Below are 50556 nucleotides of genomic sequence, written 5' to 3'. Positions count from 1 at the left end.
GCCGTCACCCGGGGCAGGGCGGGCGTCGCTGGACGCGCGGGTGCCGGGGGGGCGGCGGGCCCTGGCGGCGCGCCTGAGTTCGGATCGGAAGGCTCGGACATCGGCGGTGCCTAGTTGGCCACGGCGGGCATGTCGCTGCTGTTGTGGCCGGCGAGCCGCGTGTTGCGGTTCGACTGGATCGACTGCTGGATGTCCGCCTCCGTCATGCCGGACGACAGCGTGATCGTCGTGGACGTCTTCTGGCCCGTCTCCACGTCACACGCGGACACGTTCACCAGACCGTCCGTGTTGATCTCGAACGTCACTTCGATCTTCACCTCGCCGCGATACCCGATGCGGAAGCCCGAGAACTCGAACTCGCCCAGCATCTCGCACTCCTCGGCGCGGTTGGACTCACCCTGGTACACGCGGATCTTCACCTTCTCCTGCCCGTCGCGGCTGGTGGTGAAGGTCTTCGACCGGTCGATGGGCACCGGCGTGTTCTTGTCGATGATCTTCTCCGTGTACCCACCCACGGTTCCAATCCGCAGCGTCAGCGGCGTGACGTCCACCAGGAACGTCTCCGTCTTGCTGTCCAGCAGCGCATGCGACTGGAGCGCGGCGCCCATGGCCACGACCTGATCCGGGTTGATGCCCTCCATCGGCTCCCGCTGGAAGTAGTGCTTCACCGAGTTGCGGATGATGGGCAGCCGCGTGGGCCCGCCCACCAGGATGACCGCGTCGATGTCCGCCGCCGTCAACCGCGCGCTCTGCAGCGCTTCATCGCAGACCTTGAACGTGCGCTGCACCAGGTCCATCACCATCCGGTTGAACTGGTCCTGGTTGAGCGTGTTGCGCAGGTCCATCACGTTGCCGTTGGCGTCCTGGCAGATGCCCGAGCAGAGGATGTCCGCGGTGCCGAACTGGCCCACGTCGATCTTCGCCTTCTCCGCCGCGTCCTTCAGCATCTGCAGGCAGTACTTGTTCTGCCGCAGGTCCAGGCGCGTGCGGTTGAGGAAGTCGTCCGCCATCCACGTCATGATGCGGTCGTCGAAGTCGTCGCCGCCCAGGTACGTGTCACCGGCCGTGGCCAGCACCTCGAAGACGTCCTTGCCAATCTCCAGGATGGACACGTCGAACGTGCCGCCGCCCAGGTCGTAGACGACGACGCGCTGGTTGACGTCCCGGCCAAAGCCATACGCCAGCGCCGCCGCCGTGGGCTCGTTGAGGATGCGCAGGACTTCCAGCCCCGCGATGCGGCCCGCGTCCTTCGTCGCCTGGCGCTGGTTGTCGTTGAAGTACGCGGGGACGGTGATGACCGCCTTGTGCACCTCGCGGCCCAGGTACGTCTCCGCGACGGCCTTCATCTCCTTGAGCACCAGCGCGGAGATCTCCGGCAGCGAATAGCTGCGCTCCCGCACGCCGATGCGCACCGAGTTGTTGTCGCCCTCGACGATGCGGTAGGGCATCACCGCCTGCGCCTTCTTCACCTCGTCGGAGAAGTAGTACCGGCCGATGAGGCGCTTGGCCGAGTACACCGTGTTCTCGGGGCTGGTGATGATGTTCTTCTTCGCCGCGTTGCCTACCAGCACGGACCCTTCCTCCAGGAAGGACACGCACGAGGCATGCGTCGTCTCGCCCCACTCGTTGGGGATGACCGTGGGCTGGCCTTCATGGACGACCGACACGCATGAGTACGACGTGCCCAGGTCGATGCCGATTGCGATGTCGTCCGCCATTCCGTCTCCGGTGAAGACCTGCACCCCAATTCCTCTGGGAGAGGGCTGTCGGGAAGCGCACGGAGGTTAGGCTCCACGCACTGGGGTGTCAATTCAATGCCTGATCAAATGCCAGCCATTTCAAGGGCTTAGCGCCAGAGCAGGGGAGCGGGTTCGCGGCGCTGAACCGGGGTCCCATGGACCTTATTTCTAGGGGTGAAGGGGGGAAGTCACCATGTCCGCCATCCTCGCCGCCCTGTCGTCGGACCCCAACCTCCTCCGGTGTGAGCTGCACCGGCTGGCCGGGCAGGTCGTCCTCCGCCCGGAAGCGCGCGCCAATGCCCTGGGGGTGGGCTCCTATGCCCAGGAGGAGGTCCTGCTGCGCCGCCTGGCGCCGGACCGGGACCTCACGCTGGACGACCTGGGGCCTCCACACGAATCGGAGGCTGTGCTCTTCCACTCGAACCGGCTGCCGCTGGGCCTGTCGCCCGAGGACAACACCCAGCCCTTCCGGGCCCGCCACTGGTTGTTCGCCCACCAGGGCCCAGTGCCAGACTTCGAGCCCCTGCGTGCCTTGCTGCTGTCTCGCGTGCCGGAGCACCTCCAGCGGCTGGTTCGCGGCCCCACCGACAGCGAGGTCCTCTTCGTCCTCTTCCTCACGCACCTGCGTGGGCTGGGGCGCACGGATGATCCGCGCCTGGAGCCAGCCGTCGCCGGCCGCGTGCTGCGCGACACGGTGCGCGAGGTGGAGGCCGCGTTCGTGCAGGCCGGGCAGCGGCGCATGCCCCCGCTCAACATGGTTGCCACCAATGGCGCCGTGCTGGCCGCCACCCGCCGAGGCGAGGCGCCGCTGTACTACACGCGCCTGGAGGGCAGCGCGGAGTGCGCCCACTGCGGCGTGACACCCACGACGCCGGAGACGCATCCGGAGGTGGGCGCGCACCGCCGCCGCCGCACGGTGGTGGTGGCCAGCCACGTGACGCGCACGCAGGGCTGGGTGGAGCTGCCGCAGGGCACGACGCTGACGGTGGGCGCGGACCTCCAGGTCCAGCACCTGCCGCCGGGCTGAGGAAGGCCGCTACGGACCGCCGAAGAAGGAGACCTCCAGGAAGCGCACGTAGAGGTTGCAGGCGGCGTGGAAGAGGGAGCAGCCGACGAGGGTGCCGGTGCGCTCGCGCATCCATCCGAAGAGGAGGGCGGGGAAGAACACCGCCAGCCGCCACGTCTGGAAGATGGCCAGGTGGCCCAGCGCGAAGAGGAGCGCCGTCACCCAGAAGGCGCGCCCCAGCCGAGCGCCCAGGACCACGCGCCCCTGGGGCCAGGCGTCGCGCAGGCGGGCCTGGATGTAGCCCCGGTAGAAGAACTCCTCCGGCAGGGCCACGACGAAGAGCTGATCAATCACCCACTCGCCGAAGCGCGGGGGCAGGCGCGGCTGGAAGTGGCCTTCGCCGATGATGGGCGTCAGGTGGCGCGCGAGCTCGGGCGGCAGGTGCGGCACCACCTGCACGAAGGCGGCGAAGCCCGCGAAGAACAGCGGCCCCACGATGGCGCACATCACCAGGAACAGCCGCACGTCCTGCTTCCACGCGCGCAGGGTGAGGCCGTAGTCGCGGTAGTCCTCGTCGCGCCAGCGCATGGGGATGAGCGGCAGGTAGAGGAAGCCCACCGTGGCCACCAGCTTGGGCACGCTGGTGCCTCCGGCGATGAGGAACGCCGCGATGATGCCCAGGAAGCCCAGCGCCCAGAGGCCCATCGCCTCCTGCACCGCGCTCACCTTGAACGGTGGACCCGAAGGCCGGCTCATGGCGCGTCCGCCGAGGCGAGCTCCGCCTTCACCGCGGACAGGGGCAGGGCGCGGGCACCACGGCCCCGGCGCTCGACGACGAGGCCCACCAGCCGCCCGTCCCCGTCGTACAGCGGGCTGCCGGGCGCGAGCGTCAGGTCCACGTCGAAGAACGGCGCGGGGGCGACCTTCGCCACCGCGGCCTTGGGCGTGTCCCGCTGGCCCTTCTTGCGCGCGGGCATGACCCCCACCACCCAGCGGCCCGCGAGCCCGTCCGGCACCAGCCGCACCGGCGCCGCGGGCCACGTGCCCTGGGGACCCGCCACCACCGCGACCTGGAGCGCCGCGCTGGAGAGCACCACGCGCGCCGTCAGCGCGTTGCCCGCGAGCATCACCTGGGCGGAGTCGGGGCCCACGTGCGACACGGCGGTGAGCACCTGGCCGTCGGCGCCCACGATGATGCCGGGGCCCGCGTTCAGGGGACCGCGCACGCGCACGGACGAGCGGGCGTGCAGCTCCAGCACGCGCTGGAGGTCGGCGCGCGACGGACGGGCCTCCGCGCTGGCCCGCGAGGGCAGGGCCAGGAGGAGACAGAGGAGGACGGGGAGGACCGGGCGGAACATCTTCGCGCCCGGAAGCCTATCAGCGCTCCCGCAGGGCGGCGAGGAAGCTCTCCGCGGACCGGGTGTTGAGGATGTCCTTCTTCCTCGCCCAGCCCCGGCGCGCAGTGGCCACCGCGAAGGCCAGGTTCTTCAGGTCGTCCTGACGGTGCGCGTCGCAGCTCACCACCAGCTTCACCCCGAGCCCCACGGCCTGCCGCACGTACTCGGACTTGATGTCCAGGCGCGCGGGCTTGCCGTTGATCTCCACCGCGACGCCGCGCTCCCGGGCGCGCTCCAGCACTTCTTCCATGCGCAGCGCGTACGGCTCGCGGCTCTGGATGAGGCGGCCAGTGGGGTGTCCCAGGATGTGCAGGTGCGGGTTGTCCAGCGCGGCCAGCACCCGGCGCGTCATCTGGTCCTCGTCCATGGAGTGGCGCACGTGGATGGACGCGATGACGACCTCCAGCTGCTCCAGCACGCTGTCCGCGTAGTCCAGGGCCCCCGACTCCAGGATGTCCACCTCGATGCCCTTGAGCAGCCGCATGCCGGGCACCGCCGCGTTCACGCGGTCGATCTCCTCCCACTGCCGCTTGAGGTCGTCCACCTTGAGGCCGCCCGCGTGGATGGCCGCCTCGCTGTGCTCGGTGATGGTGAGGTACTTGAGCCCCAGGGCCTGGGCCGCGCGCGCCATCTCCTCCAGCGTGTTGCGGCCGTCGGACCAGGTGCTGTGCGCGTGCACCGCGCCCTGCACGTCCTCCAGCGTCACCAGGTCCTCCGGCAGCTTCCCGGCCCTGGCGGCCTCCACCTCGCCGTTGTCCTCGCGCAGCTCCGGCGGCACCTCCTGCATGTCCAGCAGCCGGTACAGCGTCGCCTCGTCGGGGACGGGGACCTTGGTGCCGTCCTCGCGGTGCACGCCCCACTCGGAAATCTTGAGGCCCTTCTCGTGGCCCAGGTTGCGCAGCCGGATGTGGTGCGCCTTGGAGCCGGTGAAGTGGTGCAGCGCGGTGGCGAAGTCCTCGTCCGGCAGCACGCGCAGGTCCACCTGGAGGTCGCCCTGCACCATGCGCACGGAGCACTTGCTTTCGCCCTTGCCAATCACCGTGGCCACGCCCGGCGCGTTCGCGAGCGCGTCCAGCACCGGCCCTGCTTCCTTCGCGGAGGCGATGAGGTCCACGTCGGACACCGTCTCCGCGCGACGGCGCACGCTGCCGCCCAGGCTTGCTCGCACCACGCCTGGGGCCTGGCGGATCCGCTCCAGCAGGCCCTCCGCGATGGGGAGCGCGTCACCCAGCAGCTTTCTTTCGCCGCGAGCGCGCCGGTACACGGCGATGCCGTCCAGGAGCTTCGCCTCGCTCTTGGCGCCAAAGCCCTTGAGCGCGCGCACGCGGCCGTCGCGGCAGGCGAGCTCCAGGTCCTCGATGCTGCCCACCTGGAGCGTGCTCCACAGGGCCGCCACCTTCTTCGGCCCCACGTCCGGCAGCTTCATCAGCTCCAGCAGGCCGGCGGGGAACTGGGCCTTCAGCTCCTCGAACGCCGTCATGCGGCCGGTCGTCACCAGCTCGGTGAGCTTCTCGGCGAGCCCCGGGCCGATGCCCTGGAGCTCCTGCAGGCGGCCCTCGGTGACGATGGCGCCCAGGTCCTGCGGCAGGTTCGCGATGCGGTCCGCGCCAATGTCGTAGGCGCGGACGCGGAAGCCGCTCTGCCCCTGGAGCTGGAGCAGGAGGGACATGTCCCGGAGGAGCTGGGCAACGGCCGCCTTGTCGGTGAGCACGGCGATGGAGGGTGTCACGTCAGGAGTCACGGTCGGGAAATTAATGCCGGGGGAACGGGGGTGCAGGCCCGGACGGGTTGTGGGAAAAGGAACGCAATGACGAAGATCAAGCTGGGCCCCGCGGACTTCGCCGAGAGGGAGATGCGGGGCTACGAAATCGGCAAGCGCAACGTCTGCATCGCGAAGATCCAGGGCCGTTACAAGGGCCTTGATGACTGGTGCAACCACGCCGGATGTCTGCTGTCGGGCGGACGCATCGAGGACAACATGGTCGTGTGCCCCTGCCATGAGGTCGGCTTCGACATGGACTCGGGAAAGAACGCGACTTCGCCCGGCGTCTGTGATGACCAGCCGACGGTGCAGCTCACGGTCGAGGACGGAACGCTCGTCGTCGACCTGCCCGACGTTTGAGCCTTCCCTCTTCAGGAGCGTCCACCATGGGACACGACGGACACGATCACGACCATGACCACGGTCATGGCCATCACCCCCCCCACGGTCATTCGCATGACCACGGCCACGGTCATTCGCACGACCACGGTCATGACCACGGCCACTCGCACGACCACGGGCACTCGCACGAGGGCTCCCCGGTGGCGGCGGAGCACAAGTCGCGCGCGCCGGTACATGTCAGCGCGTACGTGGTGACGTGCTCGGACAGCCGGGACGAAGCGCACGACGGCAGCGGGAAGGACCTGCGCGAGGGTCTGGCCGCCGCGGGGCACACCGTCGCCGGGCACACGGTGGTGAAGGATGAGCCGGAGGCCATCCGGGGCGCGCTCGCGCAGGCGCAGGCGGCGGGGGCCCGCGCGGTGCTCTTCACGGGAGGCACGGGCATTGGCCGGCGCGACTGCACGGTGGAGACGCTGCGCGCGCTCTTCGAAAAAGAGCTGCCCGGCTTCGGTGAGCTGTTCCGCATGCTGTCGTTCCAGCGCATCGGCAGCCCCGCGATGATGTCGCGCGCCACGGCGGGCACGTACCAGGGGATGATCCTCTTCGCGCTGCCGGGCTCGCCGCAGGCGGTGCGGCTGGCACTGGACGCGCTCATCCTCCCGGAGCTGGGCCACGCGGTGCGCGAGCTCACGCGTTAGGACTGGACGCGTGATGAAGAAGCGCCGTGTCGCGCACACCGGCTTGAGCACCCAGGCGGCCGACCTCCTGCGTCCCCGCCTGGATGCCTTCCTGGCCTCAACGGACCAGAAGGCGCGCATCGGGTTCGACCCGGTGGAGTTTCCCCACCGCTACACGGATCCACGCGATGTGGAGGTCAGCGCGCTGCTCGCGGCGGCGCTGGCCTACGGGCGCGCGGACCTCTTCCGCCCGAAGGTGGACGCGCTCCTGAAGCAGATGGGGCCGTCACCCGCGGCCTTCGTGCGTGCGCTGGACGTGAAGGGCGCGAAGGCGCTGCTCACGGGCTTCGTGTACCGCTTCAACGTGGGCACCGACCTCGCGGTGCTGCTGCTGGGCATGGGCCGCGCGCTGCGCGAGCACGGCAGCCTGGAGGCCCTGTTCGCGCGGGGCTTCCAGGCGAGCGGCACGCTGCACGGGGCGATTTCAGCCTTCACCGCCGCGCTGCGGGACGTGCCCATGGGCGCGCTCCGCAAGGCCATGGGACCAGAGAAGGGGCTGCATCACCTGCTGCCCTCGCCGCTGGGGCCGGGCGCGGCGAAGCGCCTCAACCTGTACCTGCGGTGGATGGTTCGCGGACCTGACGCGGTGGACTTCGGCATCTGGAAGCAGGTGCCCGCGTCAGCACTGCTGGTCCCACTGGACACGCACATCGGACGCATGGCGCTCCACCTGGGCCTCACGCAGCGCACCGACCTCACCTGGCGTACGGCGGAGGAGGTGACGGCATCGCTGCGGGCGCTCGATCCCGAGGACCCCGTCCGCTACGACTTTGCTTTGTGCCACTACGGAATGAGTGGCGCCTGCCCGGCGAAGACGCTGCCCCAGCACTGTGAGCGTTGTTCGCTCCTACCTTCCTGCAAGGTAGGCCCCCAAGTCATCGCGCGCGGTTCACTGCAATTCTGAGTCCCACCCGACCCGGAAATGGGCTACGGGCAGTCCGCGCGGCCCCGCGTTGACGGGTTGGCGCGGTCAAGGCTGCAATGCGGTCGGGCGACGCGGGAAAATTGATCCTGCGGGGCACGAGGAGCGACGCGGTGCACGCAATGCTGGTGGCGGTTCCAGCCCCGGTGGCCCAGGACGTGGAGCGCGACCTTTGCGCCACGGCCGAGGGGCGTGCCTGTCGAGTGATCCGCGTGGAGTCCCCGCCGGAGCCGCTGCCCGAAGGACTCCTCGTTCTCTGGGACCACGGCGGTCCGCTGGAGGCCGTGAAGGCGCGCTGCCAGTGGGCACACGCGCGGCGGCTGCCGACGCGGACCTGGCTGGTCGTGCTGACGAAGCGCGAGGGCGAGGAGGCGGAGGCGCTGGTGGCCGCGGGCGCGGACGAGTGCGTGGCGCCGCCCGGCACGCGCTGGGGCGCGAGGCTCGTGGCGCTGCGGCGCAGATCCGCGGACGGGGACGCGCAGGCGCTCCGGCGAGCGCGCGACATGTTCCAGGGCGCGCTGGACGCGGTGCCGGAGCCGCTGTTCATCAAGGACCGTGAGCACCGGCTCGTGGCGGTGAACGGCGCCTACTGCCGCCTGCTGGATCAATCCGCTGAAGCGCTGCGGGGCACGGTCTCCTCGGCGCAGGTGCCACCGCACGAGGCGGAGGCGTCATGGCGCCAGGACGAGCGTGCCTTCACCACCGGGCAGACCGTGGAGGACGAGGGCTCCTTCACCGACGCCAAGGGCCGCTCGCACGAGGTGCTCACGCAGCGGGCCGCGTACATGCTGCCCAACGGCGAGCGCTTCCTCGTGGGGCTGGTGCGCGACGTCACCGAGCGCTCCCGCCAGGAGACGCAGCGGCGCCTGGCGGAGCGGATGACGTCCGTGGGTACGCTGGCCGCGGGCGTCGCGCATGAAATCAACAACCCGCTCTCCTACGTGACCTCCAACCTGGCCTACCTCTGGGAGCGCGTCGCGCAGCCGGTGCTTCCGGTGCCGACCGAGCAACTGGAGGAGCTGCGGCAGGTGGTGGCGGAGGCGCTGGAGGGCGCGGGGCGGGTGCGCTCCATCGTGCGCGACCTGCGGACGTTCTCGCGCACGGAGGAGGAGCAGCACGGGCCGGTGGATGTTCGGCGCGCGGTGGAGAACGCGGTCAAGCTGATGCGCGACGACCTCCAGCACCGCGCGTGCATGGCGTGCGACCTGGAGCCGGTGGCCGCGGTGCATGGCAACGAAGGCCGGCTGGCGCAGGTCGTCACGGGCCTGCTGACGAACGCGCTCCAGGCCTTCGGCGATAGGGCTCCGGAGGAGAACCTGATCAAGCTGCGCGTGCGTCCGGGCCGCGAGGGCCACGTGCTCATCGAGGTGGAGGACAACGGGCACGGGATGCCCGCGGAGGTGCGCCAGCGCATCTTCGACCCGTTCTTCACCACGCGCTCGCCCAAGGGCGGCACGGGCCTGGGCCTGTCCATCTGCCTCACGCTGGTGCACGCGATGGGCGGCCACATCGAGGTGGCCAGCGAAGAGGGGCAGGGCAGCCTCTTCCGCGTGGAGCTGCCGGCGCTCACGTTGCCGCCCGAAGCGCTCAAATCCGCGCAGGCCACCCCGGCCGTGACGGAGGCGCCCCCGTCGCAGTCGGTGCGCACGACGCGAGACCTGCGCCGGTTGCTGCTCATCGACGACGAGCCCGCGGTGGGCAGCGCGGTGAGCCGCCTCTTGCGCAACCTCTACGAGGTGCACGTCATCCAGGACGCACGCGAGGCCCTGAAGCGTCTGTCGCACGGCGAGAAGTTCGACGCCATCATCTGCGACCTGATGATGCCGGGCATGAGCGGCATGGACTTCCTGGTGGAGCTGGAGCGGCTGGCGCCGGAGCTGGCGCCGCGCACCGGCCTGATGACGGGCGGGGTGAACCCGCTGGCCCGCGAGTTCGTGGGCCGCCGCGCGAGAGAGTTGCTGGAGAAGCCCTTCGAGCGCGACCAGCTGTGCACCTTCGTCGAAACGCTGATGCAATGAAGCACCGGACTCGCTGGACGCTGGGGGCCGTGCTCGCGGCCCTGTTGCTCGCGGTCGTCTTCCTGCTGCCGCCCGAGCTGCGAGGGCTGTCCTTCGTGCTGCGCGCGGCGGGCCTCCACGGCACCGCGGCCGATACCCTGGCCAGCTACGACACCCGGGCCTTTTCCGTCGCGGACCTGAGCGTGCCCACGCACCACGGGCGGGTGCGCGCGCGGCTCTACCGTCCGGACCGGCGCAAGGGCCGGCTCATCGTGCTCACCTCGGGCGTGCACGCCGCGGGCATCGACGAGCCCCGGCTGGTGAGCCTGGCGGAGAACCTGGCGATGAGCGGACATCCGGTGCTCACGCCGGAGCCCCCGGACCTGCTGCGCTACGAAATCACGCCGTGCCTGCCGGACATCATCGAGGAGACGGCGCTGTGGGCGCTGGGGCAGGAATCGCTGGCGCCAGAGGGGAAGGTGGACCTCTTCGGCATCAGCTTCTCCGGAGGACTGTCCGTCGTCGCCGCAGGCCGGCCCGCGCTGCGCGACAAGGTGGCCGCGGTGCTGTCCTTCGGGGGACACGGCGACCTGTCACGCGTGCTGTCCTTCCTGTGCACGGGTGTGCAGGCGGACGGGACGCACCGCAAGCCGCACGACTACGGCGTGGTGGTCATCCTGCTGAACGTGGCGGACCGGCTGGTGCCGCCGGAGCAGGTGGAGGCCTTGCGCGAGGGCGTCCTGAAGTTCATGCATGCGTCGCACCTGACGCTCGTGGACTCGAAGCAGGCGGAGGCCGCGTTCGCGGAGGCGCGCGCGATGGAGGCCACGTTGCCGGAGCCCGCCGCCACGCTGCTGCACCAGGTGAACACGCGTGACGTGGCCGCGCTGGGAGCCCGGTTGCTGCCCTTCGTGAAGGACTTCGCCGGGGACCCGTCGCTGTCGCCGGAGCGTTCCCCCGCGCCCCTGGCGCCGGTGTACCTGCTGCACGGGATGGACGACTCCGTCATCCCCGCCATTGAATCCACGCTGCTGGCGCGCGCGCTGGAGCCGCACACGCGCGTGCACCTGCGGCCCACGCCGCTCATCACCCACGCGGAGATGGACCGGCAGGCCAGCGCGGTGGACGCGCTGAAGATGGTGCGCTTCTGGTCGGCCCTCCTCGGCGAGTAGTGCGCCACCGCGCGACTTGACGTCCGAGCCCGGGAACGGGTGCCATGGCGGTCATGTCCGTGTCCCTCATGGTGTCGTTCGGGCTGGGTTGGCTGTTGGCGGCCGCGCCTTCGCAGGCGAAGCGAATCGTCCCGTGTACGCCGGACTCCGCAGATTGGAAGTCGGCGCGGGAGGAGTTGTCCGCGTTCGACGCGCGGATGGAGGCGCTCGCGGACGACGGCGAGGTGGTGGCGGCACAGGCCGGGATCCTGTCCCTGCTGGGCCACCGTTGCTTCCGGATTGCCCGCGAAGAGGAGGGGCTGGAAGCGCTGACCCAGAACGAGGAGGGCCCCGTGCCCGCGCTCGCGTTGAAGACGTGGTGGCGCGACGGGGGCAAGGCGTACTTCACGTCCCATCTGGAGCTGGGCGGTCCAGGGGCGCAGACCATTGTGATTCCGCCGGACGTTCGCGACGTGCTGTCGCGCGAGGCGTCACCGAAGCATCGGCTGGCTTCCCTGCTGTGTCCCATGAAGGTGGGGGATTGCGGCGAGGAGACCGAGGCCTGGCGCGCGCGGGCGGAGAAGTCCTTCCGTCCGGAGAACCGTCGCCCCGGCACGTTCGACGAGGATGCGCAGACTCCCCCGGACTGCATGAAGGAAGCCCGGAAGCAGCCATCCCTCCATCGCTACAAGACGTGGCGAGCATGCCTGGCGCTCAGCCCGGGGGCGCGGCACGTTCTGCCCGTGCTTCCACTGGGACGCATCCGAGCGCCGACGGACGGCTGGCTGGTGATACGGGGCAGACGGGGGCATTACGCGTTCTGTGATCAGCTCGACGCCTACCACCTGGCGACGGGGACCACGTACCGCTCGAGCAGTTGCTCCAACCTGGCGTTGAAGTCCGACGGCAAGGTGGACGTGGCGGGAACGGACGCCGCACGGCAGTCCGGTGTGAGGGTGGGGCGCGTGTCGCCGGAGCGGATCCGCGAACTGGTGTGGATGCTGTTGCTGGAGCCAGAGGTGAAGGACCGGGTGCAGGTGGAGGCCGTGCGCGTGCCGGTGCCGAAGGGCCTCCGCGTCGAGTGGCCCGCGACCGATGAAGGGAGCGAGGGCGGAATCGCCGGTGGGGTCTTCGGAGGATCCACGGCGCAGACGACCTTGAGCTGGAAGTGGTTTCCTCCCGGGGGCGCGGAGCCCATGTCTGGCGATTTCAGGTTTCCCTACTCATGGGCTCCCGGCGAGGACCACGCGAACGTGCTCATGACCGAAGCCGAAGCCACGTTGCAGGAGGGCTGCCCGGCATTGCCCGTTCCGGTCCGGGAGCTCGACTTCACGCGAGGGCCCGGCGTCAATCGCGTCGACGCACCCGAGGGCGTGTCGAAGGTCCAGGACGCGCGGGTGGACGCGCTGCTCACCTGGAAGCCCGCGGCGGGATGCGTCCCGGGCAAGAACGGCGGGTGAGCTTCAGCGCGCTAACGATTGCAACACCAAGCATCGCGGAGGGCAGGCGTCCGGGCGTCACGCAGGCGACACGGCCTTCGGGGGATGGTGGCGCGGTGGGGGCGCCGGTTAAAGCTCTCGCCCCATGAGCGTCTGTCTCCCCGACGTCCTCCCCCACGAAGATGTCATCGACTACGTGCAGCGCCTGTGCGGCGGCTTCGATGCGCGCCTGTATCAGCAGGTGTTGGGCGCTGCGAATGCGTTCAAGGAAGGCGACGAGGCCATCGGCGTCGCGGCTGCGGACGAGGCTTCGCGGCGCAACGCGCGGACCCTGTTGTCGCGCACGCAGCTGGACGACCTGCACGCGCATCCTCCGTTCGAGGACCGGCTGTATGTCTTCAACCTGGAGGCGTGGGACGCGGCGCGCTGGAAGCGCGTGGCGGACTGGACGCTGGGCCAGCTCAAGGACTTCCTGCTCACCGCGCCGGAGCCCCAGGTGCATGACGTCCTGGACGGGCTGCCCAGCGACGTCATCGCGTGCGTCGTGAAGCTGATGGACGACGCGGAGCTGAAGACAGTCGGTGGGCGCATCTTCCATCCGTTGCCGGGCAGCCGCGTGGGCGCGAAGGGCTATCTGGGTGCGCGCTTGCAGCCCAACTCGCCCACGGATCATCCGGAGGACATCTGCTGGCAGGTCCTCAACGGGTGGTCCTTCGCGGTGGGCGACGTGGTGCTGGGGACGAACCCGGTGTCGTCGGAAGTCGCGTCGGTGGCCGCGGTGGAGTCCGCGCTGCACGACGTGCTGGTGACGTTCGGGTTGGAAGAGGTGATGCCTCACTGCGTGCTCTCGCACATCGACGTGCAGGCGCAGGTGGAGGCAATGCGGCCGGGCACCACGGGCATCTGGTTCCAGAGCCTGGGTGGAAACGAAGCGGCCAACCGCACCTTCGACGTGACGCTGGAGAAGATGGTGGCGCACGCGGCGTCGCGCACCGGCAAGTGGGGCCTGTACTTCGAGACGGGGCAGGGGGCGGACGCGACGAACGGGCACCACCACGGCACGGACATGCTCATCCACGAGTCGCGCAAGTACGGCTTCGCGCGAGCGCTCAAACGCCGCGTGGCCCTGGCGCAGGCGGGGACGGGGCGGGACGCGGCGCCGTGGGTGCACGTCAACGACGTGGCGGGCTTCATTGGCCCGGAGGTGTTCCGCACGCGCGAGCAGTTGGTGCGTTGCTGCCTGGAAGACATCGTGATGGGCAAGCTGCACGGCCTCACGCTGGGCCTGGACGTGTGCTCCACGCTGCACATGGACGTCACGCTGGATGACCTGGGCTGGTGCCAGGAGCAGCTCGCGGAGGCAGGGCCCGCGTACATGATGTCGCTGCCCACGCGGAATGATCCGATGCTCAGCTACCTCACCACGTCCTTCCAGGACCACGTGCGGCTGCGCGAGCGGTACGGCCTGAAGGTGGACGACCGGATGTGGGCCTTCTTCCATCGCCTGGGCGTCATCGACGCGGACGGCCGGCCCACGAAGCACTTCGGCGACCCGGCCCACGTCTACGTGCACTTCCGACGGGCCAAGGGCGACACGCGTCCGGAGGCGGAGCTGCGGGCGGAGGCGGAAGTGAAGATGGCGGAGGTGCGCGCCCGGGGCGTGCCGCTCGCGGTGGGGCACGGCGAGGCGCCCTGGACGCTGGAGCCCACGCTGGAGCGGGAGGTGCGCGGTCTCTACGACGACGGCAAGGTGGGGTTGTGGTCGGAGCTGTCCGACGCGGCGGTGGAGTCCATCCCGCGCGCGGCGTGGCTCAAGACGCGCTCCCTGGACCGTCGCGACTACATCCTGCACCCGCCGTCCGGCGAGTCTCTGGACGAGGCCTCGGAGGCGAAGGTGCGTGCGCTGCGCGACCAGCACGCGGGCCGGTATGACGCGCAGGTGGTCATCTCGGACGGGCTGGATCCGCGCTCGCTGATGGACGAGGGCCACCTGGCGCCGTTCCTGGCGCGGCTGCGCTCGGAGTTGGAGGCGACGGGCTGGAGGGTGGCGCCGGAGGTGCTGGTGGTGAAGCACGGCCGGGTACGCGCGGGCTACCAGGTGGGCCAGCTGCTGTTCGGCGCGGAAGGGGACCCACGTCCGCGCGCCCTGGTGCATGTGATTGGCGAGCGCCCTGGCTCCGGGCACCACGCCTTCTCCGCGTACCTCACGGCGCCGGACGCGGACACCTGGGCGAAGCCGGGAGCGGTGGACCACGACCGCACCCGGCTCATCGCCGGCATCTCGGACACCAGCGTCCGGCCGGAGGACGCCGCCGTGGAGTTGGCGCGGATCCTCGCGGAGACGCGGACTTCAACCGCCCCCGTGGTGTCGGGGGTGGCCTAGTTACGTGCGTCTGTCTTTGTCACGCGACCGATGACGTCAGCGGCTCAGCACTCCTGGATGTACTCCGAGTAGACCGACCGGCCGCCCCAGTAGTAGAGCCCGCCGCAGTAGCAACCAAACTCACCAATCAACTGGGTGTGCGCGGCGTCGTTGTAGTACCGGTGCAGGTTCGCGTTCGGCTCGTTGGAGCAGTCCGGAAGGGGCGCTTCCTGCGAGGCAAGGTTCGGCTCGGCCTCCTGCTCCATGGGACCGCCACAGCCCACCGCCATCGCCAGCAAACCACCGAGAATGAATGACCGCATGTGTCCTCCTTGAGGGGGACGCAAACCATATGCGGCCTGCGACTGTGCGTGAAACAGGGTGTCGCGGATTTCAGTGGAACCGTGGATGACGGGTTGCATTGTAAAACATTGCGTCAGCGCAGCGCGGCGATGCTCGCGGCGGTGCGCACGCCCCCCACCGCGGTGGCCAGGGTGCTCTGGCCCGGGAACACGGAGTCCCCCACCAACCACACGCCGCGCTGCGCCTGGAAGGGTCCCAGCACGCGGTAGTTGTTCAACCCCGCGCGACGGGGAACGCCGCCCACCGCGCCAGCCTCGCGCAACGTGAAGCGCTGGAACGTGCGCGGCGACGCCGTCATGACGTGCACCACGTTGGCCATCCACTCCGGGAGCAGCGCGTCCAGGTTCTCGCGCATCCGCGCATGGAGCCCGGCGAAGTAGGGCGCCTGCTCCTCAGGCGTCATGCCCGCGACCTTCTTCAACGGCACGTGCGTGGACACCGTCACCGTGCGCTGCCCCGGCCGTGCGCGCCCTTCGTCCGCCGCCCCGCTCACGGAGGCGAAGAGGTGGTTGCCTTCGATGAAGGGGGCTTGCTCGTCGCGCACCAGTTCGAAGTGATGCGCGCCGCCGGAGTCACCTTCGGGAGGCCGCACGACGAGGTAGAGCATCGCCGCGCCCCAGCCGTCGTCCACGCGCTCGGCGAGCGCATCCACCCGGGGAAGCCTCCCCACCGGAACATCCATCAGTGTGCGCAGCCCTTGAGGCAGAACGTTGGCCACCACATGCCGGGCGAGCAGCTCACCCCTGCGCGCCGTCACCCGCCAGCCTCCATCCACCGGCGTCACCGAGCGCACCCGGTTCGCCATGAACACGTCGCCGCCCTGGGCCGAGATGGCCTTCGTCAGCGCCGTCGCCAACCGCCCGATGCCGCCCCGCACGTGCCCCGTGCCGCGCCAGTAGTAGTCCATCGCCGCGAACGCGAACGGCGCCTCCGCCTCCGCCGCGGGGCACTGCACGGTGATCTGACAGAGCGCGTCCAGGTACGTGCGCAGCGGCGTGAAGCCCTCCAGCCCGTGATGCGCGAGCACCGCGCCCAGCGGACGACCCAGCCACCGCGCCAGCGGCGCGTAGGACCACGCGCGCCCCGCGTGCCGCATCAGCGTCTTCAGGTTCAACGGTGGCAGCAGGTCCGGGTCATCGAACAGCGGCCACAGCGCACCGGCCACCTGGGCCTGTAGTTCGAAGAACCGCCGCACGCCCCGCACGGGGGCTCCGGGCAGCGCGCAGAACGCGGCGATGAGCCGCTCCCGGTCCCGGTGCACGGGCAGCCGCATCCCCGGGGTTCGCAGCTCCACCAGGGGATCCAACCAGTCCACCGTCACGTCCAGCGCGTGCTCGCGGATCCACCGGCCGAAGAGCTGATGCTCACCGAAGCCGGAGAACAGCGTGGCGCCGGACTCGAAGGCGTAGCCACCGCGCCGGAAGGTGCTTGCGCAGCCGCCCGGGTAGTTGAGCCCTTCGCACAGCGCCACCCGGGCGCCCCGGCGGCACAACTCCAGCGCCGTGCCCAGGCCACCGAAGCCCGCACCCACCACCACCGCGTCGTACCAGGTGTCCGCCATTGCTCGGGTAAAAGGACCGGCACCGGGAGCGGGCCGGGGGAGACCCGCTCCTTCCGGTGCCGGTATCGCGCACATGGCCAGGCGCGACGGGAGTCTCCTAACGGGCCCGCACTCCCGCCGCGATTCTTTTCCCCACTCGAGGAGGAGACAGGCGTCCGGGCGCTTCCACTGGCGAACACCCGGCCCCGCGGCTACGGCATCTTCAGCCTGATGTTGAACGTGTATGACACGTTCACCGGACGGCCCTGGAACGTCAGCGGCTGATACGTCCGCGAGGAGAGGGACTCCAGCACCGCGTCATCCATGAACGGCAGGCCCTTGATGATGCGGCAGTCGCGCACCCGGCCCTCCGTGGTGATGACGCACTTCGCGATGATCATCCCCTCCACGCCCGCGCGCCGCGCCTCGAGCGTGTAGCTGAACTGCGAACCGCTCAGCATCTTCGGGGGCGTCATCCCGCCCTGGAAGGGCAGCACATCCGTGCCCGTGGGCGCGATCTGGAGCCCTGGCACGCCCACGGCGCCGATGGGGCTGGTGCTGTTCGGATCGCCGTCCGGGTCCCCCACCGGGCCGGTCTCGCCCGTGCCCGTCGCGTCGGTGGTGGCCGCCGCATCCGCGAGGGTCGTCGGCTCCGGATCCGGCTTCGCCTCCGGCGGATCCGCGGGCAGCGGCTTCGGGTTCAGCGGGATGCGGTCCGTGCGCGGCTTGGGCTTCGGCTTCGGTGCGGTCGTGGCCGGTGCCGGCTGCGCGGCGTGCTTCACGCCCTGCCGGATGGCCGGCTGATGGAAGACGATCGTCCGCTCGGGCGGCTCGACGGTCTCGGGCACGCGGCCGGAGATGAAGAACACCAGGCCCAGGAGCCCCGCGTGCACGCCGATGGACACCCACGCGCCCGTGCCGAACCGTCCCGAGCGCACTCCCCGCCGTTCGATGACCGACTCAAACATCTGACCCGCCTCCTGTTCGGGGCGGACGCTCCAGGCGTCCCGTCCCCACAAGATGCAAGGTACGAAGTCCCGCCAGTCGAAAGGCCGACAGGGCTCCATGTGTTGGTCATGGTTGCGTCATGACGGGCCGCCGCTCAGGACCTCCATGCGGTAGCCCACGCCGCGCAGCGTGTGGATGGTGAAGCCGGACGTGCTCGTCCACCCGAGCTTCTTCTTCAGGTTCGACACGAAGTTGTCCACCGTGCGCGGATCCACCACGACGTCGCGGCCCCACACCGCGTCCAGGATTTCGCCTCGGGGCAGGGCGCGGTCGCGGTGGCGCAACAGGAACGCCAGCAGGTCGAACTCCGTGCGCGTCAGGTCCACTTCACTGCCGTCCGCCCGCAGCACCGCGCGGCGGCCCAGGTCCAGCGTGAAGGCGCCAAAGGTCACCACCTGCGGCGGCGCCGTGCCCGCCCGGCGCACCAGCGCCTGCACGCGCGCGAGCAGCTCCCGCAGCCGGTAGGGCTTGGTGAGGTAGTCCTGCGCGCCGGCCTCGAAGCCGCGCACCAGGTCGTCCTCCAGCGAGCGCGCGGTGAGCATCAGCACCATGCTCTTCACGCCCTCCGCGCGCAGGCGGCGGCAGAAGCTGTAGCCGTCCTCGCCCGGCAGCATCACGTCCAGGATGAGCAGGTCGAACGCCCGCGACTTCAAGATTGGCGCCGCGTCCTTCGCGGACGGGGCGTCCGTCACGTCGTAGCCCTCGTCGCGCAGGTTGTCGCGCAGGCCCAGGCGCAGGTTGGCGTCGTCCTCGACGATGAGGATGGTCGGGCGGGTGGTGGAGGGTGGCGTCTGCGTCGTCATCTGCGCGTCTCGGGAAAGGTCAGGGCGAAGGTCGTGCCTTCGGGGCCGGAGGAGGCCACCTGGATGCTGCCCTGGTGCAGGCCCATGATTCTGCGGCACAGCGCCAGCCCCAGGCCACTTCCATGCACCTCCGGCCCGGGCGTTGTCAGACGGTAGAAGTCCTGGAACACGCGCTCCCATTCCTCCGGGGGAATGCCCACCCCGTTGTCGCTGAAGAGCACCGTGGCGCCAAAGCCCGGCTGCGGATAGGCGCGCACCGTGAGGACCACCGGGCTTCGCAGGTTGTACAGACAGGCGTTGCGGCCCAGGTTGGCGAAGAGCATCCGCACGAGCGACGCGTCCGCGTCCAGCTCCACGTCCCCCACGTCCGAGCTCAGTTCCACCGGCACGGTGACGGCGTCCATCAGGTCGTCGCGCAGGTTGCCCACCGCCTCCTCCAGCCGCACGCGCGCGGGCCTCAGCGCCCATCGCCCCTTGTCGATGCGGTTGAAGGACAGGATGTTCTCCACCAGGAAGTGCAGGCCCTCCGCGGCGCGCACGATGCGGGTGGGGTAGTCCCCCGCCTCCGGGCTCTTGCCCAGCCGGCGCTCCAGCGTCTCCCCCAGCAGGCGGATGGACGCGAGCGGCGTGCGCAGTTCGTGGGACACGGTGGAGACGAAGTCGCTCTTGAGTTCCACGAAGCGGTACTTGCGCTGCTGGGCCACCACCGCCAGCGCCGCGATGGCCGACGCGAGCGCGCCGCACGCCGCGACGAGCAGCGTCTTCAGGCCGTACCGCGCCTCGATGTCCGCCTCCGCCGCGGCCCAGCCGGGCGTGGCCACCTCCAGCCCCGGGTGCTTCAGGGGCCGCGCCACGCCGCCGGGCCCCAGCCGCACCTGGCCATCCCGGGGGATGAGGTTGCGTCCGCGCAGCTCCTGCGTCAGCTCCGACAGCAGCGCGCCCATGTCCACCGCCAGCCCGTGCACCTGCTCGGCCGCGGGCTCCACGTACCACTGCTCGGCCAGGAGCGTGGGGCCGTCCAGCGGCTCCGGCAGCACCAGGGCTCCCGCGCCGGCCTCCTGCACGCGCGCCACGAAGGCGTCGGACGGCTCCGACAAGGTGCTGCTCAACGCCACGATGCGCGCCTGGAGGAAGTTGAAGTCCGGCTGCGTGAGCTGGGCCCGGGAGCGCAGCACGTTGCGCTGCAGGCCCGCGTCCCGCGACATGCCGCCCAGCTCCTCCGGAAGGCCTTCGCGCACCAGCGCCCGGATGAGGGGCTGCGTTTCCTCGCCGCGTTGCAGGTACTCCACCATCAACAGGGTGAAGGGCAGCTCCTGATCCGGCGGCAGCGGGTGCGCCGCGTGGTAGCGCAGCAGGGACTCCACCGCCGCGTCCTTGCGCGCCTCGCTGCTGGAGGCCAGGGCCGCCTCCGCCGCGCGCAGCCGGGACAGCCGCTCCTGGTAGGGGGAGGGGGCCTGACCGTCCTCCAGCGCGTGCGCCAGCATCGTGTAGTTGGCCTGGGCCGGGACGTCCGCGCCCTCCCGGGGCCAGTCCACTCGCGGCAGGAACTGGTGGCCGCGGAAGAGCAGGTAGTAGCCCTCGGCGGGCAGCAGCGGGTCGCCCACGGCCGCGTTGAGCTTCGGCAGGTGGGACTTCATCATCTGCGCGAGCGCGGTGCGCAGGGACTCGGCGGCCAGCTGCTCCAGGGCGATGCGCCGCGAGCGCACCTGGGCGCGCGCGTCCTCACGCTCCTGGGTGAAGATGCGCTGGAGGCTCACCAGCCCCCATCCGAGGGCCAGCAGTCCGAAGCCCAGGGCGAGCAATGTGGGGAGGAGTCGGCGCAGCATTCGCGTCCCCTGGGACTGTAGCAGTGTCGACAGGTTTGCGGGCCGGGAGCCTCCAGGGTGAATAAAGTGGGGGCAGCCGGCGTCCCCACGGGTGTCTGGAGATCGGAGACGGAGTCATGGGTTCTCGATGGTGGATGGGTTTGATTGTCGGCCTGGCGACCCAGGGGGCGTTCGCGCAGACCTCGCCGGTCGCAGCGGATGACTGGGGTGATGACGGATACGCCCAGCAGTCCAACGCGGATGATTCCGGGCCCATCGCGCCCTCTCCGCCCCCTGACCTGCCCGCCGAGTCACCGACCCCCCGGCCCTATGCCGGCGCGGTCTGGACGTCCGGGCACTGGTACTGGGACGGCGACAGCTGGCAGTTCAAGTCCGGCGGCTGGGTGGAGCGCATGCCCGGCTACCAGTACGTCAACGGCTACTGGGCGCAGGACGACGACGTCTGGCGCTGGGTGTCCGGCGGCTGGGCCCAGGAGGGCTCCACCGAGGTGGAGATCCCCGTGGAGGTCGCCAGCGAGGACGTGACGGCCACCCAGGCGCCTCCGGCCCTGCGCGTGGAGTCGCCGCCCCCCGCGCCGTCCGTGGGCTACACGTGGGCTCCGGGCTACTGGTACTGGGGCGCCAACGGCTACGAGTGGGTCTCCGGCTCCTGGATGGAGCCGCCGCGTCCGGGCCTGGTGTTCGTGTCGCCGCACTGGGTGCGCCGCGGCCCGTCCTGGGCGTTCGTGGGCGGCGGGTGGGGCTACAACGGCTCGGTGCGCGTCGTCGTGCCGGTCTACCGCCACGCGCACATCTCGTTCTCCTTCGGCCGTCCGAACCTGTTCCTGCGCTCGTGGTACCGGTATCCGGGCGTGTCGTGGCGCTACTACGACTACGGGCACAGCCGTTACCGCCCGGGGCGCTACCACTACTCGCGCCCGGGGCCGTACCGGTACAACAGCCCGCGCTCGCATGACGCGTCGCCCGGGCGTTACTCGTCCAACGGTGGCCGGGGCAACAGCCGTCCCGGGCCCTACCGTCCGCAGGGCAGCGGCGTCCACTCGTCGAACAACGGCAACAGCGGCAACAGCGGTGGCTGGGGTGGTACGCGCAATCCTCCTCCCGGTGGGAACGGCACGAGCGGCGGCTCGCACCAGTCCAGCGGCGGTTGGGGTGGCGGCTCCAACCCCGGGCGCCCGTCGTCGGGTGGCGGCGCGCACCAGTCCAGCGGTGGCTCCGGCGGTTGGAATGGCGGCTCCAGCCCCGGGCGTCCGTCGTCGGGTGGTGGCTCCAGCTCCAGCCCCGGGCGTCCGTCGTCGGGTGGCGGGGGACGCTCCTCGTCCAGCAACGGCGGCGGGTGGGGCGGCGGCAGCTCCGGCCGCGTCCAGCAGACCAGCGGCGGGTCCTCCAGCAGCAACAGCGGCGGCTGGGGTGGCGGCAGCTCCGGTCGCGGCGGTGGTTCCTCCTCCTCGCGCGGCTCCAGCGGCGGCTCGTCTCACGGCTCCAGCAGCCGCGGCGGTGGCAGCGGCTGGGGTGGCGGTTCCGGCGGTGGCCACGGCGGTGGTGGCCATCGCTGAGTGAAGTGACGGCGGATGGGCCGGGTCAGACCTCGACCTGGCCCATCAGCCACGTCTCCAGCTCCGCCAGCTCGCGCTCCTGCGAGGGGTGGCGGGCGCGGACCTCGGCGACGGCCTGCTGCATCCCGTCGCGGCTGTGCGGCTTGCCGGTGAGCTCCGCCTGCAGGTCCTGCACGAGGTCCGGGTAGAGCGCATCCGAGAAGACCTGCGCGCGGGTGATGTGTCCGTTCTCCGTGTCGACGTGGACCTCGAAGAAGCCCCACGACAGGTACTCCACCATCTGGTGGCTGAAGCGGGGCGCGTTGCCGAAGCGCCAGTCCCACGACGCGTAGTGATCGAAGGTGCGCTTGAGCGACGGCTGGCTCTCCAGGAACGAGGGCTCCAGCAGCTCCGGCTCCGCGGTGGCGCCGTGGAAGTCGCAGAAGGCGCCGATCATCGCCTTCACCAGCGACTCATGGGAGGTCTCCGGCTGGAGGTCGCGGATGTTCATCACGCGCGAGCGCACCGACGCGCTGCCCTTGGACTCCAGCTTCTTCGGGTGCGGCGTGAGGTAGTTGGCCAACCGCGACAGGTTGGCGTGGATGAGGAAGGTGCCGTGATGGAAGGCGCGGTCCTTCGTCTCACGGTATGCGCTGCCGCTGATCTTCCGGGGGCCGTCCTCCAGCGGAATCACCAGGTCGTTGCGCCCGGACGCCTGCGCCGTCACGCCCAGCCGGGACAGCGCGTCCAGCAGGATGCGGACGTTCGCCGTCTTGTCGTAGCCCTCCTTCGCGGACAGGAACGTGAAGCAGGTGTTGCCCAGGTCGTGGAACACCGCGCCGCCGCCGCTGGTGCGCCGCGCGAGGAAGACCTTGTCCTCCTCCATGCGCGCGAGGTTGCACTCGGACCACGGGTTCTGGTTGCGGCCGATGACGACCGTGTTGTCGTTGCGCCAGAGGAAGAGCGTCTGGGTGGAGGGATCCAACTCGCGGAAGATCCAGTCCTCGGTCGCCAGGTTGAACCAGGGGTTGTACGTCTCCGACAGCAGGATGCGGACGCGCGGGGCTTGAGACATGGGCGCGGAGCATAACCGCCCGCCACGTGCTTGCAGGGACTTGCGCCGTCCCACGCAGGACATCCCTTCCTCCCCGGGGGCAATGGCCGAGGGGGGGCTGCCTCCGGAAGACTCCGGCACGTGTCGGGCGCGGAGTGTGGGTGCGCGCCATGGGGGCGGCCATGCGTGGAGTGTTTTCCCTGTCGCGTCCTCGTGCGGGCGGCCCGGTGGTGCTGTGGGGTGGGGCGCAGCCGTCCGGCAGCCTCAAGTACCTCACCTTCGCGCGCTACCTGGCCGCGATGCCGCCGGGCTCGCGCGGGCTGGTGGAGCTGTCCGGCGCGTCGAGCGCGCTGGCGCTGGACCTCCTGGGCCGCGAGCGGGGCCTGCCCACGGTGGCCCTGACGGACACGGCGGGCGCGACGTACCTGCGCGCCAACGGCTTCCAGGGGCAGGTGCGCCAGGTGGACTCGATGGCGGACATGTTCCACCAGGCCCAGTCCCTGGAGCGCGAGGGCTGGAGCTGGCCCCGGCAGCTCACCAATCGAGCGATGGTCGCGTGCGTGGAGGCCTGGGCGTCGGGGCTGCGCGCGCAGGTGCGCGAGCGCTTCCCCACGGTGCGGCACGTGGTGTGTGGCTTCGGCACGGGCGCGACGCTGGTGGGCCTGACGCGCGTCTTCATGGCCGGTGGCTTCACCGTCACCGGCCTGCAGCCCGCGCCCGGCACGTCGGTGCCCGGCTGGCGCACGTGGGGAGCCCAGAACCTGGGCGCGGAGGACCTGTTCTTCGAACACCAGCCGCGCATGGTCCTGGCCACGGCCGCCCCCGCGCCGGATGCCTTCACCTCGCTCCTGGACTGGGCGCGCCGGCAGCCGAATCCTGAACGGGTGCTCGTCATCGCGCACAACGCCCGGGAACCGGACTCCGCCCGCGCCTGAGGCGACCGCGCGCCTACCGGTGCGCCGCTTCGATTCGCGCCCGCACGGCGGCCACTCCGTCGCGCGGGTACGCGGGCACGTGGGACAGCTCGCGTTCAGCCAGCCGCAGGAGCGTGCGCGCGAGGCCCGGCGTATCGCCTTCCAAAGCTCGCGCCAGCTCACCGCCGGTCTCCGGATACACGCGCTCCACGCGCCGCACCGGATCCAACCCGTCCAGCAGCGAAGCAGCAGGGGCGGGGACATGGCGCGCGAGCAGCAGGCAGAACAGGCGCACCGCTTCGTAGAGCCGCGAGCGTCCGCTGAGCCCTTCGCCGCGCGCGTGGCGGCCCACGCCCACCAGCACCTGCGTGAGCCACTGTCCGAAGAGCCACGCGTCGTCCGGGGCCGTGCGCTGGAGCTCCTCCGCCGTGTCCCGCGCGCGCTCGTCCATGCGCTCCGTCACGCCGCCCTTGTCCAGCAGCACGCGGTAGCGGTTGACGCGCGCGAACGCCAGCTCCTCCAGGTCGAACACCGCGAACTCCAGCAGGTGCCCGTCGCGGTACACGACCTTGAGGCCATGCGCCGTCTCGCGGAACGCCAGCGCCACGTCCTCCGCATGGGGCAGCCAGCCGCGCTCCTGTCTCAATGTTTCAGCGTGTCCGGGCCATGCGACGACGAAGAAGTCATGGTCGCTGAAGTCATCCGGCGCGTAGTCGCGCGCCGCCATCGAGCCCAGCGCCACGAGCCCTCGGAAACGGCCGTCCGCGTCAGCCCTGCGCGTCAATTCCACGGTGAAGGCCTGATACGCGGCGGTGTCCAAGCGCGTGCTCCTCGGGAAGGACCCGCATGCTGCCACTCCGACGCGGGGCGCTGAAGTCGTAATGCATTGCGTTGATTTGCGATTATGCGGTGCGTCTCGATTTATGACGCAGCGGGTCGCAGAGGGGAAGGGGAACAAACACATGCGTCTGTCCTGACCCGGAGCTGACACGCTTTTCAGTTAATTCTGAGGTTGGCTTGATTTTTATCAGAGCCTCGCTTTATGGGCTGATTCGCGGGTCAATCCCTTCGATGATCCGCCCTCCCCAATCAGGAGCCTGTATGCGAAACGCCGTCCGGACCCTCGTTCTGACTGTCGCGGTTCTTGCCCTCTGGGCGCAGCCCGCTCGCGCCGCGGATACGTACACGCAGACGAAGTACCCCATCGTGCTGGCGCACGGCATGGCGGGTTTTGATTCGCTGTTCGGGGTGCTCGACTACTTCTACGGCATCGAGTCGACGCTGAAGTCGGGCGGCTCGAAGGTCTACATCACGCACGTTCCGCAGTTCAACACGAGCGAGGCGCGCGGCGAGGCGCTGCTGGCGCAGGTGCAGGACGTGCTCGCGCGTTCGGGCGCGAAGAAGGTGAACCTGATTGGCCACAGCCACGGCGGCCTGGACGTGCGCTACGTGGCGGCGGTGCGGCCGGACCTGGTGGCGTCCGTGACGACGGTGGGCACGCCGCACAAGGGCGCGGACCTGGCCACCTACCTGCGCTCGAACATCAAGGGCGGTTCGTTCACGGAGGGCGTGCTGTCGTACTTCGCGAACAACCTGGGCCTGGTGCTGGGCCTGCTGTCCGGCCACACGCAGTCCCAGGACGCGATTGGCGCGCTGACGGCGCTGTCCGCTTCGGGCGCGGCCACGTACAACGCGAAGTACCCGGCGGGTCTGCCCACCTCCTCGTGCGGCACTGGCGCGGCGACGGGCACGCAGGGGCAGCGCTACTATTCCTGGTCCGGCACGGATCCCTTCACCAACGTCTTCGACGCGTCTGACTACGCCCTGAAGCTGTCGTCCTTCTTCTACAGCGAGTCCAACGACGGCCTCGTGGGCCGCTGCAGCTCGCGCTTCGGCACGGTCATCCGCGACAACTACGACATGAACCACCTGGACGAAGTGAACCAGGTGCTGGGCCTCACCGCGTTCTTCACCGACCCGAAGTCCGTGTTCCGCACCCAGGCGAACCGCCTGAAGACCGCGGGCCTGTAATCCCCCTAGGAGTGCCCCGCCATGAAGCGCCGCGCCGTCATTCTCGTGGTCGCGCTGTGCGCCCTCCTGGGTGCCGGCGTCTTCTCGTGGTGGAAGGTCCGGGCGGAGGACGCGCCCGGACCCGCTGTAACGCCGTCCGCCGTTCCCGTCGCGCAGGGGTCGCGGCCGCAGGGGGCGTCTCCCGCCGTTCCCGGTGCCGTCGTGACGGCGAGCCCGGACTCGCAGGCTGGCGCGCCGCTGCCGCCACTGCCCGGTTCGCTCAAGGACACGGAGGAGGATGGCGCGGTGCTGGTGGATGCGTCCGGGCACCTGGTGCCGAACGCGGACCTGCGCCGGCTCTTCAACTACTACCTGTCCGCCACTGGCGAAGAGTCCGCGTCGCTCATCCGCGAGCGCATCCTCGCGGCCCTGCGGGCGAAGAAGCTGCCTGCCGCCGCCCTGGACGAAGCGGTGCAGGTGCTGGACGACTACCTGGCCTATCTGGAGGCAGCGCGGGGCCTGGGGTCGAAGGGCTCCGTGGCCACGATGGACACCGCCGAACGCCTGGAGTCCCTGCGCAAGCTACGCCGGGAGCACCTGGGCGGCGCAGCCGACGGCCTCTTCGGGCAGGAGGAGGCGGTGGACGCCGTCGCCGTGGAGCGGCTGAAGCTGATGAAGGACGCGTCGCTGACGAAGGAGGAGCGCGAGCAGCGCATGTCGGCGCTGGAGGAGCGGCTGCCCCCGGACGTGCGCGCCAGCCGCGAGGAGGCCGTGCGCCCGTTGCGGCAGCAGGCCGTGGAGCAGGAGCTGCTGGCGGCGGGCGCGACGGCGGAGGACCTGCACCAGCACCGGCTGTCCACCGTGGGGCCAGAGGCCACCGGGCGGCTGGAGTCGCTGGACGCGGAGCGCGCGCAGTGGAAGCAGCGGCTGGCGGACTTCCGCGCGAAGCGCGAGGCGCTGGGCCAGAGCGAGCCGGACCCTGCCCGGCGTCAGGCCGCGGTGCAGCGGCTGCTGTTCGACTCGTTCACCCCGGAGGAGCGCCTCCGGGTGGAGGCCGCGGACACCATCGAAGCAGCCACCGGTTCCGGAGGCGGGTGAGGCGGTATCAGGTTCGCTTGAACCCTATTCGTGCGTGAGGCCGAAGAGCGACCGCAGCCTTCCGAGGATGCGGCCCGCCTCGGGTGAATGGTCCGGCCCGCCGCCCGCGGCCTGGGCCACGGCGCGCAGCTGGGTGCGGCGTTGGGCGAGGAGCGCGGAGAGCTGCCGGGCGAGGCCCGGGTAGTCGGAGAACAGCCGCGCGAAGGTGGGCCGGTCCAGCTCCATCAGCACGGAGTCCTGGAGCGCCACCACCGTGGCGGCGCGGGGCTCGCCGGTGAGCAGGGACATCTCCCCGATGTACTGGCCCGGCCCCAGCCTCGTGATTTCGGACTGGAGCGTGCCGGCGCGCACGCTGACCTCGCCGGAGGCCACGACGTAGAAGGTCCCGCCCTGGTCGCCCTCCTGGATGATGCGCTCGTTGCGGCCGAAGCGGCGCACCACCACCTCGCACTGCAGGCGCTCCAGCTCCTCCGGGCCCAGCGGCGCGAAGAGGTCCACCTGGCGCAAGAGGTCGCGCACGGTTTCGTCCGCCAGCTCGCGGCGGCGGTGCTTCGTCTCGCGGCGCAGCGTCACCGTGCGCTGGGCGTGGGGCAGCTCCATGCCCTCGCGGCGCAGCCGGTACCACAGCCGCGTGTGCAGCTCCTCCTTCACGCTGTCCGACAGCGCGAAGTCATTGAGGAACACGCGCACCATGTACTGCGTGTTGGACTCCGTGAAGCCCACCGTGCGCGCGATGGGCGGCGGCTGCACCAGGATCTGGGGAATCTCCCGGGCCACCTCCAGCAGCGCCTTCTTCACCTGGTTGGGCGGCGCGTCCAGCGACACGCCCACCTGCACCTCGATGCCCACGGGCTCGCGGTGCTGGGTGAAGTTCTTCACGTGCTCCTTGCCCACCATGCTGTTGGGCAGGGTGATGACCTCACGCCGGAAGTTGGCGATGCGGATGGAGCGCCACCCGATGTGCACCACCCGCCCGGTGTGCTCGCCAATGCGGATGAAGTCGCCCACCTCGAACGGCCTGTCCAACTGCAGCGACAGGCCCGCGAAGAGGTTGCCCAGCGTCTCCTGGAGCGCCAGACCGATGACCACCGTCAGCACCGCGGTGGAGGCGACCAGGCCCGCCAGGTCCAGGTTGAGCTGGCTCTGGAGGATGGGGACGGTGGCGAGCGCGTACAGCGTGAAGTCGATGACGTCGCGGAGAATCTTCGGCGTCGTCACCGGCGAGCGCATCCGCACCAGCTTCAGCGCGAACGCCACCGCGGCCCGGATGACGCCGTAGGCGAACGTGAGCATCCAGCCCACGTTCACGAACTTGTGCAGGCCCTCCGGCGTCGAGGCCTCTGGCAGCAGGCGCGCCGCCAGCCGCAGCACCAGGAAGGCGAGCAGCATCCGCACCGCGCCCCGCAGGTCGTCGCGCAGGTCCGGGTCGCGGGTGGTCCGTTGGATGCCCAGCAGGAGCACCGTCAGGATGGAGCCCGCCAGCAGGGGGAGGTGGCCTTCGAGGAAGTTCAACACGTCCGGTGAATCAGACCGGGGGCGCGCGCACGGGTCAAGGTGGCGGTTGACGGGTGGGCGGCGAGCGGGGATACACGCCCCCCATGACGCTTGCCTCGGTGCAGGGACAGCCCCGCGCGATGGACGCGCTCCAATCCGCCTTGCGGTCTGGCTCGGTGCATCACGCCTACCTGTTCGCCGGGCCCGAAGGGGTGGGCAAGGAGCTGGCCGCGGTGGGCCTGGCCCAGGCCCTCACGTGCCCGGAGGCCCCGGAGGTGGGCTGTGGCAAGTGCGCCAGCTGCGTGCGCCTGGCCAAGGGGCTGCACCCGGACGTCACCTGGGTGATGCCGGACGACGAGCGCGTGTCGCGAGGACTCGCGGGCCGCTCCGACTTCACCGGCACGCCCAGCCGCGAGCTGCGCGTGGAGCAGATTCGCCAGCTCCAGGAGCGACTGGCGCTGCGCGGCCTGGAGTCCAAGCGCAAGGTGGCCATCCTGGTCAGCACGGAGCAGATGAACGTCCAGGCGCAGAACGCGTTCCTCAAGACGCTGGAGGAGCCGCCCGCGGAGACCACCCTCATCCTGGTGGCGAGCGCCATGGACCGGCTGCTGCCCACCATCCGCAGCCGCTGCAGCAAGGTGTACTTCGGTCCGCTGCCCGTGGACCTGGTCGCACGGCACGTGCAGCAGGAGCGCAAGCTGGACGCGGACACCGCCGCCCTGGCCGCGGTGATGTCCGGAGGCAGCCTGGGCCGCGCGCTCGCGCTGGACGTGAAAGCGCTGAAGGAGCGCAAGGACGTCCTCACCGCCTTTGAAGCCCTGAGCGGCAACGACATCCCGGCCCTCCTGCGCTTCGCGGAGGCGCACGGCGGCTCGCGCGAGGACGCGGACACGGCGCTGGAGCTGCTCATCCTGTGGACGCGGGACGTGGCGCTCGCGAAGGCCGGGGCGCTGGACTCGCTGGCGAACCGCGACATGACGGCGCTGGCGGAGGACGCGGCGAAGCGCACGTCGGAGGCCGCGCTGCACCGGCGGCATTCGCTGCTGGAGTCAGCGCGCACGGCCATCGGTTCGCGCAACGGCGCGCCCCGGTTGCAGCTGGAGCGGCTGCTCATCGAACTGTGCGTGGAGGGCCGATGAGCGCGGACATGGACGAGGTGCTGGCGGAGGTGAAGGGCGGCAAGGTTTGGCCGCTGTACCTCCTGTGGGGCGAGGAGTTCCTGGTCAGGAAGGGCGCCGACGAGCTGGTGAAGACGCTGGTGCCGGACGCCTCCATGGGGCTGAACCTCGCGGTGCTGGACGCGGCCTCCCCGCGCGAGGTGGCGCAGGAGCTGGCCACGCTGCCGCTGTTCCCCGGGCGCAAGGTGGTGCTGGTGCGCGACCCGGAGTTCCTCGCGCCCAAGAAGGGCAAGGGCGACGCGCTGGCCAAGGCGCGCGACGCGTGGAAGGCGGGCAAGCGCAAGGAGGGCGCCCGGCGGCTGTTGGCGCTCGCGGGCCGTGCGGGCTGGGGCGTGGATCAACTGGACCCCCGCGTGCCCGGCGCGCCTTCGGTGGAGCAGTGGAAGGACGAGCTCAACGTGGACCTGGCGGAGGCGGACCTGTCCTTCCTCCAGGAGGCGGCGGCCTTCTGCCGTGACGAGCGCATCAGCGCCCCGGAAGGTGACGCGTCCGCGCTCCTGGAGCTGCTCCAGAAGGGCGTGCCGCCGGGGCACGCGCTGGTGCTCGCGGCCACGGACGTGGACTCGCGCAGCCCGCTGCTCAAGTTCGCGCAGGACAAGGGCCGCCTCTTCGAGCGCAAGGTGGCCGCGCGCCACAAGGACCTGGACCTCAGTGAAATCTCCAGGGAGTTCCTCGCCCCCTTCAAGAAGAAGCTGGGGCCGGGCGCGCTGGAGGGCCTGAAGGAGCGCATCGGCGGCAACATCCGGCTGCTCCAGTCGGAGCTGGAGAAGCTGGCCGTCTACGCGGAGGGGCCCACCATCGAAGCGCAGCATGTGGCGCTGCTGGTGCACCACGCGCGCGAGGAGGAGTTCTTCGAGCTGACGGAGGCGCTCCAGAAGCGCGAGCTGCGCGACGCGCTCTCCTACGCCGAGGACGCGATGGGGCAGGGCACGCACGCGCTGCAGCTGTTGGGCGCGGTGGCGTCCATTGTCCGCTCGCTCTTGGAGAACCACGCCTGGTTGGAGAAGTACGCGGGCGGCCAACCGCCGCGCACCGGCCGCGACGTGGAGGCGCGCATCCTCCCCAAGCTGGAGGCCGAGCTGAAGGCCACCAAGCGCAAGACGCCCAACGCGTGGGCGCTCGCGTTCGGCATGCAGGCCGCCGCCCGCTACGAGCGCCGCGAGCTGCTCAACGCCCTGGTGGCGTGCGCGGACGCGGACCTGGCCCTGAAGTCCTCCGCCAGCGGGAAGCTCGTCATCGAGCGGCTGTTGTGGACGGTGTGCACCCGCGCCTGAAGGGGCCCGGGCTGAAGGAGCCGCCATGGCGGACAAGCGACGCTTCGACCTCTTCGCGGACCTGCTCGTCACGCGCTTTCCCCAGGCCCTGCGCGTCTATGACATCGCCGGCGGCATGGGGAAGCTGAACGAGTCCCTCACCCAGCGAGGCCGCACGGTCACCACCTTCGACCTGCGCCACAAGCACCTGCCCGTGAAGTACGCGCAGCGGCTCTTCACGCTCGAGGAGCCCTGCGAGGCGGAGCTCGTCGTGGGCATGCACCCGGACGGCGCCACGCGGATCATCATCGAGTACGCCGCGCGCCACGGGCTGGGCTTCGCCGTCGTCCCTTGCTGCTCCGACAATGGGATGCCCTACAAACCGTGGATGCGGCACCTGGCCGACGTGGCCCGCGACGCCGGCTACACCACGGTGGAAGAGGCCGCGCTCCCCATGGACGGGCGCGCGCGAGTGCTGCTCGGCGTGTGGCGCTGACGCACGCCGCGCGAATTCGGGATTATGCTTTGCGTAGCAAGAAAAAGCCGCCATCCTGGGATTGTCCGAATAGAGGACGCCCCCCGTGTGCACTGTCATGGTTCAGGACAGGGGCCCATGAACGGCGAAAAGCCCAGCAAGAACGGGCCTTTGTGAAGGACTCGTAACGAATGCTTCCACATTACAGAAGATTTACTGGGCACTGATGTGCCAGCTGTTTTTCAGTGCCTTCCGGTACTGCGAGGCATTTCGCGGACTTAATGAGTTGGCCTGACAAATGCTGAAAGGAGCGCTGTCCCGGCGACCACCCCCTTTGCGCCGGGCAGGAGGCAGTACCTTGGTTCGCACCCGTTTCGTTTCAGCCCTGCTGGCCTTCCCCCTCGTCGCTTGCGGCGTCGGGGACGCGGACGTCAACACGCAGAAGGATCAGCAGAAGCCGGATGAAGTCGCCGAGGTCCAGAACGCCCTGAGCGTGATTCCGGGCGCGCAGATTGTCGGCACCAACGCGGATGGGACGCCGCACACCATCCAGGGCCGCCTGGGCCAGGCGGACCGCCCGCTGACGGGCTTCGCGGCCGCGGACGTGCACACGGCCATCGCCGGGTCGCTGCCCTCCATCGCGTCGCTGTTCCGCCTGAACGCGAACGACCTGCAGGTCCGCCGCATCAACGTGGACGAGCAGGGCACGTCGCACATCCGCTACGCGCAGACGCTGAACGGTCTGCCGGTGGTGGGCGAGGAGCTGGTGGTGCACGTGGACAGCTCGGGCGCCATCTTCGGTGCGAACGGTTCCGCGCGCGCCGGTGGCACCGTGTCCGCGCGTCCGCTGGTCGCCGCGGAGGCGGCCCAGACGGCGGCGCTGCGCGACACGAAGGGCACGGGCCTGGCCACGGATGGCGCGCGCCTGGTGTACGTGAAGGCCGAGGACGGCCGCCTGCGCCTGGCGTTCGAGGTGCGGGTCACGGGCGAGAGCGAGCTGATGCCGCTGCGCGACCGCGTCTATGTGGACGCGCTCAACGGCGCCACGCTGCTGCGCGTTCCGGAGATCCACACCGCGCTCAACCGCAAGGTCTACAGCGCGAACAACGGCACCAGCACCCCGGGCACGCTCAAGCGCAGCGAGGGCCAGGCGGCCATCGGTGACTCGCACGTCGACATGAACTACGACATGCTGGGCTACACCTACGACTGCTACAAGGTGCTCTTCAACCGCGACTCGCTGAACAACGCGGGCACGGCGCTCATCAGCACGGTGCACTACAGCCGCAACTACGTGAACGCCTACTGGGACGGCACCCAGATGGTGTACGGCGACGGCGACGGCGTGAACTCCATCGAGCTGGGCAAGGACGCGGACGTCACCGTCCACGAGCTGACCCACGCCGTGACGGAGTACGAGTCCAACCTCACGTACTCCGGCCAGTCCGGTGGCCTCAACGAGGCGATGTCCGACACGTTCGGCGCCGTCTGCGAGAGCCGCGTCAACGGCTGGAGCACGGCCGCGGCCATCTGGATGGTGGGCGAGGACGTGTGGACGCCGGGCACGGCGAACGACGCCCTGCGCTACATGGATGACCCGGCGAAGGATGGCGCGTCCAAGGACTGGGCGGCCAACGTGACGTCCAGCACGGACGTGCACTACAGCTCGGGCGTGCCGAACCTGGCGTTCGCGCTGCTCTCCAAGGGTGGCGTGCACCCGCGCCGCACGGGTGGTCCCACGGTGACGGGCATCGGCGTCGAGAAGGCCGCTCGCATCTGGTACTACGCCAACACCAACCTCTTCACGGCGAGCACCACGTTCGCTCAGGCGAAGACGTGGACCGTCCAGGCCGCCGCGGCCCTGGGCTACACCGCGGCCGAGCAGGCGTCCGTGACGGCCGCCTGGGAAGCGGTGGGCGTGGGTGGCACTGTGACGCCCCCGACCTGCACCGCGCTGACCAACGGTGTCGCGAAGACGGGCCTGTCCGGCGCCTCCGGCTCCGAGACCCTGTACTGCCTCGACCTGCCGGCCTCCAAGGCGTCCACCTACGTGATGAGCGGCGGCACGGGCGACGCGGACATGTACATCAAGTTCGGCTCCGCCCCGACGACGTCGTCCTACGACTGCCGTCCGTACCTCTCCGGCAACGCGGAGACGTGCAGCGCGGCGGCGAAGGCCTCGGCGGGCAAGATGTACATCATGATCCGCGGCTACTCGACGTACAGCGGCGTGTCCCTCAAGGGCACGTACTAGTCCCTCGCACAGGTCCGGCGTGAGTCCACGCCGGGCCTCGTGAAGGTCACCTTCCGCCTCCGGGGCTCCTGTCCCGGAGGCGGTCGTGTTTTGGGAGCCATGGCGTCTGTCTCGCGGGAACGGGGTAGGGTGGCCCGACTTCGCACGCGGGAGGATGCATGGGGCGGCGGTTGGGGTGGGTGTTGCTGTCGGTGGTGGTGGCTTCCGGGGCCCTGTCGTGTCACCGGGACACGCGCGCTCCGCGCACCTGCGTGGTGCTGTCGGTGGGAGGCACGAAGGGGCTCGCGCACGTGGGCGCGCTGGATGCGCTGGTGGCCCGGGGCGTGCCCATCGACTGCGTGGTGGGCAACAGCATGGGCGCGGTGGTGGGCGGCCTCTACGCGTCCGCGCCCGGAGCCAACCTGCGCCAGCGCTACCATTCCTTCTTCACCGCCTACGAGGAACAGACGCGCAAGGTCGCCGCGACGCGAGGCGCGGTGGGCGCGGCGGTGGGCCTGCTCGCGGTGCTGGTGTCGGGCGGCGCGCTGGGACCGGCCGTGGCGGCGGGAGCGCTGGGCGCGGCGGGTGGCGCGGCGACGGTGCCCCCCTTGAGCCATGAGCGCTTCGCACAGGTGCTGGATTCCTTCTACGCGGGCGCGCGCGTGGAGGAACTCCCCGTGCCCTTCGCCACCTTCCACCAGGAGCCCTTCGCGGGCGGCATCCGGCTCGTCTCCGTCACACGCGGTTCGCTGGCGGAGGCCGTCTCCGCGAGCGCGTCCAATCCGCTCCTGTTCAAGGACGCGACGCTGGAGCGAATCGATCCGGGCGCGGACCGCGTGTCCGCGACGCCCGTCCATGACGCGTGTCAGCTGTTCCCGGGCGCGCGGCTCATCGCCATCAACGTCACCGGCGAACCGGCCTTCTACCGCTCCGACCTGGGCTGCGACGTGCGAGAGGTCCGCGTGGACGTGGCCATGCCCCCGGTGGAGGCCTTCACCGGCCGGGGCCCTGCCTTCGAAGCCACCTACGACGCGGGCCGTGACGCGGTGATGCGGGCGCGGCTGGACTAACGACTCGGCGAGCCGCTCAGGGCGCCGTGAGCAGGCCCGTCACGTCCCGCCAGTTGCCCTGGCAGGGGGCGTTGTCCGTGGCCAGGTAGTGCCCCACGTGGCCGGGCCCGAGCGCGACGATGGCGGACGAGCGCGTCCCGTAGCCTTCTTCCGTGTGGATGCACAGCGCCTGGAGCTGCTGGAGGAAGTCCGCGGGCAGGCCGTCCTCCGAGAGTGGCCCCGTCGCGGCCTCCCGGGGGGGCAGGGCATGGTCGCCCAGGGCCGCCTGGAGCCCCGTCACCAGCTCCGGCCATGGGCGCTTCGCCACGCCTTCCGCCAGGGCATGCGCCCGCCGCACCTTGGGGAGGGCCAGGTTGTCCAGGCTGTCGTTGGGGAGCACGTGCACGCCGTCCGGGACGTCCTCGTGCAGCAGGTGCGCATGGCCCGGCCTCGCGTAGGCCACCCTCAGGGTGCGCGCGTCCCCGTAGAGCAGGTTGAAGGGCAGGAACTCCGGGGCGGGCAGGGTGCCGAGGTAGCGCTCGATGGCCTCCACCGACCCGGCCTGCAGGGCGCGCAGCACCACCTCGCCCCGGGAGCGGGGGGCCAGGCCCAGGGTCCGGGCGCCGCGCTGGTTCGTCAGGGCGACGACGACCCCTTCGTGGGTGACCCCCATCCACGTGCCGCCCCGCTCCACGTCCTGGCCGCCCACCACGCGGGGGGACTTGGAGAGGACCTTCGGCCCGTGGGCCGGACGCGCGTAGAACTCATCCCGGTTGGCGGCGAGGACCAGCGGCCACTCGGGGTGGGCGTTACGGAGGATCAGGACGGTGCACATGGCGTCCGGTCGATAACATCCATCTTCGCGTCTTGCAGCCCCGGGCCTGCATGTTGGCGATGACCTCGTATCCCCGAGCGGCTATGGTCCGCCGCCCTCAGGAGAGTCCATGGCGGAGAGAACCCTCGTCACCAGCGCCCTTCCGTACGCGAACGGCGCCATCCACCTCGGCCACGCTGTCGAGTACATCCAGACGGACATCTACGTCCGCTTCCTGCGCTCGTGCGGCCAGGACGTCGTCTACTTCTGCGCGGATGACACCCACGGCACGCCCATCGAAATCAACGCCGCGAAGCAGGGCATCCCGCCGGAGCAGTTCGTCGCGCGCTTCCACGACGAGCACCAGCGCGACTTCCGCGACTTCGACATCCGCTTCGACTACTTCCACTCCACCAACTCGCCGGAGAACCGCCACTACGCGGAGCTCATCTACGGGCGCTTGAAGGACGCGGGCGACATCGACCGCCGCGACATCGAGCAGACCTACTGCGAGAAGGACAAGCGCTTCCTGCCGGACCGCTTCATCCGGGGCACCTGTCCCAACTGCAAGGCCACGGAGCAGTACGGCGACGCCTGCGAGAAGTGCGGCAAGACGTACAACCCCACGGACCTCATCGACCCGAAGTGCGCGCTGTGTGGCACGCCGCCGGTTCGCCGCAACTCCGTGCACCTGTTCTTCAAGCTGTCGCGGCACGCGGACTTCCTCCAGGAAGTGCTCAAGCGCCCCGGCTTCATCCACCCGGGCCTGGCCGCCCAGCTCCAGGGCTTCTTCGAGAAGGGCCTGGCGGACTGGGACATCAGCCGCGACGGGCCGTACTTCGGCTTCGCGATTCCCGGTGAGACGGACAAGTTCTTCTACGTCTGGCTGGATGCGCCCATCGGGTACATCGCCACGACGGAGAAGTGGGCGAAGGAGTCGGGCCGCGTCGCGGACGCGCTCGCGTACTGGGGCAAGGACGCGCCCACGCGCATCGTCCACTTCATCGGCAAGGACATCGTCTACTTCCACGCGCTGTTCTGGCCCGCGGTGCTGAACGTCGCGGGGTTCCACATCCCCAACGAGATCAAGGTGCACGGGCACCTGACCGTGAACGGGGAGAAGATGAGCAAGAGCCGCGGCACCATGGTGGCCGCGCGTGACTACCTGGAGCTCCTGGACCCCAGCTACCTGCGCTACTTCTACGCGGCCAACCTGGGCGCGGGCGTGGAGGACCTGGACCTCAACCTGAAGGACTTCCGCCTCCGGGTGAACGGCGAACTCGTCAACAACGTGGGCAATCTGGCCAACCGCGCGCTGTCGCTGCTGGCCGGGCCGCTGGAGAAGAAGCTCGCGCCGGGCCGCGCGGAAGGGCCGGGGCGCAAGCTGGTGGAGGACGCGCTGGCGCGTGTGCCGGAGGTGCGCGAGGCGTTCGAGAAGCTGGAGTACCGCAACGCCATCCGGATCATCACGGAGATTGCCTCCACCGCGAACGCGTTCCTGCAGACGTCGGCGCCGTGGGCGCTGGTGAAGAAGGACGCGGAGGCCGCGCGGGCGGACCTGTCGGACGCGGCGGACGTGGCGTACCTGCTGGGCGCGCTGCTGGCGCCGGTGACGCCGCGCGTGTCGGAGAAGCTGTTCGCGCAGCTGGGGGCGGAGCCGCTGACGTTCCAGGCGCTCGCCACCGCGAAGTATCCGCTGTTGGACCGCACTCGCCCGCTGGGCACGCCGGAGCCGCTGCTGCCCCGGCTGGAGGAGGAGCGCGTCAACGCCATCATCAAGGTCCCCGCGGGGACGCCGGCCGCCGAGCCCGCGAAGGCAGGCGGCAAGGACAAGAAGACGGAGAAGAAGCCCGTGGAAGTGAAGAGTCCGGAAGCGGTGCCCACCACGCAGGCGTCCCCTGGAGCGGGGGCGGCGGAAGGCGCGCCCGCGGCCGACATCGAGTACGCGGACTTCGCCAAGGTGGTGCTGAAGGCGGGGCGCATCGTGGCCGCGGAGAAGGTGAAGGGCGCGGACAAGCTGCTCAAGCTGGACGTGGACCTGGGTGAAGGCACGCCGCGCACCATCGTGTCCGGCATCGCGGAGGCGTACGCGCCCGAGGCTTTGGTGGGTCGGCGCGTGGTCGTGGTCGCGAACCTGAAGCCGCGCAAGCTCAAGGGCATCGAGTCGCGCGGCATGCTGTTGACGGCGGGCTCGGGCGGCAAGGACCTGTCCCTGCTGGAGCCGGGCGACGTACCGCCCGGCGCCGAAGTGAAGTAGCGCGAGCGGTGGCATCCCGGGCGGCGGCGTTGCCTACCGGGATGTGTGCCGTGCGGTGGGCCCGGGCATCCACCGGGACGCGGGCAGGCCAGGACGTGGAGCGGTAGGCCCCTGGCGTCGGACGGCGACAGGGACTCCAAGGACGCGCTGGGTGTGGGAAAGCCTGGGCGCCAGAGAGGTGACGAGACGTGGCGGACTGGCGTGCCGAGCGGGACCGCGCTCTGTTGACCCTGGAGCGTGAGAAGCGGCCGGCGAGCCGGGCCGAGGCGGCGGACCTGTTGTTCCAGATTGCGTCGGAGGAGCCCGCGCACGCCGGGGAGTTCACGGACGTGCTCGTGCGCCTGCTAGCGGATGCGCAGCCGGAGGTGCGCCGCTCGGGCGTGAGCCTGGCGTCCGTCATCCTGCCGCCGGAGCAGCTCCCGGACATGCTCCTGCCAAGGCTGCGCGACGAGGACACCCGCGTGCGGCTGGAGGCCACCGGACGGCTCGCGGACCTCGCGCTGCCGCACGCGCGTGGCGCCCTGGCTGGAATGCTGGAGGACCCCACGCCGGAGGTCCGCTTCGAGGCCGCGCGAGGCATCGCCGCCCTCAAGCACCCCGCCGGCCTGGACGTGCTCGTGGCCGCGCTGGACGTGGACACGCTGCGCTTCCGGGCGCTGGGCGCGCTGGCGGAGCTGGAGGACACGCGGGCGCTGCCGGCGGTGAAGCGCCTCTTCGGCAAGTGGCTGCTGCCCGCGTTCGACAAGACGCAGGCCGCGGGTGTGCTGCTGAAGCTGGGCGACCCGGAGGGCGCGGACTGGCTGATGCAGCGCACGCGCAAGAAGTGGAGCGCGGACCGGGCGCTCGCGGTGGAGCTGTGCGGTGAATTGAAGGTCCCCGGCGCGCTGGAGCGGCTGAAGGACATCCTCGCGGACGCGAAGGACCCGTGCCGGGGCGCCGCCGCGCGCGGGTTGGGCCGGCTGGGGGATGCGCAGGCGCTGCCCTGGCTGCTCGCCGTGTTGGAAGACCGGAGCGCGCCGGAGGACGACCGGTTGGATGCGGCGGACGGCGTGTGGCGGTTGGCCGTGGCGGAGGGCATGGAGCGCCTGCGCGCCGCCGTGCCCACCTTCGCCTCGGAAGAGGCACGGAATGAGTTGGAAGAGCTGTTTCAGGAGAAGCCATGAAGCTGGTTGATGCGCACTGCCACCTGGAGCCGAAGGACTACGCGGACGTGGCTCCAGTGCTGGAGCGCGCTCGCGCCGCGGGGCTGGTGCACGCGGTGCTGGTGGGGCAGTTCCATGGCCCCGGTGACTGGGGCCACGCGCTGGAGGTCGCCGCCCGGCACCCGGACTTCCTGTCGCCCACGCTGGGCATCCACCCGCACGAGGCCGCCCGCGCCACGGAAGCGGACTTCGAGATGCTGGAGCGCACCTGCGCCCGCCCGGAGCTGCGCGCCGTGGGAGAGGCCGGGCTGGACTACTACTACGACCACTCGCCGCGCGAGATTCAGGCCACCGTCTTCCGGCGGCAGTGCGCGCTCGCGAAGCGCCTGTCCAAGCCGCTGGTGGTGCACGTGCGCGACGCGCATGACGACTGCGAAGCGGCCCTTGCTGCCGAGGACGTCACCAGCGGCGTCATCCACTGCTTCACCGGCGACACGGCCGCGGCCCGCAAGTACCTGGACCGGGGCTTCTTCCTGTCGCTGTCCGGCGTCGTCACCTACAAGAAGACGGAGGCCCTCCAGGACGCGGTGCGCTTCGCGCCGCTGGAGCGCCTGATGGTGGAGACGGACAGTCCCTACCTCGCGCCGGTGCCCCACCGCGGCCGCAAGAACGAGCCCGCGCACGTGTTGGAGACGGCGAAGAAGGTGGCGGAGCTGAAGGGCGTGTCGCTGGAAGAGGTGGCCCGCGTCACCACGGCGAACGCGGCCCGCCTCTTCAACCTCACGCTGGGGTGAGCGCGTTGGCCAGGGCCTCCAGGTCCTGGTCCAATTGCGGCATGTCCAGCAGCAGCGCGTCCGGGTCGTAGACGAAGTCCGCCTGCTTCAGCTTCAGCAGGGCCTGCAGCGCGGGTTCGCCCGCGTGGCCGCCGAACGCCGCATGCACCACGCGGCCGCGCTCCAGGTGCAGCGAGCCCTCCAGCGTGTGGCTCCGCAGCTGGAGCTTCCCGCTCTTCTTGCCGCCGCCCAGCGTGCGCAACAGCTCCTTGGGGGGCAGCTCATCGAAGCTGCCGCGCACCACCCGGCCCGGGCCGTTGTGCTGCACGCGGTCCTGGAAGAGGGACAGCACCGTGCGGGCGACCTCCGCCTTGTCGCTCGGGGAGAGCACCGCCGTCGCGCCCGCCATCAGCAGCCGCTCGCGAGCCTGGGCATCCGGTTCGCCCACCACGGCGATGGGAAGGCCCGCGCTCTCCGGCATGGAGCGCACGGCCTCCAGCAGGTCCATCACCTCCTGCTGGCCCAGCCGCAAGCTCACCACCAGCACGTCGCAGTCCAGCCGAGACAGGCCGTCCAGCGCGCCGTCCAGCGTGGACAGCGCGTGCGCCACCAGCTCCTGCTTGAGCACCGCCTCCAACAGCTCGCCGCGCGTGGCCTCGTCCGGCTCCGCGATGAGCACCTGGCGGCCTTCGCTGGCCAGCCGGTGCACCAGCAGCGCGCCGCTCTGCAGCTGCCCGACGATGTCCGCCACCACCGGGTCGTAGAGCACGCCCGCGTTCTTCTTCAGGTGCTCCAGCGCCTGCTGCTTGTTGAAGACGCGGCCGTGCGCGTTGCCCGGGTTCTTGGTCAGCTCCAGGAAGCTGTCCACCGCCGCCAGGATGCGCGCGCCCAGGGTGATGTCCTCGCCCTTGGCGCCCTGGGGCGTGCCGGAGCCATCCCAGGCTTCGTACAGCTGCGCGAGGATGGTGTTCACCTGCGCGGGCAGGTGCACCGTCTCGAAGAGCTTCGTGGGCGCGCGGCAGCACGCCTTGGCCTGGGCCTTCCACTCCGGATTGGCCGCGTTGCTCGCCAGCGAGAAGTGCCGCTCCGGGGGCTTGCCCAGGTCGTGCAGGTACGCCGCGATGGACAGCGCCGCCAGCTCCTTGTGGGGCATGCCCATGCGCTGACCGACGATGCCCGCCTGCCGCGCCAACTGCGCGGAGTGTCCCCGGTGCCGGGGCCGGTCCTGCTCCAGCAGGCCCACCATCAGGCTCAGCGTCTCCACATAGTCCGTGTCGCTGATGAGCCCGCGCGGGCCGCCCGGCTCGCGCCGCTGCGTGGAGACGCGCGCCACGTTGGTGCCGCTGCCGCCGCGCTGCAGCCGCATCCGCGCGTCCGTCTCCAGCCGCATGCTCAGGCTGGTGGCGTTGCTGCGTCCGGCGGAGCTCCCGCTGCGCCCCGGCTCCGCGCCCACGTGCGTGTTCGACGGGGTGTCCGGACGGCGCGGGCCATTGTTCGCGGAGGGGCCCTCCAGCAGCGTGGTGAACGCCGTGGGGTCGCCGTAGTAGTGCTTGCGGATGGCCGCGGAGATGGCGCTGCGCAGGCCGATGTACGCGTAGACCTCCGACATGCCGGTGACGAGGGCGATCTCGTCGAGCAGCGACTTGTTCTGCGGCTCGGCGGCCACCACCGAGAGCAGCTTGCGCTCCGGATCCACGGCCAGCGGGAGCACGTTCTGCGCTTCCGCCAGCCGCACCGGCAGCTTGTCCAACACCTTCGTGTCGATGCGGGCCTTGGCCAGCTTGTCCGCGGTGACGAAGCGGGTCTGGAACTCATTGGCCAGGAGCCGCAGCAGCGCGGCCTCCTGGAGCAGGCCCAGCTCCACCAGACAGTCCCCCAGCTTGTGGCCGGTGATCTTCTGGTGCTCCAGACCCTGCTCCACGGCCCCCGGTGTCACGAGGCCGGCCTCAATCAACCGCTCTCCCAGCCGCTTCGCCATGGACTTCAGCCCTCCGAGGAGCCACCACCCTCACCACCGGACTTCGGGGGCGGCGCCAGCGCGCTGAACGGCTTGAAGGTCAGCTCGCCGGGCAGGCTCTTGGGGTCGCGGGGAGGACGGTCCTCGCGCGGCGGACGCTCGGCGCGGGGCTCGCGGGGAGGACGGTCCTCGCGGGGAGGACGGTCCTCACGCGGCGGACGCTCGGCGCGGGGCTCGCGCGGAGGCCGCGGCGGACGCTCCGGACGGGCCTCCTGGGTCGCGGGGGCGGCAGTGCCCTCGCCGGCAGGAGCGGACGGGCCCTTTTCGGCGCGCGCCTTGCGCTTCTCCTCGCGGTGCTTGCGGCGGCCGCCCTCCACCGGAGCCCGGCCGCGGCCGGTGGGCACGAAGCCCTTCCAGAGGGAGCGGTCGTACGCGCGCAGGTGGTCCGTCCAGCGCTCGTTCGGGTCGCGCTGCATGGCCTCCACCCACGAGGAGATGCGCGCGTCGAGCGAGCTGAGCGTGTCGACGATCTGCGCCTCCAGCGTCACCGGCACCTTCGCGCCGGACGTCCCCTGGGAGATCGCCAGGTGCGTCAGGTGCTGCTCCAGGAGCGGCGGGAAGCCCGGGATGCCCAGGGTCTTCTCGCGGATCTTCTGCGCGGCCAGCACCGCGTGGCCCACCAGCCGGCCCTCGTCGGAGGTGTCGAAGCCCTTGTCGGACGCCCCGTCGCCGCCCTTCATCACGTCGTGCAGGAACGCGCCGGCCAGCAGCAGGTCGCGGTCCGCCATGGGGTAGTGGTCCGACACGCGCAGCGTCAGGCGCATCACCGACAGGACGTGCTCGGCCAGCCCGCCGCGCCACGCGTGGTGCACGCCCTTGGCCGCGGAGGCCACCGGCAGCGCCGCGGACACCTGCGCGTCGTCCAGGAACGCCAGCAGCAGCTGCTTCACGAACGGGTCGTTGACGCGCTCGGTGATGAGCTCACGGATCTGCCCCACCGCGCGCGGGCCACCGCCGCCACCCTCGTGGCGTTCGGCCTTGCCTTCAGCCTGCTTCGCGTCGCCGGACTTGGACTCGGACTTCACGTCGCCAGTCTTGGTCTCGGACTTCGCGTCGCCAGACTTGGACTCGGCCTTCGCCTCGGCGGGCGGGGCGGGGGGCGGCTCGAACTCCTTGGGGTCGAGCGGCTCCGGATCCAGGCGCTCCACGGCCTCCACGACGACCTGGGTGCGGCCGTGGAAGACGATGACGCTGCCCTGCACGAGGACGAAGTCACCGCTCTGGAAGGCGGGCTCGAGCGCGTCCACCTTGTCGAACACGCGCGCGTCCACGGTGCCGCTCTTGTCGGCCAGGGACAGCGACAGGAACACCTTGCCGCTGCGCGCGTTCACCTTCTCCTTCTTGGTGACGCGGAAGACGGTGTTGACCCGGTCCTTCTCGCGCAGGTCCGCCGCGTACACCTTGCGGACGGTCTCGACGGAAGCCTCCGGGGTGGAAGAGGTCGCGGCCTGGGATTCGTTTTCGGTTGTCATCGCGGCGCGGACACTAACACCGAGGAGGGCCCGTCGAGGGCGAAACAGCACGGGCTTCAGCTCACCTCGAGCGCCACCGCCTCCAGGTACTCGGCCCCTGGGGAGCCGACCGGCGCCGGGTGGTCCGGCGGCAATCCCATCCGTACCAGCCGGAATGCGATGCGCGCCTCCTGCTCGCAGGCCGTGGCCACGCACTCCGTGAATGAGCCCAGCGCCAGCGGTGGGTGATAACCGACCACGAGCAACCGTCCCCCATGGCGGGTGCGCCGCAGGGCCAGCCGCACCTGTTCGATGAAGTCCTCCTCGGACGCCACCCCCAGCGTGTCGAGCAGCACCAGGTCGAAGGTGTCCTTGAGGGCCCGGAGCACGGCCAGCGGCTCGCCCTGTTCCACCGTCACCCGGCCGAGCAGCCCGTTGGCCTCCGCGTTCTCCCGCGCCAGGTCCGCCGCGTCCGCGTTGCCGTCGAAGGCGAGAATCTGCTTCGCCCCGTGCCGCCCCGCATGGACGAAGAGGCCGCCCACGTTGCACGCCACGTCCAGCACCCGGTCCCCGTTGCCGGTGCGGCTCAGGAAGCGGCGCAGTTCGCGGTGGTCGTACCCGTAGCCCGTGCCCCGGCCGTAGGTGAGGTCCACGGTGAAGCGCGCGCCCATCTCCAGCAGGCGGCACCAGCGCGGCGGCGTGCCGTACATCACGTGCGGGCGCTGCGCGGGCAGACCCAGCGCCTTTCGCCGGAGCGTGTCGTTGCGCAGCAGCACGGAGGCCGCCCCCGTCACCTCTCCCAGCGTGCGGGTGATTTCCTCCTGCCGCGCGTCCATGGAGCGGGTGAGCGTCTGGACGACGAAGTGCTGATCATACCGGTCCACGATGAGGCCCGGCAGCCCGTCCCCGTCGTCGTTGACGATGCGGCAGAAGCGCGGGTCGTCCACAAGGCGTCCGCGCCGCTCGAAGGCGTGGCGCACGTGGCGGGGGATGAGGCCTTCCACGGACTCGTCCGGCAGGCCCAGGCGGCGCACGGCGTACGAGGCCTGGAGGTCCACGTCTCCCAGCCCCAGGACATGCCCGTCCTCGTCCTTGAGCTGCATGGGCGTGCCGGGCTGCGGCTCGCCCTCCATGGAGACGATGTCCTCGCGGCGCAGCCAGGGGGCGCCATGGCGCAGCTTGCGGGCGGCTTCTCGGGACAGGTAGGTGCTGAGCAAGGTGCGGTCCTCCTCCAGCGCGATGGAAGGCGCCCTGCGGGGTGCCTTCCATCAAACATGGGCCGTGTGGGGCCTGCTGGCGGCGAGGGCCGTGCCGCTGCCCCGGAGGGCAGGGGAGTAGGCGTCGCTAGAGGACGGGCGGAGGCCGCTTGTATGCCTTGAAGGACACCCGGGTGAGCATTCCGCTGACCACCAGGGCCAGGGCAATGCCCATCATCCGGACATTCCAGTTCGTGCCGGTGAAGAGCAGCACGAGCGCGAGCACCCCCGCCGCCACCGCGCCCACCACCGTGAGCGTCTGGGCGCGTTTGGACATGTCCTGGCCATGGGGCTTCTTCGCCCGGGCCAGGACGGGCAGCGAGGACGCCTTGCGCCACTTCTCCGCGCCGTCCTCGCGCACCTCGTCGTCCGGGTCCACCAGGCCCTGCACATAGGCGCGCTCGATGTCGCCCAGCGAAGGGAACATCAGCTCACCATCCGGAGTGCGCACGCGGTACGCCATGGGTCTTCCTCCCTCCCGGCCTACCCTGCCCGGAAGGGGGCGGGGACCTCAAGCCAGCTCGGTGGCAATCTGCTCAGCGGCGCGCAGTCCATCAATGGCGGAGGACACGATACCGCCCGCGTAGCCGCAGCCCTCACCGACGGGGTACAGGCCACGCATGGACACGGACTGCAGGTCGTCTCCCCGGGTGATGCGCACGGGGGAGGACGTCCGGCTCTCGATGCCGATGAGCTTCCCCTCGTCGCTGATGAAGCCCTTCATCTTCCGGTCGAACGTGCGCAGCGCAGCCTTGAGCGACTGCGTCAGCCGCTCCGGGAAGAGCTTGTTCAGGTCCGTGTGCGCCAGGCCCGGGCGGTAGCTGGTGTCGCCCGGGTCCTTCTTCACGCGGCCGGCCAGGTAGTCGGGAATCGTCTGCGCGGGCGCGAAGAAGCGGCCTCCGCCCAGCTTGTAGGCTTCGCTCTCCCAGTGGCGCTGGAACTCCAGGCCCGCGAGCGGCCCGTGGAAGCCCTCGCGCGCGAAGTCCGCGACGGACACCGACACGACGATGCCCGCGTTGGCGAACTTCGCGTTGCGCCGCGAGTTGCTCATGCCGTTGGTGCACTGCAGCCCCTCTTCCGTGGGCGTGGGCACGACAATGCCGCCGGGGCACATGCAGAACGAGTAGACGCCGCGCACCTCGCCGTCCACGTCCAGGTTCTCCGCCAGCTTGTAGTCCGCCGGCGGCAGCTTGGAGTGCTTCGCCGCGGAGCCGTACTGGATGCCGTTGATCAGCGACTGCGGGTGCTCCGCGCGGAAGCCCAGCGCGAAGGGCTTGGCCTCCACGCTCACGCGGCCGTCGGCGGCGAAGCGCTCGTACAGTTCGCGAGCGGAGTTGCCCGGCGCCAGGATGACGCGGTCGCTCTCCAGCGTGCGCCCGTCCGCCATCTTCACGCCCGCGATGCGGCCGTCGCGGTAGAGCAGGTCATCCACTCGCTGCTCGAAGTGCACCTGGCAGCCGCCCGCGATGAGCTCGTCGCGCAGCTTCGCCACCGCGCCGGGCAGCAGGTCGGAGCCGATGTGCGGCTTGCCCTCGATGAGGATTTGATCCGGCGCGCCGTACTTCGCGAAGGCTTCAATGACCTTGCGCACCATGGGGTGGTTGATGCGCGTGGACAGCTTGCCGTCCGTGTACGCGCCCGCGCCGCCCTCGCCGAAGTTCATGTTGCTCTCGCGGTCGAGCGACCCGTCGCGCATGAGCTTCGCCACGTCCTTGCGGCGCGTCACCACTTCCTTGCCGCGCTCCAGCAGGATGCTGCGCACGCCACGCTCCAGCAGGCCCAGCGCGCAGAACAACCCCGCGGGTCCGGTGCCGATGATGAGCGGCAGCTTCTCCGGCTCCTTCACGCGCGTGGGCATTTCCGGCGGGGGCGGGGCCTCGCTCACATCCGGGGGCAACCGCGGCGCCTTGCCGCCCGGGGCCAGCTCCACCTCCAGTGTGTAGATGTAACGCGGGCTGCCCTTCTTGCGCGCATCCAGCACCGAGCGCACCACCCGCACGGACGCGAGGTCGCTCCGGGTGACCCCCAGCTTCTCCGCGGCGCGCTGGCCGAGCAGCTCCTCCGGCTCGTCCAGCCACAGCCCGATGTTGTTCACCCGGTACGCCATTGTGTTCTGACTCCTCGGTGGTGGGCGCGTATGTGCTCCACCCCCCGGAGGGAATGCAAGCACTTGAAAAGACAAGATGCCCCGTGGGGTGGGTGCGTACCCGCCGTTACACCCGGCAACGCCGTTCCAGGCAGGGCGGACGTCCGGGTGCGTAACCCCCTTCGCACCTTCCACGTTCCGTGCCGTCCATTTCCGGGCTTCAACCCCTCAGGACTGCTGGAGAATCCGTTCGGAAGAGAACGGCTGGCACGGAGGTTGAAGACCGGACTCCCACGCAGTTGCGGCGCCGGACAGTTGGCGCCGATTCCGGAGGCAATTCCCGTGAGCACCGACCAGAAGGGCACCCGCATCCTCGCGCGCACGTTCTTCAACCAGCTGCGCGCAAGCGGTTACACGCCGCACCAGGTCATCGGCATCGCGACGGAACTCCTGGAGCTCGTGACGACCGACCTGAAGGAAGGCGACAAGGCGGTCGCCGCCCAGTCGACGCCAGCCCCCGACTCCGGGGCAGGCTTTCAGCAGCGCGTGTAGCCCGTTAGAATCCAGCGCATCAACCCTCCGCGGGTGAGCGGGCTCCGGACTGGTTCCGGGCGCCCCACCCGCGAGGTGACGGGGGGCTCCACAAAGATTCGCAAGAACGCTGTCGATCTCCGACACGCCTGTTCGTCGCCGTGGTGAGACGCCATTCAGGGCCGGCTCAAACCAGGGGACAGACGATGCGGGTGATGGTGTTCATGATCGCCAACGAGGACAGCGAAAACGCCGTGCCCCCCACGCCCGAGGCGTTCGAGGCGATGGAGCGGTACACCGAGGAGCTGGTCAAGGCTGGCATCCTGGTGGCTGGCGCCGGCCTCAAGCCCTCCTCCGAAGCCAAGCGCATCGCCTGTGAAGGTCCCGGCCGCACGGTCATGGACGGGCCGTTCACCGAGACCCGCGAGCTGATCGCCGGCTTCTCCATCTGGAAGGTCAAGGACATGGACGAGGCCGTGGCCTGGGCGAAGCGCTGCCCCAACCCCATGTCGGGCCGGAACGTGATCGAGATCCGGCCGTTCTTCGAGGCAGAGGACATGGCCGAGGCCCTGTCGACCGATGCCCAGACGCGGGAGAAGCTCGGCGTCGCCTGAGGCCGTCGGTTTTTCGTGGCCGCGCGACGCGCCGGGTCGTCCTCAAGCCTTCAGGGCTGGGGGTGGCGACGGCGCTCGCGGGCGGCGGCGGCGGCGATGACGAGCAGCGCGGCGGTGAGCGCGGTGAAGACGAGGCTCGCGGACGTGAACGCCGTCAGCGCAAGCAGCCCCAGCGACAGCAGGAACGCGAGCGCATCCACCGCGGCGGGCCTCGGCTGAGGCAGCACGAGCACCGTGGCGCACGCGGCCAGCGGCACACCCAGCGCGACCTGCCGGAAGATGGCGTCGGTGCTGGTGCGCACCGTCTCCCAGTAGTTGATCAGGATGGCGGCGAAGATGACCACCGTGCCGCCCGCGAGCACGAGCACGCCCGCGGCCGCCGCGTCCTTGGTGAGCCGGGCCTTCTCGTCGAACTGCTGCACGGCCAGGTCCACCAGCTGCTCCAGCGCGCTGTTGAGGATCTCCGCGAAGAAGATGAGCAGCACGCAGAAGATGAGCGTGACCTTCTCCGCGAGCCCCAACGGGATGCCGCTGCCCACCAGCCCCACCAGCACGCCGGAGATGAGGTGGATGCGCATGTTGCGCTGCCAGGCCACGGTGTGGATGAGCCCTGCCCACGCATGTCCGAACGAGGCGAACAGGCCGTTGCTGCGGCGGGAGGGAAACTGGGGACGGGGGGTTACAGGAACGGTCATCGGAAGGTGAAGGGGTGGGCAGGCTAGCACCCACGGGTCCGATTGAAGCGGGGGAGTGAAGGGGTAAGGTCGGTCGCGTGATGCGAACGTTCCTTCCGTCCTGGTCGCGCTCGCTGGCGCTGACCCTGCTGTGCACCTCCGTCCTCGCTCATGCGCAGGGCACTCCTGAAGCTTTTGAAGGCGACGACCTGGGGTTGGAGCCGCCGGGTGTTCAATACCTGCCAGCTCCGCCCCCACGGGCGCACGAACAGCGCCGCCTGTCGCCGGACGCGCCCGCCGTGGTGCGGCGTGAGACGCGAGCCGCGAAGTCCAACGTGAAGACGGCGGGCGTGCCGCAGACGCGGCGGGGCGAGGGCGCGCTGTCCGGCAAGGTCATCTACCTGAGCCCGGGCCACGGCTTCTATCGCGACAACGGCCTGAAGCGCTGGGCGACGCAGCGGCCCAACACCTGGGGTGTGGTGGAGGACTTCATCTCCGTGGAGGTGGTGTCGCAGGAACTGCAGCCCATGCTGATGGCGGCGGGCGCCACGGTGGTGTCCGTGCGGGAGACGGACCTGAACCCGCTCATCGCCACCGTGGACAACGGCGGCACGGGCTACGTGGAGGACGGGGACGCCGCGCGCTTCCACGCCTCCACGCAGAAGGGCTGGGCGCCTCCGCCCGTGCCCATGGGCAACGGGGTGGAGCCCTTCACGCTGGGCACCACGCGCACGCTGGACACGGCGGCCACCTCCACCGCGAAGGTGACGTGGACGCCGGACGTGCCGGCGGACGCGGCCTACAACGTCTACGTCTCCTATGGATCCGACCCCACGCGCGCGACGGACGCGCACTACGTGGTGAAGCACGCGGGAGGGGAGAGCCACTTCCGCGTGAACCAGCAGCGCCACGGTGGGACGTGGGTGCTGCTGGGGCGCTTCTACTTCAAGGCGGGCCAGCACCCGGAGTCGGGCGCGGTGGTGCTGGAGAACGACTCGGCGCAGGGTACGGGTGCCACGCTGTCCGTGGACGCGGTGCGGCTGGGCGGTGGACGGGGCCTGATGGGCGACGCGGCGCAGGGGCCGCTCTTGCGTCCGCGCTTCGAGGAGAGCGGGCGCTACCACGTGCAGTACAGCGGGGCGCCCTTCAGCGTGTACGCGCCGTCGGGAGCCAACGCGCTGTCCAACGAGCGCAACGCGGACGTGACGTCCCGGCCACGCTTCGCCGCGTGGCTGCATGAGGAGGGCGAGGACGCCGTCTACGTCGCGTGGCACACCAACGCGGGCACGTCCGGCACGATTCGGGGGACGGAGGCCTACGTCTACGGACCGAACCCGGTGGACGGCACGCTCAACTTCACGGGCGTGAAGGACAGCGACGTGATGGCGCGCGCGCTGCTGTCGCAGATTGAAACGGACATCAAGCGCGAGGTGGATCCGAACTGGCGGGTGCGCAGCCTGCGCTCGGCGAACCTGGGCGAGGTGAACCCCTCGCACAACCCGGAGATGCCCAGCGTGCTCCTGGAGATGGCGTACCACGACAACACGACGGACGCGGCGAACCTCAAGGAGGCCCGCGTCCGCCACGTGGCCGCGCGAGCCATCACCCAGGGACTCATCAAGTACTTCGCGACCCGCGACGGCGCGGCGGTGCACCTCCCGCCGGAGACGCCGGGAGCGGTGGCGGCGCGCAACGCCACGCCCGGAGCGGTGGAGGTGAAGTGGACCGCGCCCCCGCAGGTCGCATCGGAGGAAGGACGCGACGCCCCCACCGGCTACCGGCTGTACCAGAGTGCGGACGGCTTCGGCTGGGACGAGGGCACGGAGGTCCAGGGCACGACGGCCACCGTCACGCTGTCGCCCGGCACGCTGCGCTACTTCCGCGTGGCCGCGGTGAACGCGGGCGGCGAGTCCTTCCCGTCCGCCACGGTGGGCGTGCGGGTGGGGAACACGGCGCCGGTGCTGCTCGTCAACACGTACGAGCGGCTGGACGCGACGGTGGCGTGCGGTGAAGAGCTGGAGACGCCGTATGACCTGGAGGCCCCGCTGCGCGTCTATCTGGAGGCCATGAACGACGGCAGCTACCTGCGCCAGCACGGCGCGGCGTTCGCGCCCTCCGCGGTGGCCTTCGACAGCGTGACGGGCGACGCGGTGGCGGCGGGGCTGGTGTCGCCCACGGACTACCGGCTGGTGGACTGGGCCACCGGGCGCGGCGGCGTGGCGGGCGCGGGCCTGACGCGGACCGAACAGGACTT

The 50556-nt window shown here is 70.5% G+C and carries 42 protein-coding genes (1 of these 42 only partly in view); 23 read left to right on the top strand and 19 right to left on the bottom strand.

Annotated features, from left to right (window positions below; all coding sequences use genetic code 11):
- Positions 1 to 110: 110 nt before the first annotated feature.
- Entirely contained in the window at positions 111 to 1718 is a 1608-nt protein-coding gene (gene dnaK / locus D7Y15_RS03145; protein WP_120579323.1) for a molecular chaperone DnaK, read from the bottom strand.
- A 214-nt stretch (positions 1719 to 1932) separates the two neighbouring features.
- Here dnaK and D7Y15_RS03140 point away from each other — a divergent pair, with 214 nt between their 5' ends.
- Positions 1933 to 2766: a class II glutamine amidotransferase gene (locus D7Y15_RS03140; RefSeq protein WP_121751658.1), complete on the top strand. Its 834-nt coding sequence runs from the start codon at positions 1933 to 1935 to the stop codon at positions 2764 to 2766.
- 9 nt (positions 2767 to 2775) lie between these two features.
- Here the strand turns inward: D7Y15_RS03140 and mrtX are convergent, their stop codons facing one another.
- Genes mrtX through polX form a run of 3 tightly spaced genes read right to left on the bottom strand, consistent with a single transcriptional unit; the run spans position 2776 to position 5871 of the window.
- Positions 2776 to 3501, bottom strand: coding sequence for a myxosortase MrtX (gene mrtX, locus D7Y15_RS03135; RefSeq protein ID WP_121751657.1), 726 nt, complete (start codon positions 3499 to 3501; stop codon positions 2776 to 2778).
- Positions 3498 to 4103, bottom strand: a complete 606-nt coding sequence (locus tag D7Y15_RS03130; RefSeq protein ID WP_121751656.1) for a serine protease — start codon at positions 4101 to 4103, stop codon at positions 3498 to 3500. Before D7Y15_RS03130 ends, mrtX begins: the two co-directional genes overlap by 4 nt.
- A gap of 19 nt (positions 4104 to 4122) precedes the next feature.
- On the bottom strand, positions 4123 to 5871 hold the full coding sequence (gene polX, locus D7Y15_RS03125) for a DNA polymerase/3'-5' exonuclease PolX (protein WP_172814057.1): 1749 nt from the start codon (positions 5869 to 5871) through the stop codon (positions 4123 to 4125).
- Between the two features lie 78 nt (positions 5872 to 5949).
- On the opposite strand from polX, the gene D7Y15_RS03120 reads away from it, so the two are divergent.
- From D7Y15_RS03120 to eutB, 7 genes are all read left to right on the top strand, one after another.
- Complete coding sequence (locus D7Y15_RS03120) at positions 5950 to 6264, top strand: Rieske 2Fe-2S domain-containing protein (protein ID WP_120579317.1); 315 nt, start codon at positions 5950 to 5952, stop codon at positions 6262 to 6264.
- Between the two features lie 182 nt (positions 6265 to 6446).
- A complete protein-coding gene (locus D7Y15_RS03115; protein WP_172809273.1) occupies positions 6447 to 6944 on the top strand; it encodes a molybdenum cofactor biosynthesis protein B in 498 nt (165 codons plus the stop codon).
- 13 nt (positions 6945 to 6957) lie between these two features.
- On the top strand, positions 6958 to 7887 hold the full coding sequence (locus tag D7Y15_RS03110) for a TIGR02757 family protein (RefSeq protein ID WP_169820116.1): 930 nt from the start codon (positions 6958 to 6960) through the stop codon (positions 7885 to 7887).
- 77 nt (positions 7888 to 7964) lie between these two features.
- Complete coding sequence (locus tag D7Y15_RS03105) at positions 7965 to 9923, top strand: hybrid sensor histidine kinase/response regulator (protein ID WP_120579315.1); 1959 nt, start codon at positions 7965 to 7967, stop codon at positions 9921 to 9923.
- Positions 9920 to 11074, top strand: coding sequence for a dienelactone hydrolase family protein (locus D7Y15_RS03100; RefSeq protein ID WP_120579314.1), 1155 nt, complete (start codon positions 9920 to 9922; stop codon positions 11072 to 11074). The genes D7Y15_RS03105 and D7Y15_RS03100 overlap by 4 nt, the downstream gene beginning before the upstream one ends.
- Positions 11075 to 11118: 44 nt before the next feature.
- A complete protein-coding gene (locus tag D7Y15_RS03095) occupies positions 11119 to 12513 on the top strand; it encodes a hypothetical protein (RefSeq protein ID WP_121751654.1) in 1395 nt (464 codons plus the stop codon).
- Between the two features lie 124 nt (positions 12514 to 12637).
- Positions 12638 to 14875, top strand: coding sequence for an ethanolamine ammonia-lyase subunit EutB (gene eutB / locus D7Y15_RS03090; RefSeq protein WP_121751653.1), 2238 nt, complete (start codon positions 12638 to 12640; stop codon positions 14873 to 14875).
- Positions 14876 to 14919: 44 nt separating this feature from the next.
- Here the strand turns inward: eutB and D7Y15_RS03085 are convergent, their stop codons facing one another.
- From D7Y15_RS03085 to D7Y15_RS03065, 5 genes are all read right to left on the bottom strand, one after another.
- Positions 14920 to 15177: a hypothetical protein gene (locus D7Y15_RS03085; protein WP_126935571.1), complete on the bottom strand. Its 258-nt coding sequence runs from the start codon at positions 15175 to 15177 to the stop codon at positions 14920 to 14922.
- Between the two features lie 113 nt (positions 15178 to 15290).
- Positions 15291 to 16778, bottom strand: a complete 1488-nt coding sequence (locus D7Y15_RS03080) for an NAD(P)/FAD-dependent oxidoreductase (RefSeq protein ID WP_121751651.1) — start codon at positions 16776 to 16778, stop codon at positions 15291 to 15293.
- 191 nt (positions 16779 to 16969) lie between these two features.
- The gene (locus D7Y15_RS03075) at positions 16970 to 17725 is read right to left on the bottom strand and encodes an energy transducer TonB (RefSeq protein ID WP_121751650.1); all 756 of its coding nucleotides are present in this window, start codon (positions 17723 to 17725) and stop codon (positions 16970 to 16972) included.
- A 117-nt stretch (positions 17726 to 17842) separates the two neighbouring features.
- Positions 17843 to 18568, bottom strand: coding sequence for a response regulator transcription factor (locus D7Y15_RS03070; protein WP_121751649.1), 726 nt, complete (start codon positions 18566 to 18568; stop codon positions 17843 to 17845).
- Positions 18565 to 20394 (bottom strand): HAMP domain-containing sensor histidine kinase, encoded by a 1830-nt coding sequence (locus D7Y15_RS03065; RefSeq protein WP_121751648.1) that lies wholly within the window; start codon positions 20392 to 20394, stop codon positions 18565 to 18567. Before D7Y15_RS03065 ends, D7Y15_RS03070 begins: the two co-directional genes overlap by 4 nt.
- Before the next feature lie 116 nt (positions 20395 to 20510).
- Between D7Y15_RS03065 and D7Y15_RS45535 the strand changes: the two genes are divergently transcribed.
- Positions 20511 to 21950, top strand: a complete 1440-nt coding sequence (locus D7Y15_RS45535) for a hypothetical protein (RefSeq protein WP_233604811.1) — start codon at positions 20511 to 20513, stop codon at positions 21948 to 21950.
- A gap of 25 nt (positions 21951 to 21975) precedes the next feature.
- On the opposite strand, the gene D7Y15_RS03055 is transcribed toward D7Y15_RS45535, so the two are convergent.
- Positions 21976 to 23004 carry a lipoate--protein ligase gene (locus D7Y15_RS03055; RefSeq protein ID WP_121751647.1) on the bottom strand — a complete coding sequence of 343 codons (1029 nt, stop codon included), beginning with the start codon at positions 23002 to 23004 and terminating at the stop codon, positions 21976 to 21978.
- A 161-nt stretch (positions 23005 to 23165) separates the two neighbouring features.
- Between D7Y15_RS03055 and D7Y15_RS03050 the strand changes: the two genes are divergently transcribed.
- The gene (locus D7Y15_RS03050; RefSeq protein ID WP_121751663.1) at positions 23166 to 23918 is read left to right on the top strand and encodes a pyridoxal-phosphate dependent enzyme; all 753 of its coding nucleotides are present in this window, start codon (positions 23166 to 23168) and stop codon (positions 23916 to 23918) included.
- A gap of 13 nt (positions 23919 to 23931) precedes the next feature.
- Here the strand turns inward: D7Y15_RS03050 and D7Y15_RS03045 are convergent, their stop codons facing one another.
- Positions 23932 to 24717, bottom strand: coding sequence for a hypothetical protein (locus tag D7Y15_RS03045; RefSeq protein WP_121751646.1), 786 nt, complete (start codon positions 24715 to 24717; stop codon positions 23932 to 23934).
- 281 nt (positions 24718 to 24998) lie between these two features.
- On the opposite strand from D7Y15_RS03045, the gene D7Y15_RS03040 reads away from it, so the two are divergent.
- Together D7Y15_RS03040 and D7Y15_RS03035 are read left to right on the top strand one after the other, a co-directional pair.
- Positions 24999 to 25928 carry a triacylglycerol lipase gene (locus D7Y15_RS03040; RefSeq protein WP_120578082.1) on the top strand — a complete coding sequence of 310 codons (930 nt, stop codon included), beginning with the start codon at positions 24999 to 25001 and terminating at the stop codon, positions 25926 to 25928.
- 21 nt (positions 25929 to 25949) lie between these two features.
- Positions 25950 to 27005: a lipase secretion chaperone gene (locus tag D7Y15_RS03035; RefSeq protein ID WP_121751645.1), complete on the top strand. Its 1056-nt coding sequence runs from the start codon at positions 25950 to 25952 to the stop codon at positions 27003 to 27005.
- Between the two features lie 24 nt (positions 27006 to 27029).
- On the opposite strand, the gene D7Y15_RS03030 is transcribed toward D7Y15_RS03035, so the two are convergent.
- Complete coding sequence (locus D7Y15_RS03030) at positions 27030 to 28520, bottom strand: mechanosensitive ion channel family protein (protein ID WP_120578084.1); 1491 nt, start codon at positions 28518 to 28520, stop codon at positions 27030 to 27032.
- Positions 28521 to 28603: 83 nt separating this feature from the next.
- Between D7Y15_RS03030 and holB the strand changes: the two genes are divergently transcribed.
- From holB to D7Y15_RS03005, 5 genes are all read left to right on the top strand, one after another.
- On the top strand, positions 28604 to 29638 hold the full coding sequence (gene holB, locus D7Y15_RS03025) for a DNA polymerase III subunit delta' (RefSeq protein WP_121751644.1): 1035 nt from the start codon (positions 28604 to 28606) through the stop codon (positions 29636 to 29638).
- Positions 29635 to 30951 carry a DNA polymerase III subunit delta gene (holA, locus tag D7Y15_RS03020; protein ID WP_121751643.1) on the top strand — a complete coding sequence of 439 codons (1317 nt, stop codon included), beginning with the start codon at positions 29635 to 29637 and terminating at the stop codon, positions 30949 to 30951. The genes holB and holA overlap by 4 nt, the downstream gene beginning before the upstream one ends.
- A gap of 25 nt (positions 30952 to 30976) precedes the next feature.
- Positions 30977 to 31426 (top strand): hypothetical protein, encoded by a 450-nt coding sequence (locus tag D7Y15_RS03015; RefSeq protein ID WP_120568058.1) that lies wholly within the window; start codon positions 30977 to 30979, stop codon positions 31424 to 31426.
- A 337-nt stretch (positions 31427 to 31763) separates the two neighbouring features.
- Positions 31764 to 33659 (top strand): M4 family metallopeptidase, encoded by a 1896-nt coding sequence (locus D7Y15_RS03010; protein ID WP_121751642.1) that lies wholly within the window; start codon positions 31764 to 31766, stop codon positions 33657 to 33659.
- Positions 33660 to 33817: 158 nt separating this feature from the next.
- Positions 33818 to 34708, top strand: a complete 891-nt coding sequence (locus tag D7Y15_RS03005; RefSeq protein ID WP_121751641.1) for a patatin-like phospholipase family protein — start codon at positions 33818 to 33820, stop codon at positions 34706 to 34708.
- A 16-nt stretch (positions 34709 to 34724) separates the two neighbouring features.
- Here D7Y15_RS03005 and D7Y15_RS03000 read toward each other — a convergent pair whose 3' ends face one another.
- Positions 34725 to 35522 carry an NRDE family protein gene (locus D7Y15_RS03000; protein ID WP_120578089.1) on the bottom strand — a complete coding sequence of 266 codons (798 nt, stop codon included), beginning with the start codon at positions 35520 to 35522 and terminating at the stop codon, positions 34725 to 34727.
- A gap of 109 nt (positions 35523 to 35631) precedes the next feature.
- On the opposite strand from D7Y15_RS03000, the gene metG reads away from it, so the two are divergent.
- The 3 genes from metG (at position 35632) to D7Y15_RS02985 (ending at position 39694) form a co-directional block, all read left to right on the top strand.
- On the top strand, positions 35632 to 37758 hold the full coding sequence (gene metG / locus D7Y15_RS02995) for a methionine--tRNA ligase (protein ID WP_121751640.1): 2127 nt from the start codon (positions 35632 to 35634) through the stop codon (positions 37756 to 37758).
- 188 nt (positions 37759 to 37946) lie between these two features.
- On the top strand, positions 37947 to 38921 hold the full coding sequence (locus D7Y15_RS02990; RefSeq protein WP_121751639.1) for a HEAT repeat domain-containing protein: 975 nt from the start codon (positions 37947 to 37949) through the stop codon (positions 38919 to 38921).
- Positions 38918 to 39694 (top strand): TatD family hydrolase, encoded by a 777-nt coding sequence (locus tag D7Y15_RS02985; RefSeq protein ID WP_120578092.1) that lies wholly within the window; start codon positions 38918 to 38920, stop codon positions 39692 to 39694. The genes D7Y15_RS02990 and D7Y15_RS02985 overlap by 4 nt, the downstream gene beginning before the upstream one ends.
- Here D7Y15_RS02985 and D7Y15_RS02980 read toward each other — a convergent pair.
- The 5 genes from D7Y15_RS02980 to D7Y15_RS02960 form a co-directional block, all read right to left on the bottom strand.
- Positions 39681 to 41651, bottom strand: coding sequence for an HD domain-containing phosphohydrolase (locus D7Y15_RS02980; RefSeq protein WP_121751638.1), 1971 nt, complete (start codon positions 41649 to 41651; stop codon positions 39681 to 39683). The genes D7Y15_RS02985 and D7Y15_RS02980 overlap by 14 nt on opposite strands.
- 5 nt (positions 41652 to 41656) lie before the next feature.
- On the bottom strand, positions 41657 to 43162 hold the full coding sequence (locus D7Y15_RS02975; protein ID WP_121751637.1) for an HD domain-containing protein: 1506 nt from the start codon (positions 43160 to 43162) through the stop codon (positions 41657 to 41659).
- Positions 43163 to 43218: 56 nt separating this feature from the next.
- The gene (locus D7Y15_RS02970) at positions 43219 to 44358 is read right to left on the bottom strand and encodes a class I SAM-dependent rRNA methyltransferase (RefSeq protein ID WP_120578095.1); all 1140 of its coding nucleotides are present in this window, start codon (positions 44356 to 44358) and stop codon (positions 43219 to 43221) included.
- A gap of 127 nt (positions 44359 to 44485) precedes the next feature.
- Positions 44486 to 44860 carry a hypothetical protein gene (locus D7Y15_RS02965; protein WP_120578096.1) on the bottom strand — a complete coding sequence of 125 codons (375 nt, stop codon included), beginning with the start codon at positions 44858 to 44860 and terminating at the stop codon, positions 44486 to 44488.
- Between the two features lie 48 nt (positions 44861 to 44908).
- On the bottom strand, positions 44909 to 46504 hold the full coding sequence (locus D7Y15_RS02960) for an NAD(P)/FAD-dependent oxidoreductase (RefSeq protein WP_120594531.1): 1596 nt from the start codon (positions 46502 to 46504) through the stop codon (positions 44909 to 44911).
- Positions 46505 to 46825: 321 nt separating this feature from the next.
- Here D7Y15_RS02960 and D7Y15_RS02955 point away from each other — a divergent pair, with 321 nt between their 5' ends.
- Both D7Y15_RS02955 and D7Y15_RS02950 read left to right on the top strand, forming a co-directional pair.
- Positions 46826 to 47035, top strand: a complete 210-nt coding sequence (locus D7Y15_RS02955) for a hypothetical protein (protein ID WP_169820105.1) — start codon at positions 46826 to 46828, stop codon at positions 47033 to 47035.
- A 194-nt stretch (positions 47036 to 47229) separates the two neighbouring features.
- A complete protein-coding gene (locus tag D7Y15_RS02950; RefSeq protein WP_233601653.1) occupies positions 47230 to 47628 on the top strand; it encodes a YciI family protein in 399 nt (132 codons plus the stop codon).
- A gap of 50 nt (positions 47629 to 47678) precedes the next feature.
- On the opposite strand, the gene D7Y15_RS02945 is transcribed toward D7Y15_RS02950, so the two are convergent.
- Positions 47679 to 48323 (bottom strand): diacylglycerol kinase, encoded by a 645-nt coding sequence (locus D7Y15_RS02945; RefSeq protein WP_120594534.1) that lies wholly within the window; start codon positions 48321 to 48323, stop codon positions 47679 to 47681.
- 80 nt (positions 48324 to 48403) lie between these two features.
- Here D7Y15_RS02945 and D7Y15_RS02940 point away from each other — a divergent pair, with 80 nt between their 5' ends.
- Positions 48404 to 50556, top strand: the 5' portion of a protein-coding gene (locus tag D7Y15_RS02940; RefSeq protein WP_121751636.1) for an N-acetylmuramoyl-L-alanine amidase. The gene runs 730 nt beyond the window's last position; 2153 of the gene's 2883 nt are visible here — the first part of the coding sequence; the start codon lies at positions 48404 to 48406; its stop codon lies off the right edge, out of view.

The sequence above is a fragment of the Corallococcus sp. AB030 genome (genome assembly GCF_003668965.1).
In the GTDB taxonomy this organism is placed as follows: domain Bacteria; phylum Myxococcota; class Myxococcia; order Myxococcales; family Myxococcaceae; genus Corallococcus; species Corallococcus exiguus.
Note: the sequence above shows the minus strand (reverse complement) of the source record. Positions and strands in the feature narration are given on the sequence as shown.

What these genes read in the sequence shown, in the direction of transcription:
- dnaK (WP_120579323.1), bottom strand. Translation starts at nt 1,718, where the DNA reads ATGGCGGACGACATCGCAATCGGCATCGACCTGGGCACGTCGTACTCA.
- D7Y15_RS03140 (WP_121751658.1), top strand. Translation starts at nt 1,933, where the DNA reads ATGTCCGCCATCCTCGCCGCCCTGTCGTCGGACCCCAACCTCCTCCGG.
- mrtX (WP_121751657.1), bottom strand. Translation starts at nt 3,501, where the DNA reads ATGAGCCGGCCTTCGGGTCCACCGTTCAAGGTGAGCGCGGTGCAGGAG.
- D7Y15_RS03130 (WP_121751656.1), bottom strand. Translation starts at nt 4,103, where the DNA reads ATGTTCCGCCCGGTCCTCCCCGTCCTCCTCTGTCTCCTCCTGGCCCTG.
- D7Y15_RS03120 (WP_120579317.1), top strand. Translation starts at nt 5,950, where the DNA reads ATGACGAAGATCAAGCTGGGCCCCGCGGACTTCGCCGAGAGGGAGATG.
- D7Y15_RS03110 (WP_169820116.1), top strand. Translation starts at nt 6,958, where the DNA reads ATGAAGAAGCGCCGTGTCGCGCACACCGGCTTGAGCACCCAGGCGGCC.
- D7Y15_RS03105 (WP_120579315.1), top strand. Translation starts at nt 7,965, where the DNA reads ATGCGGTCGGGCGACGCGGGAAAATTGATCCTGCGGGGCACGAGGAGC.
- D7Y15_RS03100 (WP_120579314.1), top strand. Translation starts at nt 9,920, where the DNA reads ATGAAGCACCGGACTCGCTGGACGCTGGGGGCCGTGCTCGCGGCCCTG.
- D7Y15_RS03095 (WP_121751654.1), top strand. Translation starts at nt 11,119, where the DNA reads ATGGCGGTCATGTCCGTGTCCCTCATGGTGTCGTTCGGGCTGGGTTGG.
- eutB (WP_121751653.1), top strand. Translation starts at nt 12,638, where the DNA reads ATGAGCGTCTGTCTCCCCGACGTCCTCCCCCACGAAGATGTCATCGAC.
- D7Y15_RS03085 (WP_126935571.1), bottom strand. Translation starts at nt 15,177, where the DNA reads ATGCGGTCATTCATTCTCGGTGGTTTGCTGGCGATGGCGGTGGGCTGT.
- D7Y15_RS03080 (WP_121751651.1), bottom strand. Translation starts at nt 16,778, where the DNA reads ATGGCGGACACCTGGTACGACGCGGTGGTGGTGGGTGCGGGCTTCGGT.
- D7Y15_RS03075 (WP_121751650.1), bottom strand. Translation starts at nt 17,725, where the DNA reads ATGTTTGAGTCGGTCATCGAACGGCGGGGAGTGCGCTCGGGACGGTTC.
- D7Y15_RS03070 (WP_121751649.1), bottom strand. Translation starts at nt 18,568, where the DNA reads ATGACGACGCAGACGCCACCCTCCACCACCCGCCCGACCATCCTCATC.
- D7Y15_RS03065 (WP_121751648.1), bottom strand. Translation starts at nt 20,394, where the DNA reads ATGCTGCGCCGACTCCTCCCCACATTGCTCGCCCTGGGCTTCGGACTG.
- D7Y15_RS45535 (WP_233604811.1), top strand. Translation starts at nt 20,511, where the DNA reads ATGGGTTCTCGATGGTGGATGGGTTTGATTGTCGGCCTGGCGACCCAG.
- D7Y15_RS03055 (WP_121751647.1), bottom strand. Translation starts at nt 23,004, where the DNA reads ATGTCTCAAGCCCCGCGCGTCCGCATCCTGCTGTCGGAGACGTACAAC.
- D7Y15_RS03050 (WP_121751663.1), top strand. Translation starts at nt 23,166, where the DNA reads ATGCGTGGAGTGTTTTCCCTGTCGCGTCCTCGTGCGGGCGGCCCGGTG.
- D7Y15_RS03040 (WP_120578082.1), top strand. Translation starts at nt 24,999, where the DNA reads ATGCGAAACGCCGTCCGGACCCTCGTTCTGACTGTCGCGGTTCTTGCC.
- D7Y15_RS03035 (WP_121751645.1), top strand. Translation starts at nt 25,950, where the DNA reads ATGAAGCGCCGCGCCGTCATTCTCGTGGTCGCGCTGTGCGCCCTCCTG.
- holB (WP_121751644.1), top strand. Translation starts at nt 28,604, where the DNA reads ATGACGCTTGCCTCGGTGCAGGGACAGCCCCGCGCGATGGACGCGCTC.
- holA (WP_121751643.1), top strand. Translation starts at nt 29,635, where the DNA reads ATGAGCGCGGACATGGACGAGGTGCTGGCGGAGGTGAAGGGCGGCAAG.
- D7Y15_RS03015 (WP_120568058.1), top strand. Translation starts at nt 30,977, where the DNA reads ATGGCGGACAAGCGACGCTTCGACCTCTTCGCGGACCTGCTCGTCACG.
- D7Y15_RS03005 (WP_121751641.1), top strand. Translation starts at nt 33,818, where the DNA reads ATGGGGCGGCGGTTGGGGTGGGTGTTGCTGTCGGTGGTGGTGGCTTCC.
- D7Y15_RS03000 (WP_120578089.1), bottom strand. Translation starts at nt 35,522, where the DNA reads ATGTGCACCGTCCTGATCCTCCGTAACGCCCACCCCGAGTGGCCGCTG.
- metG (WP_121751640.1), top strand. Translation starts at nt 35,632, where the DNA reads ATGGCGGAGAGAACCCTCGTCACCAGCGCCCTTCCGTACGCGAACGGC.
- D7Y15_RS02985 (WP_120578092.1), top strand. Translation starts at nt 38,918, where the DNA reads ATGAAGCTGGTTGATGCGCACTGCCACCTGGAGCCGAAGGACTACGCG.
- D7Y15_RS02980 (WP_121751638.1), bottom strand. Translation starts at nt 41,651, where the DNA reads ATGGCGAAGCGGCTGGGAGAGCGGTTGATTGAGGCCGGCCTCGTGACA.
- D7Y15_RS02975 (WP_121751637.1), bottom strand. Translation starts at nt 43,162, where the DNA reads ATGACAACCGAAAACGAATCCCAGGCCGCGACCTCTTCCACCCCGGAG.
- D7Y15_RS02965 (WP_120578096.1), bottom strand. Translation starts at nt 44,860, where the DNA reads ATGGCGTACCGCGTGCGCACTCCGGATGGTGAGCTGATGTTCCCTTCG.
- D7Y15_RS02960 (WP_120594531.1), bottom strand. Translation starts at nt 46,504, where the DNA reads ATGGCGTACCGGGTGAACAACATCGGGCTGTGGCTGGACGAGCCGGAG.
- D7Y15_RS02950 (WP_233601653.1), top strand. Translation starts at nt 47,230, where the DNA reads ATGGTGTTCATGATCGCCAACGAGGACAGCGAAAACGCCGTGCCCCCC.
- D7Y15_RS02945 (WP_120594534.1), bottom strand. Translation starts at nt 48,323, where the DNA reads ATGACCGTTCCTGTAACCCCCCGTCCCCAGTTTCCCTCCCGCCGCAGC.